At 59.7% G+C, this 45,697-nt stretch carries 45 protein-coding genes and 2 pseudogenes (1 of these 47 running past the window's edge); 20 read left to right on the top strand and 27 right to left on the bottom strand.

Going from position 1 to position 45,697, the window contains the following annotated elements; all coding sequences use genetic code 11:
• Window positions 1-55 precede the first annotated feature (55 nt).
• The 5 genes from CVS29_RS13660 (at window position 56) to CVS29_RS13640 (ending at window position 3,976) form a co-directional block, all read left to right on the top strand.
• Window positions 56-352, top strand: a complete 297-nt coding sequence (locus CVS29_RS13660; protein WP_110106871.1) for a rhodanese-like domain-containing protein — start codon at window positions 56-58, stop codon at window positions 350-352.
• Window positions 353-404: 52 nt separating this feature from the next.
• On the top strand, window positions 405-1,316 hold the full coding sequence (locus CVS29_RS13655; protein WP_110106870.1) for a sulfite exporter TauE/SafE family protein: 912 nt from the start codon (window positions 405-407) through the stop codon (window positions 1,314-1,316).
• A 50-nt stretch (window positions 1,317-1,366) separates the two neighbouring features.
• On the top strand, window positions 1,367-2,695 hold the full coding sequence (locus CVS29_RS13650; protein WP_110106869.1) for an MFS transporter: 1,329 nt from the start codon (window positions 1,367-1,369) through the stop codon (window positions 2,693-2,695).
• 86 nt (window positions 2,696-2,781) lie between these two features.
• Entirely contained in the window at window positions 2,782-3,237 is a 456-nt protein-coding gene (locus CVS29_RS13645; RefSeq protein WP_110106868.1) for a DUF302 domain-containing protein, read from the top strand.
• 307 nt (window positions 3,238-3,544) lie between these two features.
• Entirely contained in the window at window positions 3,545-3,976 is a 432-nt protein-coding gene (locus CVS29_RS13640) for a hypothetical protein (RefSeq protein ID WP_110106867.1), read from the top strand.
• A gap of 361 nt (window positions 3,977-4,337) precedes the next feature.
• On the opposite strand, the gene CVS29_RS13635 is transcribed toward CVS29_RS13640, so the two are convergent.
• Window positions 4,338-5,288 (bottom strand): DMT family transporter, encoded by a 951-nt coding sequence (locus CVS29_RS13635; protein WP_146213060.1) that lies wholly within the window; start codon window positions 5,286-5,288, stop codon window positions 4,338-4,340.
• A 71-nt stretch (window positions 5,289-5,359) separates the two neighbouring features.
• Here CVS29_RS13635 and CVS29_RS13630 point away from each other — a divergent pair, with 71 nt between their 5' ends.
• The gene (locus CVS29_RS13630; protein WP_110106865.1) at window positions 5,360-6,289 is read left to right on the top strand and encodes a LysR family transcriptional regulator; all 930 of its coding nucleotides are present in this window, start codon (window positions 5,360-5,362) and stop codon (window positions 6,287-6,289) included.
• Between the two features lie 136 nt (window positions 6,290-6,425).
• On the opposite strand, the gene CVS29_RS13625 is transcribed toward CVS29_RS13630, so the two are convergent.
• The 4 genes from CVS29_RS13625 to CVS29_RS13610 all read right to left on the bottom strand — a co-directional run bounded on the left by CVS29_RS13625 (window position 6,426) and on the right by CVS29_RS13610 (window position 9,391).
• The gene (locus tag CVS29_RS13625; protein WP_211315137.1) at window positions 6,426-7,313 is read right to left on the bottom strand and encodes a PhzF family phenazine biosynthesis protein; all 888 of its coding nucleotides are present in this window, start codon (window positions 7,311-7,313) and stop codon (window positions 6,426-6,428) included.
• 177 nt (window positions 7,314-7,490) lie between these two features.
• The gene (locus CVS29_RS13620; RefSeq protein ID WP_110106864.1) at window positions 7,491-7,967 is read right to left on the bottom strand and encodes a GNAT family N-acetyltransferase; all 477 of its coding nucleotides are present in this window, start codon (window positions 7,965-7,967) and stop codon (window positions 7,491-7,493) included.
• A gap of 193 nt (window positions 7,968-8,160) precedes the next feature.
• Window positions 8,161-8,646, bottom strand: coding sequence for a DUF2975 domain-containing protein (locus CVS29_RS13615; RefSeq protein WP_110106863.1), 486 nt, complete (start codon window positions 8,644-8,646; stop codon window positions 8,161-8,163).
• Window positions 8,647-8,770: 124 nt separating this feature from the next.
• On the bottom strand, window positions 8,771-9,391 hold the full coding sequence (locus CVS29_RS13610; RefSeq protein ID WP_170120984.1) for a DJ-1/PfpI family protein: 621 nt from the start codon (window positions 9,389-9,391) through the stop codon (window positions 8,771-8,773).
• Window positions 9,392-9,535: 144 nt separating this feature from the next.
• Between CVS29_RS13610 and CVS29_RS13605 the strand changes: the two are divergent.
• Window positions 9,536-9,991, top strand: a pseudogene (locus CVS29_RS13605) (Clp protease N-terminal domain-containing protein); the annotation flags it as partial.
• A 347-nt stretch (window positions 9,992-10,338) separates the two neighbouring features.
• Here CVS29_RS13605 and CVS29_RS13600 read toward each other — a convergent pair.
• From CVS29_RS13600 to CVS29_RS13575, 6 genes are all read right to left on the bottom strand, one after another.
• Window positions 10,339-11,094 carry a DUF3592 domain-containing protein gene (locus tag CVS29_RS13600; protein ID WP_146213059.1) on the bottom strand — a complete coding sequence of 252 codons (756 nt, stop codon included), beginning with the start codon at window positions 11,092-11,094 and terminating at the stop codon, window positions 10,339-10,341.
• A gap of 335 nt (window positions 11,095-11,429) precedes the next feature.
• A complete protein-coding gene (locus CVS29_RS13595) occupies window positions 11,430-11,780 on the bottom strand; it encodes a hypothetical protein (RefSeq protein ID WP_110106860.1) in 351 nt (116 codons plus the stop codon).
• A gap of 146 nt (window positions 11,781-11,926) precedes the next feature.
• Entirely contained in the window at window positions 11,927-12,631 is a 705-nt protein-coding gene (locus CVS29_RS13590; protein WP_110106859.1) for a GNAT family N-acetyltransferase, read from the bottom strand.
• Window positions 12,632-12,720: 89 nt separating this feature from the next.
• Complete coding sequence (locus CVS29_RS13585; protein ID WP_110106858.1) at window positions 12,721-13,548, bottom strand: ornithine carbamoyltransferase; 828 nt, start codon at window positions 13,546-13,548, stop codon at window positions 12,721-12,723.
• A 114-nt stretch (window positions 13,549-13,662) separates the two neighbouring features.
• On the bottom strand, window positions 13,663-14,466 hold the full coding sequence (locus CVS29_RS13580) for a TY-Chap domain-containing protein (protein ID WP_110106857.1): 804 nt from the start codon (window positions 14,464-14,466) through the stop codon (window positions 13,663-13,665).
• A gap of 224 nt (window positions 14,467-14,690) precedes the next feature.
• Window positions 14,691-15,329 (bottom strand): Type 1 glutamine amidotransferase-like domain-containing protein, encoded by a 639-nt coding sequence (locus CVS29_RS13575; protein ID WP_146213058.1) that lies wholly within the window; start codon window positions 15,327-15,329, stop codon window positions 14,691-14,693.
• A 308-nt stretch (window positions 15,330-15,637) separates the two neighbouring features.
• Between CVS29_RS13575 and CVS29_RS13570 the strand changes: the two genes are divergently transcribed.
• From CVS29_RS13570 to CVS29_RS13530, 9 genes and pseudogenes are all read left to right on the top strand, one after another.
• Window positions 15,638-16,192, top strand: a complete 555-nt coding sequence (locus CVS29_RS13570) for a hypothetical protein (protein WP_146213057.1) — start codon at window positions 15,638-15,640, stop codon at window positions 16,190-16,192.
• 212 nt (window positions 16,193-16,404) lie between these two features.
• Window positions 16,405-16,764 (top strand): hypothetical protein, encoded by a 360-nt coding sequence (locus tag CVS29_RS13565; protein ID WP_110106854.1) that lies wholly within the window; start codon window positions 16,405-16,407, stop codon window positions 16,762-16,764.
• Between the two features lie 469 nt (window positions 16,765-17,233).
• The gene (locus tag CVS29_RS13560) at window positions 17,234-17,587 is read left to right on the top strand and encodes an Imm8 family immunity protein (protein WP_110106853.1); all 354 of its coding nucleotides are present in this window, start codon (window positions 17,234-17,236) and stop codon (window positions 17,585-17,587) included.
• A 230-nt stretch (window positions 17,588-17,817) separates the two neighbouring features.
• Window positions 17,818-18,401, top strand: a pseudogene (locus CVS29_RS13555) (recombinase family protein).
• Window positions 18,402-18,635: 234 nt separating this feature from the next.
• On the top strand, window positions 18,636-20,012 hold the full coding sequence (locus CVS29_RS13550) for an aminotransferase-like domain-containing protein (protein ID WP_110106852.1): 1,377 nt from the start codon (window positions 18,636-18,638) through the stop codon (window positions 20,010-20,012).
• A 131-nt stretch (window positions 20,013-20,143) separates the two neighbouring features.
• Window positions 20,144-21,175 (top strand): aldo/keto reductase, encoded by a 1,032-nt coding sequence (locus CVS29_RS13545; RefSeq protein WP_110106889.1) that lies wholly within the window; start codon window positions 20,144-20,146, stop codon window positions 21,173-21,175.
• 502 nt (window positions 21,176-21,677) lie between these two features.
• Window positions 21,678-22,340 carry an SDR family NAD(P)-dependent oxidoreductase gene (locus CVS29_RS13540; protein ID WP_245932244.1) on the top strand — a complete coding sequence of 221 codons (663 nt, stop codon included), beginning with the start codon at window positions 21,678-21,680 and terminating at the stop codon, window positions 22,338-22,340.
• Between the two features lie 91 nt (window positions 22,341-22,431).
• Window positions 22,432-22,650, top strand: coding sequence for a hypothetical protein (locus CVS29_RS13535; protein WP_146213056.1), 219 nt, complete (start codon window positions 22,432-22,434; stop codon window positions 22,648-22,650).
• A gap of 110 nt (window positions 22,651-22,760) precedes the next feature.
• The gene (locus CVS29_RS13530) at window positions 22,761-23,138 is read left to right on the top strand and encodes a YciI family protein (protein WP_110106849.1); all 378 of its coding nucleotides are present in this window, start codon (window positions 22,761-22,763) and stop codon (window positions 23,136-23,138) included.
• A 68-nt stretch (window positions 23,139-23,206) separates the two neighbouring features.
• Here the strand turns inward: CVS29_RS13530 and CVS29_RS13525 are convergent, their stop codons facing one another.
• A complete protein-coding gene (locus CVS29_RS13525) occupies window positions 23,207-24,619 on the bottom strand; it encodes a mycothione reductase (RefSeq protein WP_110106848.1) in 1,413 nt (470 codons plus the stop codon).
• A gap of 432 nt (window positions 24,620-25,051) precedes the next feature.
• On the opposite strand from CVS29_RS13525, the gene CVS29_RS13520 reads away from it, so the two are divergent.
• Window positions 25,052-26,260, top strand: coding sequence for an acyl-CoA dehydrogenase family protein (locus CVS29_RS13520; protein WP_110106847.1), 1,209 nt, complete (start codon window positions 25,052-25,054; stop codon window positions 26,258-26,260).
• Window positions 26,261-26,528: 268 nt separating this feature from the next.
• Here the strand turns inward: CVS29_RS13520 and CVS29_RS13515 are convergent, their stop codons facing one another.
• From CVS29_RS13515 to CVS29_RS18495, 13 genes are all read right to left on the bottom strand, one after another.
• Window positions 26,529-27,023 carry an FBP domain-containing protein gene (locus CVS29_RS13515; protein ID WP_110106846.1) on the bottom strand — a complete coding sequence of 165 codons (495 nt, stop codon included), beginning with the start codon at window positions 27,021-27,023 and terminating at the stop codon, window positions 26,529-26,531.
• Between the two features lie 277 nt (window positions 27,024-27,300).
• Window positions 27,301-28,425: an AI-2E family transporter gene (locus tag CVS29_RS13510; RefSeq protein ID WP_110106845.1), complete on the bottom strand. Its 1,125-nt coding sequence runs from the start codon at window positions 28,423-28,425 to the stop codon at window positions 27,301-27,303.
• 207 nt (window positions 28,426-28,632) lie between these two features.
• Window positions 28,633-29,307, bottom strand: a complete 675-nt coding sequence (locus tag CVS29_RS13505; RefSeq protein ID WP_110106844.1) for an SRPBCC family protein — start codon at window positions 29,305-29,307, stop codon at window positions 28,633-28,635.
• Between the two features lie 4 nt (window positions 29,308-29,311).
• A complete protein-coding gene (locus CVS29_RS13500; RefSeq protein WP_110106843.1) occupies window positions 29,312-30,190 on the bottom strand; it encodes an FAD binding domain-containing protein in 879 nt (292 codons plus the stop codon).
• Window positions 30,187-32,589: a xanthine dehydrogenase family protein molybdopterin-binding subunit gene (locus CVS29_RS13495; protein ID WP_110106842.1), complete on the bottom strand. Its 2,403-nt coding sequence runs from the start codon at window positions 32,587-32,589 to the stop codon at window positions 30,187-30,189. The genes CVS29_RS13500 and CVS29_RS13495 overlap by 4 nt, the downstream gene beginning before the upstream one ends.
• Entirely contained in the window at window positions 32,586-33,164 is a 579-nt protein-coding gene (locus CVS29_RS13490) for a (2Fe-2S)-binding protein (RefSeq protein ID WP_110106841.1), read from the bottom strand. The genes CVS29_RS13495 and CVS29_RS13490 overlap by 4 nt, the downstream gene beginning before the upstream one ends.
• Window positions 33,165-33,281: 117 nt before the next feature.
• Window positions 33,282-34,463 (bottom strand): XdhC family protein, encoded by a 1,182-nt coding sequence (locus CVS29_RS13485; protein WP_110106840.1) that lies wholly within the window; start codon window positions 34,461-34,463, stop codon window positions 33,282-33,284.
• Complete coding sequence (locus CVS29_RS13480; RefSeq protein WP_110106839.1) at window positions 34,456-35,613, bottom strand: vWA domain-containing protein; 1,158 nt, start codon at window positions 35,611-35,613, stop codon at window positions 34,456-34,458. Before CVS29_RS13480 ends, CVS29_RS13485 begins: the two co-directional genes overlap by 8 nt.
• A 3-nt stretch (window positions 35,614-35,616) precedes the next feature.
• Window positions 35,617-36,516 (bottom strand): AAA family ATPase, encoded by a 900-nt coding sequence (locus tag CVS29_RS13475; RefSeq protein WP_110106888.1) that lies wholly within the window; start codon window positions 36,514-36,516, stop codon window positions 35,617-35,619.
• A 217-nt stretch (window positions 36,517-36,733) separates the two neighbouring features.
• Window positions 36,734-37,807, bottom strand: coding sequence for an alkene reductase (locus CVS29_RS13470; RefSeq protein ID WP_211315136.1), 1,074 nt, complete (start codon window positions 37,805-37,807; stop codon window positions 36,734-36,736).
• A gap of 84 nt (window positions 37,808-37,891) precedes the next feature.
• Window positions 37,892-38,680, bottom strand: a complete 789-nt coding sequence (locus CVS29_RS13465) for a nucleotidyltransferase family protein (protein ID WP_110106838.1) — start codon at window positions 38,678-38,680, stop codon at window positions 37,892-37,894.
• A 19-nt stretch (window positions 38,681-38,699) separates the two neighbouring features.
• Window positions 38,700-39,122, bottom strand: a complete 423-nt coding sequence (gene arfB / locus CVS29_RS13460; protein ID WP_110106837.1) for an alternative ribosome rescue aminoacyl-tRNA hydrolase ArfB — start codon at window positions 39,120-39,122, stop codon at window positions 38,700-38,702.
• A gap of 186 nt (window positions 39,123-39,308) precedes the next feature.
• Complete coding sequence (locus CVS29_RS18495; protein ID WP_170120983.1) at window positions 39,309-39,479, bottom strand: hypothetical protein; 171 nt, start codon at window positions 39,477-39,479, stop codon at window positions 39,309-39,311.
• 194 nt (window positions 39,480-39,673) lie between these two features.
• On the opposite strand from CVS29_RS18495, the gene CVS29_RS13455 reads away from it, so the two are divergent.
• Window positions 39,674-39,916, top strand: coding sequence for a hypothetical protein (locus tag CVS29_RS13455; protein ID WP_110106836.1), 243 nt, complete (start codon window positions 39,674-39,676; stop codon window positions 39,914-39,916).
• Between the two features lie 399 nt (window positions 39,917-40,315).
• Window positions 40,316-41,893 (top strand): amino acid permease, encoded by a 1,578-nt coding sequence (locus CVS29_RS13450; RefSeq protein WP_110106835.1) that lies wholly within the window; start codon window positions 40,316-40,318, stop codon window positions 41,891-41,893.
• 287 nt (window positions 41,894-42,180) lie between these two features.
• Here the strand turns inward: CVS29_RS13450 and CVS29_RS13445 are convergent, their stop codons facing one another.
• Window positions 42,181-42,750: an NADPH-dependent FMN reductase gene (locus CVS29_RS13445; RefSeq protein ID WP_110106834.1), complete on the bottom strand. Its 570-nt coding sequence runs from the start codon at window positions 42,748-42,750 to the stop codon at window positions 42,181-42,183.
• Between the two features lie 382 nt (window positions 42,751-43,132).
• Here CVS29_RS13445 and CVS29_RS13440 point away from each other — a divergent pair, with 382 nt between their 5' ends.
• Window positions 43,133-43,531, top strand: coding sequence for a DoxX family protein (locus CVS29_RS13440; protein WP_110106833.1), 399 nt, complete (start codon window positions 43,133-43,135; stop codon window positions 43,529-43,531).
• A 386-nt stretch (window positions 43,532-43,917) separates the two neighbouring features.
• Here the strand turns inward: CVS29_RS13440 and CVS29_RS13435 are convergent, their stop codons facing one another.
• Window positions 43,918-45,697, bottom strand: the 3' portion of a protein-coding gene (locus CVS29_RS13435) for a family 20 glycosylhydrolase (RefSeq protein ID WP_170120982.1). It continues 1,064 nt past the right edge of the window; the window shows 1,780 of its 2,844 coding nt (coding positions 1,065-2,844); the start codon falls outside the window, past its right edge; the stop codon is at window positions 43,918-43,920.

Below are 45,697 nucleotides of genomic sequence, written 5' to 3'. Positions count from 1 at the left end.
CCGTGCCGGGGCCGAGAAACCACCCCCACTGTAGTCACCCAGCCAAGGAGCCACCATGCCTGAAATCACCATCAACGATGCAAACCAGCGCCGCGCCGAGGACCATATCCTCGATGTCCGCGAGGATTTCGAAGTCACCGAGGGCATTATCCCCGGTGCCCTGCACATCCCCATGGGTGAGCTGGACGGCCGCCTGGCCGAACTCGATAAGTCCCGCCCGGTCATCGTGGTCTGCCGCAGCGGCAACCGCAGCGCCCGTGTTGCCGACGCGCTGACGGCCGCCGGTTACAACGCAGACACCATGGGCGGCGGCATGAGCGCCTGGCAGCGCGCGGGCCTGCCAACCGGCTAGCACCTTCCTCAACGGTTTTTCCATCCACCGAATCCGCTAGGACCACCACCCCATGTCGCTCACCCTCGTACTAACCCTTCTGCTTTCGGTGCTGATCGGAATTTCCCTCGGCCTGCTCGGCGGCGGCGGGTCAATCCTCACCGTCCCAATCCTCACCTATGTCGCCGGAATGAACCCCAAGGAAGCCATCGCCGCCTCGCTCTTCGTGGTCGGCGCAACCTCGGCCGTCAGCGTGGTCACCCACGCCCGCAAGAAGCGTGTCAAATGGCGCACCGGGCTGATCTTCGGAGCCGCGGGCATGGTCGGGGCCTTCGGCGGTGGACTGCTCGGGGGCCGGATCCCCGCCACGGTTCTCATGATCGCCTTCGCGCTGATGATGGTGGCAACCTCGTTGGCCATGATCCGCGGACGCAAGGACCACACTCCCGAGGCCCAGGAGAATGACCTCCCGGTCTTCAAGGTCACCATTGAGGGACTTGTTGTGGGCCTGGTAACGGGACTTGTGGGCGCCGGCGGCGGCTTCCTGGTGGTCCCGGCACTCGCGTTGCTCGGCGGACTGCCGATGCCGGTGGCGGTAGGCACCTCGCTGCTGGTCATCGCCATGAAGTCTTTCGCTGGCCTCGGCGGCTACCTCACCACGATCTCCCTGGACTGGGCACTGGTCGGCGGCGTCACCGTCGCAGCCATCCTGGGCTCCTTTATCGGCGCCCGCCTGGCCGGACGCATCCCCGAAGCGGCACTGCGAAAGGGCTTTGGTTACTTCGTGCTCGCCATGGGCGTCTTCGTGCTCGTCCAGGAACTCCCGGCACCGGCCAACCTCATCCTCGGCTTTTCGGCCGCCGGCATCGGGGTTCTGGCCGTGTTGTGCGGTTTCCTGATCCCGGGGTGCCCGCTCCGACGTGCATCCGGCACCTCCACCGCCAAGCATGCGACCGCCGAGCACACGGCCACCGAGGCCCGCTAGCGCAAAACGCAACATCCCCCGTTTCCACCCGGCCACCCAGGAGTCTTAGCATGAAGCAGTCAACAGCAAGGCGCCTGCCCACCCTGGGGCTGCGCGCCAATGCAGCCCAGTTTGCCCTGCTCGTCGCGGTCAACGCACTGGTTGGCGCCATGGTCGGGCAACAGCAAACGGTTTTGCCACTGATCGCCCAGAGCGAGTTCGGCCTCAGCGGATACACCTTTGTCTTTACCTACGTGGCTGCCTTCGGGATCGCCAAGGCGACCTCCAACTGGTTCGCCGGAACCCTCTCCGACCGTTACGGGCGCAAGCCGGTGTTGCTGGCAGGCTGGCTCTTTGCCATCCCGGTGCCGCTGATGCTCATTGCAGCACCGGATTGGGGCTGGGTCATTGCCGCGAACGTGCTGCTGGGCATCAACCAGGGACTGACCTGGTCCACCACCGTCATCATGAAGATCGACCTGGTGGGCCCTGCCCGGCGCGGCCTGGCCATGGGCCTGAACGAGGCAGCCGGTTACGGTGCCGTGGCTATATCCTCGCTGGTGGCCGGGGGCCTTGCCGCGGAATTCGGCCTGCGCCCCGCGCCGTTCCTCCTGGGGATCGCCTACACGGCCCTGGCCATCCTGCTCTCCGGTGCATTCGTCAAGGACACCCGCCCACACGCGCTGCTGGATGCCAAGTTGAATCCTGGGCGCACACCTGCGGCACCGAGCGGCACCGCCGGTGCACCGACCAACCGGCAGATCTTTGCACTGACCAGCTTCAAGGAACCGGCACTGTCCTCGGCAAGTATGGCCGGACTGGTGAACAACCTGAACTTCGGACTCTCCTGGGGCTTGTTCCCGCTCCTGTTCGCCACCGCGGACCTCAGCGCGGGCCAGATCGGCATGCTCTTCGCACTGTACCCGGGGGTTTGGGGAATCGGCCAAATGTTCACCGGCGCACTCTCGGACCGCATCGGACGCAAACACCTGATCACCGCCGGCATGCTCACCCAGGCCGCGGCACTGTCCGTGATTGCGCTCGGGCACGGGGTTGCCGCGTGGTCGGTTGGAACCGTCTTGCTCGGCGCCGGCACCGCCATGGTCTACCCCACGCTGCTGGCCGCCGTCGGCGACGTCGCACACCCCAGCTGGCGGGGACGGGCAGTGGGCGTCTACCGGGTTTGGCGTGATCTCGGATACGCCGTCGGCGCCATCATGGGCGGGATCATCGCCGACCGGCTGGGGTTGCAAGCGGCCGTATGGATGGCCGCCGCACTCAGCGCCGCCGCAGCCCTTGCCGTCGCGGGCAGAATGTATGAAACGCACCTACCACCCAGAGCACCGGCCCATGAGGGGGATGCACGCGCAACGCTTCCACCCCATCACGCCAGCACCTAGCATGAGCAAAGAACTGAGTGTCCCTGCCACCGCCGACCGAGTATTTCCCACGGCACGGGGTCGCACTACACCCCCAAAAGAAACTCATGGACTACTCCCACGCCATCATCGTCCCGATGTCATGGCAAGACGCCGTTGACCGAACCCGCAGCGCCCTTGCCGAACAGGGATTCGGCGTCCTGACGGAAATCGATGTGAAAGAGACCTTCACCCGGAAACTGGGCCGGGAAGCTTGGAAGCCGGGGACGCCGTGGGGGACTACATCATCCGGGGGCAACCCGCATTTGGCCCAGCGCGGCATCGCCGCCGAACCGCAGCTGCTCCCGTGCAACGTCGTGGTGCGTCGCACCCCCGATGCAGCGGAAACCACCATTGAAGCAATCGACCCGCAAACCATGGTCCAGCTCAGCCCGGGCGACGCGACTCGCGAGGTCGCCAACGATGTCGATGCCCGTCTTCAGGCGGTGTTGAAGGAAATCTCCGGAAAGTATGACCCCCAGGTTTCAACCCAAAGGTCAGAGGATACGTTTATTTTAAGTTGAGTGAGGTCTCCCTAGACCGGAACGGGGCCCTCCCTGAACCAACCGATACGGAAGAACCAGACAGTAGTGAGGAAATCACGGACGTCGATCAACGGTCGCGGGACGAGATAGCAGTGTGGATCGTGATGACCACACTTGTGGATCGCAGCAATAAATGGCGGCTTTTTCGTAGCTCTGAACGTTACCCCCGTGCCCGGAAGTCGAACGGCATACGGGACGTCTGACGCACTTCGAATGTTTTGGCTACTTGTTGCTCTGTGGAGCACATACTGTAGCCTCGAATGAAAATCGATATTGGGGGAAAACAATGAAGCGCAGATCATTTCCTTTTATTGCCGTTGTCGGTATTGCAGGTCTACTGCTGACTGGTTGTTCCGGTCAGGCGGGGTTAAAGGCGCTGCAGCGGGATGCCACGCCCGAGGATTCTTTGCCGTCCTCTATCACCCTGTCGGAAGAAGTGAACAGGGACAGCTCACGTCTTCTAGCCACCAAAGATGGTGTGCGGTACTTCGCTGTGCAAAGTGACGATGCCCGAACGACCTGTGTGGCAGTTGTTCCGCCTGACGAGAACGATTGGCATGTAGGTTGCGGCGAGACTAGAAACAGCGGTGAGATTATTAATGTGTCGTCGGCGAAAGGACCGTATTCAACGATTCTTCTGGGGGATGACTCCGACACTGGAAAAATCGAATCGGGCTGGATCAAGATCTCAGACAACCTCCTCGTCTCTGATCGCTAAACATCGCGTATATACGACTTCATTGCCCATCAGAGCAGGACAGCGGCTCGCGTGTCCGCGAAGGAACCTTGGACAGACACTGGAGATATGGTCGAAAAGCAGTTTCACTTCATCTGGACAGGTCCCGGTTCTTCCGGTGGCTGAAGCCGTTTCATTTAGGAGCCGCTTGATGTAGGCCGTCGCTTGTGAGGAAGACAAAAGGTGCGTCTGAAACGTCGGTGCGCGGCCAGGTTCCGGCCATGCTTCCTGAAATGCCGAGGGTGCCTCGTGCCTCCGCATGCTAAGCGAACGTGACAGGCAGTACGGAGGTCTGGTATCACGCAGGAAATGTCCGGGGTGTCACGTCCGCCCATGGAGGAGGCTATTCATCGGCTGTTTCTCGCACCATCGACCTTAGGTTACTTTGGGGAGACGGATGGCTTCCGCGCCAACGCTGTTCGGCGCGTGCACCCCACCAAGTGGCAACGAGGAGTACTGCGGCACCGATGTATCCGAGTGTGCCAATCTTGTCTCCGGCGAGGAGCACTCCGACCAGGAGCGCCCATCCTGGTTCCGTGCCCAGAAGCATGCCTGCACGCGAGGCTGAGGTGTGCTTCGTTGCCCACAGTTGCCCCAGAAACGCGAAGATGGTGCAGCCGAGACACAGATAGGCAATGGTGAGCCAATTCTCGCCGCTAAAGCTAGGGAGATGCTCCAGCAGGGAGTTTCCGCCCCACACAGCAAATATGACCGCGCCGAACATGATCTCGACCGTGGTCAATCCCAGTACGTCGGTGTTCCTGCCGACGGTAAACCGTGCCTCGGCAACACCGAGCAGGGCCCGGGTCGCTGCCGCGATGAGCATGAGCCCGTCGCCGAGGTTGAACCCGGAGAAGCCTTGCCCGCCCACGAGGAGCGTGATGCCGATGACGGCGAGCAGGATGCTTGCGATGAGGGATGGTGAAAGCCGTCTTTTGGTGAGCGTGGATTCGAGGATCGGGGTGAGAAGAATGGACAGAGCGATGATGAGTCCTGCATTGGTGGCACTTGTGAGCGTGACACCGATCGTTTCCAGAGCGATGGTCGCTGCACGGAGGGTTCCAAGCAGGATGCCGGGGAGTGTCGAGTCACGGAGCCGAACTTTTGGTCGCGCGAGGTTAACAAGCAGCAAGATCACTGCTGCGGGTACGAAGCGGGCACACATCACCGCGGCGGCAGACGAGGCCACCGCCAGGTCTTGGGTTGCTAGATAGCTACCGCCCCACATTATTGCGACGATCAGGAGAATGAAGTCGGGAAGCAGACGGCGGATTGAAGGGGGATTGAAGGACATGCTTTTACTGTAGGGAGCGGATTCGTACAGAACAACGGGCACTATCTTTAGTATCCCGTAAGGTGAGCTTCATGGAAGTACATCATCTTCGAACTTTACGTGAGCTCAGGGACCGGGGCTCGGTCACTGCAGTGGCACAGGCGCTGCACCTCTCACCGTCCGCGGTCTCCCAGCAAATTGCGTCATTGCAACGGGGCGTTCAGATTCCACTAACCGAGCAGCGAGGCCGAGTATTAGTGTTGACGCCTGCCGGTGAACGTTTGGCCGAGGCCGGTGGGGATGTGCTGGAGTCCCTAGCTCGTGCGGAAAATTCTGTCAACGAGTACTTGGCATCACCCCAGGAACCTGTTTCAGTCACCGCTTTTCACAGTGCCGGACTGGCCTGGTTTCCGGCGCTCATCGCAAGCAGCCTCAGCGATTCCGACGGGCCGATGGTGCGTTGCCGGGACGAGGATGTATCGATCAACGGGTTCGTCGATTTAGTCAGCGACCACGATGTGGTGATTGCACACCGTCCGATAGCCTCAGATCCTTGGCCGACCCGCAGGGTACATGTCACACCCGTGCTGCAAGAACCGATCGACTTGGCGATCCATCGGGAGCATCCATTGGCGAAACAGGAGACGGTGTCCCTGACTGATCTGGTGGGGGAAATCTGGGTGGCCGCGCACGAGGGCTTCGCCTTGGAACCACTCATTGTCCAGGCGATGTTCGCCACTGCGGGCACCCCGATCCAGATTACGCATCGTGTGAATGAGTTCAATTTGGTGGCGGCGATTATTGCCAAGACACGCATGGTGGGCTTGCTGCCTCGGTACACCGGATTGATTCCATATTTTCGGGAGCATGTGGTGCTGCGCCCGATTAAGGGCCTTGTCCTGGGTCGGCACATCGATATCCTGACGAGGCCTGAAGCGCGAACCCGGGTTAGCACGCGTACCGTGATCGACCGCGTCATCAAGATTGCCGAAGAGACTCGCAGTCTCTCAGCGGGAGGCTAAAGCGCTCCTCCTCAGCTAGCTACCAAGAAACACCATGCGGTAGGAAGCGGTATGAGAACGGGTGTTGCTGGTGGGGCACCCGAATCGTGCGGCTTACCTCAGGCCAGCCGTCGAGGGCTGGCCTGAGGCGTGGGGTTCAGCGAGGAAGGAAGGCGGTGCCTTCCATGAAGCGGACGCAGCGACCCGTCAGTAAGGTGCGCTCACCTTCGAAGTTGATCCGCACGGTTCCGCCCCGGGCTGATGCCTGTCGTGCGAGCATTTCATTCTTGCCGAGTCGTTCGGCCCATAGGGGAGCGAGCTGGCAGTGGGCGGAGCCGGTGACAGGGTCCTCTGAGACGCCCGCTTCACCACCGAACCAGCGGGAGACCACATCATATTCGGTTCCGGTGCCCGGAGCGGTGACAATCATCCCGCGAACCGGCAGTGCGGCCAGAACCGCGAGGTCCGGGGAAAGATCGATGACGGTTTGGGCATCCTCGACCATGTAGATCAGGTCGGTGGCTCGTAGCGCCTCAATCACGGGGACTCCTAGCGCCTTGGATAAGGTGGGTTCAATTGCCACCGGCACGGGAATTTCGGAGGGGAAGTCCATGGTGTATTGCCCGTCGGTGGAGCGGGTCACCGAGAGCCAGCCGCTGCGAGTGTAGAACTGGAGCTCCTTGGCCTCGGGGTGCTCGTCGTCAAACAGGTAGGAAGCCGCTGCCATGGTCGCGTGCCCGCACAAATCGACTTCGACGGCAGGGGTGAACCAGCGCAAATGGTATGCCGGATGGGCGGGCTTTGGTGCCTGGACTCCGTTGGGCAGGGTCTTCACTAGGAATGCCGTCTCGGAGAGGTTATTTTCCTCTGCTGCTTGTTGGAGTACCCCGTCCGGTAGCCAGTGGGGCAGGGGCATGACGGCAGCCGGGTTGCCCTTGAAGAGGGCATCAGCAAAGGCGTCGATCTGCACAAGGGGAACCTTCAGGTAGCGATCGCGAGGATCTAACTTACCTCCGGAGGGGTTTGATGTTGAGGTGCTGTGCATGTTTTCTTCCTTAGTGTCCGAATGTCTATTTTGCCTAGACCACGTAGCTTCCGCTGCCTGTCGTCAAGTGACATGGCATTACGGAAACCCTTCCGTGGGGATGCTGTACGGGGCTAATCTTTGAACGTTGACGGTGATAGTGCGGGTGCGCTCTGGTCTCGCGCCTTGGCCTGGTCGCTAAGCCAGAGTGTAGAGGTCAAGCTCATCGTGGCTGGACCTGAGCTGGAATCCGCGGCGGGTGAGTACCTTCGCAGATGCAGCGTTGGCCGGGTCCACGCGGGCTACAAGCTGCCTGGTTCCGTAGACCTCGGAAATGGTGGCCAGGGCTCCATCGACCATGGCCCCGGCGATGCCGCGGCCCCAATGATCCGGCGATACCCAGTAGCCGATCTCGACGCCCTCGTCCTTGAGCGAGGAGACCACGATACCGACAGGTTCATTTGCCTCTGTGACCAAATACCAGCGGGAGGCTCCCACCATGTCGAGCGGGTCTTGCCGCAGCGCTGCGGTAACGCGGTCCTGGATGGTTTGTTGCTCCCATGGCTGTCCATTCCCAATGAAGCGGGTTACCCGTTCGTCGGAGGCCAAGCGCGCGAAGAATGCCGTATCAGATACGTGAAATGGGCGCAGGTCGATCGAGGGAGCGTACAGCATGAGGGGACCTTTCGCGATCAGTGGTGTTATGGCCAACCTATCAAGGGCCTTGGAATGTTCTGAATCTGGAACTCCTCGCGCGCGAGCATGGCGCTACCGTGAAGTTCCACTGGGGAACCCTGACCGGTACAGACGAAACATATCCGACGGCACCAGAGAACTTACGGGCATCCAAAGTGTGAAGCTCTTCGGTCTACGGGGCAGGGATGTCGTGCTCAGGGTCGTCGTGGAATATCCGAGTTAGGAGTCCTCGCTTCACTGCTGCCCTGAAGAAGATTGCACTTGCTCCGAAAGCGATAGTGACGAGAAGCCCGAAGAGCATAGCGGGGGTGCCAATCTTTGCGATGAAAGTGGCGTGCATGATGATGCCGATCAATGTTGCTGCGGTGAAGAGGAAGCTGGTTGTCATGAAATTGACCCAACGCATTGGTGACCTGGTGAACGCTGCTCCCCGCTTCACAATCGAGAGAATTTGCCAGATCGCCAGCAGTGCCAGCTCAAAGCCGGCGATCGCAACGATGACGGCGATAGTGTACGGGCGCTCCAGGTAGGCGACCTCAGGATACGCTTCCGCGAAGGACCTCGCGACGTGCGGCGTGATGAAAACTTGGGTCAGGATCGACCCAAGCGCAAGCATGACGACGGCGATACGCAGGAGCCGGATCTGTTGGAAGTTCATGCTTCATCCAAACACGACTGAGTCCTTCTCTTCATCCACCCGCAGGTGGAACCCTCTGCGAACGCGGATCTAGCCTTGATATGCTCGGCGACCAATCACTGCCAGCTTGTGGCGCAAGGGAACCTCAGATGAGGCCGTATTGCTGAGCGAATGGGTCCCAATCCGGGTCGGGATGAACCTCCAGTTCAATCTGTCTGGCGACATCTGTCGCGGCCTGAGATCCAACAAGAGCCGTGATCAACGCAGCGGTCATGTCCATGCCAGCCGCCACCCCGGAGGACGTCCATCGAGTACGGTCCTCCACCCAGCGGGCTTGCGGAACCCAGGTGACATCTCGACCGTGACCGGATGCCCATGCAAAAGCGAGTTTGTTCGAGGTGGCCCGGTAACCGTCGAGCAGACCGGCAGCCGCCAACAGTGCCGAACCTGTGCATACAGACGTGACCAATTCTGCGCCCGCTGACCACGAGGCCAACCAGGCCAGGAACTCGGCATCCTCCGCCAACCGGCGTGTTCCCATGCCACCAGGGACCATCACGATCTGCGGTGTTACCGCGTCGGCGTATCCGACGGTCGCGACGATCTCGGTGCCTTGGCTGCTGCGAACCAGCCCCGCCGTTGGGCCGATCAGCGTCACAGAGAACACCTCGGGTAGACGGCTCAGCAGTTCGACCGGGCCAAATACGTCCAAAAGCTCGAACCCGTCAAACAACACCACGGAAATACTACGCATCACTGCTGTCATGTTGCCCATTCTCCCATCCACAGCGACCTACAGCTGGCTGCTCAAAACCGGGCCCGTAAGCGGAACCATAAATGGAACGAAAGACCCAACGCAGGCCGGCTACTGGGTAGCATCAGGGGAAGGCATGGTTAGGGGTGTGGGGAAATGTTTGAGCGCTTTACGGATCGGGCCAGGCGTGTTCTGGTGCTGGCCCAGGAAGAGGCCCGCATGCTCAACCAGGATCATTTCGGGACGGAGCACATCCTGGTTGGCCTCATCCGTGAAGGCGGTGGTGTTGCCGCGAAGGCCCTTGAATCCTCGAATGACTTCCTCGATGACGTCCGGGAACAGGTGCGGGAGATCGTTGGGCAGGGACGGCTGCCCTCCAATGGGAGCATCCCGTTCACCGCGCATGCCAAAGCGGTGTTGGAGTTCTCGCTGAGCGAGTCGATGATGCTCGGGCACGACTACATTGACACCGAGCACATCCTTTTGGGCCTGATCCGCGGCGGTGAAGGTGTAGCTGTGCAAGTGTTGGTGAAGCTTGGGGCCGACCCGAATGCAGTTCGCCAGCAGGTCATCCGGATACTCGCCGGCTATCAGGGCGATGGCGCCGAGGGCGACTGAACGAATGTCGAACGGCATACGGAACATGGCGGATTCTACATACCCAAGCTACCCTCGTGCGCTGGTGTTCATAGTCATTCTGAGAGGCCAGTTGGTCCCAACAGAAGCAGCCGAGAGAGAGTACCGCTGCCTTCAATCGCCCAGACTATTTGAATGTGCCTCTTCAAAGTCGGCGGCATCCAGATAATGCCGGACGCCAACAGCAGATACCCTCCACTGCGGGTCGTGCTGTGAGTTCATTCCTGCATCCTTCCAACTGACCAATCGGAGCATTCCCCGTGCTGACGCGGGGCCAGTTTCTTCCCGCCGAGTAATGGTGCTTGCCTCAAAATCAGCACACCTCATAGCAGAACATTCTCCAACAATTCCACGACAAGTGGTCCGAGGAACACTATGCTTACTACGAATATGCCAACGGACACTGAGAAGATCGCCAGAACCCAGATCAGTCCTTCAACCAAATGAGCTTTGGGCGCGTCACGCTGCACTCTGTGTTCTTTCGATCTGTCGTGCTTAGCGGTGCCGCCTTCATCTATGTCGGTTCTTGGCTCGGAGTCTTGGGATTTTCGCCGTCGTGAAGTGACTACCCGGCACACCCAGAGGAAGATCCCCGCGGAGAGCACGCCCACAAATATCCCAACAATGTTAGTCAATGCCGGTAAATAGCGTCCAAGTGTCATCGTTGGCTGGTTGTTGGAGGGGTTAGGGGCGTTGTACGTTACCGAAATTTTCGAGCCAACCTGAACCGTTTCCCACAGGTCCAAGGGCAAATCTACATCGGTGCTGCATTCCTCGCTCTGGTGGTCAGGTGTGAAGGTATAGTCAATCAAAAAGTCCACACCACTGTTACCCGTGGCCCCGTACCTGATCTTGCTGTGGTGCTTGGTGATCGTGGCCGTTGTTTGTATTCCTGTTTGCGCAAGCTGGCGTTTCCCGACGACGGTCGTGGCTAACCAGATGCCAGGTAACAGCACTACAGCTATGCACACGGCTGCGGCAAAGGACTGGACTAGGAAGGCCGCGCGCTTCCCTCGCTGTTCTTTGGGTAGGGTTCTCTTCGGCTTCGGTCGAGCTGTTGTCCGAATGTGGGCATTCATCGTGAGGAGACCTTTAATCCATTCTCTGTGGCGCCTGTCCAGCATACTAACTCTGAGGGCAAACCAGAGGGTAGGGGCCGATTATGGACTGGGTCGGTCCGTGGGAATAGTTCATGAGTAGCAAGCGACGGGCCGTTAAGGCTGTCCAAGATGAAATCCACTCCCCAAGCGAGGAAGTCCAGTCTGTAGTTCGATCAGCGCACTAACGGTCAACGCAACATATAGCCGGTTTTCCCCGTCGTAACATCCGCAAGGTGCGTCCCGTGTAGACCTGCCAGTGCGTCCCGCAAGCCGGTGGGCCACCGAACGCCAAGCGCCAGAAGTGACTGCCCCACCTAGGAAACGAAGACGACCGCACCTGGCTCGCCATACGTCTGCCGATGTACGACGCCATCGTGGGGGTTCCATGAAGCCGACTTGAATCCCTCAATCCTCAAAGCCGGATATTTCTCGAACTCCGTCTTGACGATGGTCACGTTGCCTTCAAAAATCAGTTCCCTTCCACCTTCAATCTCGATTTTGAGTCCATCCGGAAGATCCACGGCGGAGGTGAGTGCGAAGAGGGAATCTAAAGGCCTCCCGTACCAACCGTCTGGTAGCACCAAGCCAGCCCGTCCGTGCTTTTCGAAAAAACGCTCGACTATATGGGCAGGCGGACCAAGAGTCATCCAGGGCTTACGGGTCATAGGTCGATCCTACCGATGGGCTTCTTTCACCGGACCTGCCCTCTGTCGCCCCGGCGATGTTCGTAGCAACGCCATGTGCGGTTGCCTCAGTCCGCCCTCACTGATGCCCATAAGCCGGTCGGTGCGCGGTTCGCTGGACCGCGGCGTCACTTTTGATGGATCGCTGTTGGCCGCATTCCAGAGGGGAGCGGTCTGTGGGACAGGATTCTCGGTAGAGGATGTACTTGGACGCTCATCTTCAGGGGTGGATAGGGCATTGACGATCCGGATGAGCTATCGGCGATGCACTCTTTCTGGGCTTGTGCCGGTTCAAACTCGCGGGCAAGTATCGCATAAACATACTCCGAACCCCATCGATCGCCGTCGCGGTCATTCTCGATGAGGTGGGCTTCCTCTCGCATTCCCAAACGCTCACACAATCGTCGAGAGGCGTCGTTCTCTGCGTCCAGACGAGCAAATACCCGATGAGCGTTCTCAGCTGTAAACAGGTAGGTAAGTAGCGTCTTCGCTGCTTCTGTCGCGTAACCCCGACCCGCGCTGCCTGGGTCAAAGATCCACCCGATCTCAATTTGACAGGCGTGAGGATTCTCCAACGTGGCAACGACTTCGCCTAAGAGAATGTTGTCTACGTTCCTGACCACGGCGAATAGCAGGCGATCCCCAGGACTCTCAAAACGTCGTTCTCTATTGGCCAAAGCCGACTCGCGAGTTGCCTCAGGAGTCAGCGGTGAGCGGTAGAGATAGCGAGCAACCTCCGGCAGCGCTTGATAGTGAATTCGGGCATCAAGGTGATGTTCAGTGAATGGCTGGAGCGATACTCGATTGCTTGTGAGAGTAAAAGTTTCGGACATCGCACCATCCTATATAGCGAGCGTCAGGGTATGCGGAGGATCGAAACGATCGTCCGCAGTGCCCATCTCGTATGCCGAACCTTGAACGGTTATTCACGAGCCGAGTCTAGAAGCATTGACATTATGGCCTGTTGTACCGGCAGCAAGGCCGACTTGAATCCGTGACCGACGAAGGACGCGCTAGCGATTGCATCGGCGGAGACTTCTCGCCCACGCACGAACGGCGGGCAAGGAGCCAGCCGGACCCCATCGGGTGCCCAATGCAACACCTCGGCTGTCACCTGATAGGGGGCAAGGGCTTCTGCGTGTTTGCCAGGGCCGTCGGTAATGATCACGTCAGCGCGGCTTGAAGCGTCCTTGAGGTCGCCATTCCACACAGTACCCGGGCTGGACAACTCGGGCGGACAACACTGGACCAGGTCGAGCCCAAAGGCACGTGCAGCTTCCTGCCACGCCCGGGAGATGTTCCCATCGGCCCCCACAAAAAGGTAGCGCAGCTCCAATGGATCGCTGGTCACGGAGAGAGCATACAAGTCGGACAAGACCTCGCACGGGTGGTTCACATCGGTCATGGCGTTCACCACCGGAAGGACGTTCGCGGCAGCGATCTCCTCAAGAAGCGCGATGCTGGGATGGCGGGCGACCACTATATCCGCCCACTGCCCAAGATAGCCCGCTACATCGACCAGTGCCTCCGGCTTGTCGAGCGTTGCGGGCGGGAGAGTTATCGGTTGCAGCCCCATCAGCAAGGCACCGCGCTCGAACGATACCCGCGTGCGAAGACTGGATGGCGGAAAGAAAAGCACCGCGCAGCCTTTTAAGCGTGGCGCGCGCCCTTGTTCGAATTCTCTAGCCACGTAGAACAGTTCATGCAGGTTTGAAGGGGTCCAATCATCTAGGCGCAGAAGGTGATGCATCACTCGATTCTAGGGCGTGAGTGGTTGGGCATAGCTGGTGACAGATCCGGGTGCGTCATTTTCAGTGGCCACTTACACAGCCAACACGTACCCATAACGGGAACCTTCTACGGACTAGAAACGGCCTACGGTAAGACTGATCAATTGTGGGTCGGTGCATCCGAGGCCGGATCGCATGGCGGTCAGCACAGAATCGGCAGCTCGCTCGGGTTTGTCTTGCCGCATAGACCAGTTGGGATTTCCATTTTCTGGCGCAGACCAACCGCTGTGGCGAAGGTAGCCGTCATTAATTGGCCAAACGTCGGCTGGCAAGAACTGCTCGGAGACGACCTCGCATTGAAAGTTGCCCTCGTTGATGGCGAACTGACCGTAGACAGAGTATTCACTAAGTCCGATGTCGTAGATAACCAGTAAGTACTCGAGACTAGTCATTTCCTCGAGGCTGCCAGCTAATTCCCGAGCTATTTCCGCCCAGTCCCGTCCAGGTTCTTGTCCAGCCAGTGCTGTCTCTACGAACGGACCCTCGGGTGCCAACCACGTGGGCATAGGCATGCCGAGTAGATTGAGCAGTCGAACCAAAGTGTCCTCTACAACAACGTCCATGGGGTCTTCAACGCCCTCTGGTGCCATGAGGGCAAGCAACTCTGTTGCAGCGATATCGGTACCGAGGACGGCTGACGCCCATTGGGAAAACCCGGACGATTCTGCCTGCAGATCGACAGGGGCACTCGCTGCCGGGTCCTCAAAGTAGTCGCGGGGTTGGAATCCTAAATAGAATCGACCGGATGAGCCGGGAACGGGCCGGTAGTCCACGGTGGCAAAGTCACTATCGTGAACAGAAATTCGCAGTCGCCAGTCCGTTCCTTCTTCGGTCTTCCACGATCCTGACGCAAAAACCGATGTTTCGAAGTTGCCCAATTATCCCCCTAGTAGCGATGGCTACGGTCACGCTACCAAGTAGGGGCCGCAAATTCTATCGTTCACGCATGAATCATGCGATTAACAGAATTCATGTCCGCAGCCGTCGGTGGTATTGACAATGTGCCCCAGGGGAACGCTCACCGGGGCAGGGTTGACTCAAATCGATGTTCGTCCGGCGTCCCTACCCACGTCAGGAAAATGGTGCGGTGTAGCGCGAGCGACTACGCAGTGGAGGGAGAATCCACACGGCGCAGATGATTATCTTCTACGAGCAAACCGGCGTCGTCAGCGAGCAGCGTCAAGCCGGGCGTTCCTTTTAGCCGACCGGCCACTTCGTTGATTGTCTCGGAAGGATAGGGTGGCAGCTGCCCATCAGCATGGGGCAAGATCACCACGTCCGCGAGACCGAGCCCGCTGCGATCCTCCAGGGAAATTCCTTCAGTATGGCCGTCGAGGGCAATCGCCGGGTCAATGCTTGTTCCCGCGATCATCGCGCCGGCGCTAGCCCCGATATAGGGCAGGCCAGCGCGGACCCGTTCGACCAGAACCGAGTCAGCACCTGTACGACGCAGAACATCCATCAGATGGTCTGCCATGCCACCGGCAACGTATACGGCATTCACGCTGTCAAGAACGGTGGCAAGGTCAGCAGCAGTACCATCGCCAATCGTCACCGGGACGACGGAGTAGCCCAGGTCCTGGAGCTGGGTGCGTTCCCGACCAACGAATGGGGCATCACCAAGGGGCTGGGAAGCGTCATCAATGTAGGCGATACGAATGTCAGCTCGAGAACCGGTACCCACACCACCCAGGAACTCTGGAACGGCACCGACAAATCGTGACAATAGAAGCATCTTCATGTCACCCACTGTATAGGGAGCCTCTGACAGACTCTGCGCCCGCCTGCTCGTCGCATGCAGAGTCCACTTTCGAAGGTCCTGTTGAGACGATTTCAAAGTCTCGTAAGCCGAACCCTCTGCGGGATGGTTTGCTAGTCCTTGTGTCACCTACGCGGTAAGGACGTGCGAATCTGTGTGCGCTGGGTGGAATTAGTCACCGTGTAGGCTTTGCTGAACCGTATTTCAGGTGCACCGAATTAGTTGGGGGGCGGCATGGCACTTAGCTCGGCGATTGGTCCAACTCCGTCTATGCGTGAGTATCTGAACAAATGGGCAAGGGAATATTGTCCTCTCTTAAAGCAAAAGCAAACCTTCAACTGGAAGGAGGATGTCTCTTGGTAACAAACCATCGCTCTCAGGGGAAGATGCTATGGATGACATCGATTTTACTCAGTATCATGATTTTGGTGACCTCATGTTCTTTTTTCAAGGAAAATTATCCCATTCCAGAAGATCGACTTTTCGGCACTTGGGTCCATCAAGATTCCAAAGGGAACAAAACTTCAATGGACTTGAACGAAGATATGTCGATTGAAATCACAAATGTTCCACGTGAAGTAATTCCAGATTATGCGTCTTTATTTTCAGTCGATGAACTTGACTGGACTGACACTTTGAACGCTTCGGGATCATGGAGTTCAGGTTTTAATGAGTCAGCAAACTATTCCTACATCTCTGCTGACTTCATCGATCTAATTGCATTGTTTAAATTGTATACCGAAGAAGAAGGTTCGAAAATATCGATTTATATCCCAATTGGCGATCCGGATTCCGGGGTTTTCTTCCGTTTCACCCGAGCTGCTAGCCAGGCTTCGTCGGGTTAGCGCACACGAACTCGGCACTGCCTGACAATGCGGTAAAGTTGTCATTTTCAGAATCATCTGCACAGAATCTAGTACTTGGTTGCACGTCCCTGAGGGGCCTATAGGCGGACCGCCCGCGGGCTATTTTCCCGACGTGGACCTTGTGTGACTTAGAATTATTTAAGTGGTGTCAATGTTCAGTTAATTGATCGTTATTGAATATATTGGAGCGCATGATGGGATCAGACGAGACATTTAGGGAATATCTACTGCAAAACCCCCCAGGGATGCTTATGATTGACGCCGATACTCTATGGGTTGGAGTAGGATGCCTTGCTGAGGCGTTTGACATCGCTAAGAAATTGAGCTTGTGCGTTACAGCTCTTGAAGGGTTTTGGTGTGAGAAAGGTTATATAGTTCCCGATATGGAGGCAATTGTTTGTGGCTTCCAGTTTAGTGGTTCATGGGGTGATATTGTCGAAGAAAATGCTCGTCAGATTCGTCCATTTGCCGAAATACTGAAGGAAAACAAAGCAAGTTTTTTTGAATTGTTTTTGATGGATGAACATGAATACAAGTCAAGCGAAGAATGAATCTACTTGTCTGACCCGATGGATGTTGGCAGCTGCCTTACCCGCGTGGATCTATGAATCAAGGCTGCGGTCATCTGTCGATGGGTGACTGCGCTACGTGAGGATCACGTCTGATTGGATCTATTCTGTCAGTGCTGGATGCCTACGACGCTGGCGCTGCTTGGAATTGTAAGCGTAGCCCGGTTGATGACTGAAATGGCCAATAGGATCTAAGCGGGAATTTTCCTTGCCCAAGTGGGAGCCGCGACCTGTATCAGGACTACGTTGTCATTTTCAGAAGTCGTCTGCACAGCCTGGAGATGCCCCGAAATTCGGGCTCTCTGCGGGCGCTGATGAACTTGTAGAGTTACGGCACCATCCTGGAATCCATGTTGGGTAACTTCCCCTCGTGTTTCGAAAGCTGGGTTTAGGGACAAAATGCGCCCGAGCTAATCGACAATGTGCACTTGAATATTACGGAGATCAACTGATGAGAGCTGCAATTCGTTGGCTTGGTAGCCTCGATGTCGATGACATGGACTCTTGGAGACCCAAGGAAGAAAGTTGGTCAGTAGGCATTCGGCTTCTGGCCGGACCATTGGAAGAACCAGGAGAAGAGTCCTTCGATATTACGGTCTGCAGCACTGCCTGGATTGATGAGCTGATTGCCCGTGATGGTATTTGGAATGGAAGGCATCATCTCATTGTGGATGGCTTCAATTGGCAACGCATTCGTTCGTATATAGTCGGCCATGTGAATGCCTGCCAAGGACCGACGTGGAGCGAGGTCGCAGAACAACTGAGTAGATTGGGCTACTGGGAATTTGAGAACTATCAACCATAGTGCCAGGTTTATACCCCTAAAAAGGAACGGGAGCAGGGCCAAAGCAACCACCTGCGTCCGGTAAGGGGTCTGTCCGGATCGGAGTTCAGAACCGTCCCGCAAGCCGGTCCACCACCGGCCAACATAGAGCTCCTGACCTGCATCATTGTGAAATTCAGCCCTGCGCCGTCCCGTATGACCCATCCGGCTAAGTGACCGGTAACGGGGCTTTATACGACACACTATTTCTCATATCTAAAATACTGATTGGCTACGCGCGCGTCTCAATTGAGGCGCAAGACCTGGCTGCCCTTGGTGTTGAGTCGGAACGAATCTATTTTGATCATTGCTCTAACGGCAGAAACAAGAATCGCGCAGGACTTCGCGAAGCCGTGGCCGTGGCCGCGGGCCGGGCCGGAGACACGTTCGTGGTTACCAAGCTCGACCGCTTGGCCCGATCCGTCCCGGACGCCCACCAAGTAGCCGGGTACCTCGCCGGTCGTGAAATAAAACTCAGCATTGGTGGCTCCATACATGACCCGCCGACCCAATGGGCAAACTACTTTTCAACGTCTTGGCCATGGTCTCTGAGTTTGAAGCTGGCCTCATCAATATGCGCACCCGCGAAGAGATGAAGGTTGCCAAGGCCAACGGCGGACTCCGGGGTAACCAGCCAAAACTCACCGTGAAACAAGAGGCCCAGCTCCCGGAACTGCACGATGCGGGAGAATACGCCATGACCGAAATGGCCTAACTATTCTCCATCAGCCAATCCACCATCTACCGGGCCGTTGAACGCGGACAACGCAGGGCAGCCGAACCATTACGCTCCTGATAATTGTGCGGTCGACTTCTGACGGAGCCCACTCAGCACGAAGCCAGACTAAGCATCAGCGGCCCCATCCGCGATCCTACGGATCCCGACGGCCGGTGTAACCGTTCAAAGCCAGACTAAGCATCGACATACCCTCAACGTGTTTCCGTACCGATCCTCCTCGAACCCCATATCTTTCGCGCAATAGTGGGTAACACTTTTGCGATATGGGAAGTAACGTTATCTAGTTGTTTCATGTCTATCAGTAACAGGTCCGAGGAAATTGCTGGCATGTTAAAGCAGCAGGCCGCATTGATGCGTGCAGGAGATAAACTTCCCTCAGTCAGGGAGCTGTCAAAAACCTACGGCGCAAGCCCCGTAACCATCACACAGGCCATCACCGCGCTCTCCGCACTAGGTGTGGTGCGTGCTGAACCAGGCCGTGGAACCTTCGTGAGCGGAAATAACACAGCGGGTGAATCCGACTACGCCTGGCAGTCCACGGCGCTGGGCCGTTCACGGGTTGATGCTGGCCGCGCCGGGCGGCTTAACGCCCAGGGAAGCGCCGATCATGTCCAGCTGTCATGGGGTTATTTGGCACCCGAACTTCAGCCCTTTGATGAATTGCGCACCTTGGGGGCCCGCTGCGCCAAGAGCCACCGGGCCTGGACCATGGCGCCTCCCATGGGCTTGCCGGACTTGCGCCGCGTGTTTGCCGCGGAACTCGGTGCCGATGTGGCAGACATGCTCATCATGCCCGGGGGCCAGCAATCGCTCGTGTTTGCCATGCGAACCCTCGCCGATCCGGGCACCACACTGATCACCGAAAGTCCCAGCTACCCCGGTGCCACCATCGCAGCCCAGGCAGCCGGGCTAAACCTAGCCGCGGTACCCTCCGACGCCAACGGCATTCGCACCGATCATCTGGCCGAGACACTGGAACGCACCCGCGCCAAGCTCATCTATCTGCAGCCCTGCTATGCCAATCCCACAGGAGCGGTGCTGAGCCCGGAGCGGAGGGTTGAGGTGCTGGCTCTGGCCAAACAGTACGGTGCCTTCATCATTGAGGACGATTGGGCCAGGAACCTTGCTCTGGAGGGCACCGCCCCGCCACCTCTGTTCACCCAGGATCCTGACGGGCACGTGGTCTCCATCGCCACCCTCAGCAAGCCCGCCGCGCCAGGGCTCCGCGTGGGTGCCATTGCGGCACGGGGCCCTGCCGGTGAACGCCTTCGCACGGCACGGATTGCCGATGACATGTGTGTGCCACCGCTGGCACAGGAAATCGCCTTGGGATTGTTGAGCTCAGGGGCCTGGCCTCGGCACCTGAAACGGCTGCGTGCAGGATTACTCGAACGCCGGGACGCCATGGTGGCCGAGGTCCATGCCTCCATGCCCGGGGCTAGAATCACCAACATTCCCACCGGCGGCATCCATCTGTGGGTGCGTCTGCCGGAGGGCAGTGATTCGCTGGTTCTCACGGCAGCAGCCCACGCAGCTGGCGTGATGATTGGTGACGGGCGCCAGTTCTACGTGGATGAGCCCACGGCACCCCACATTCGTCTCTCGTTCAGTGCTGCCTCGATCGCCCAGATTGGCGTGGGTGTGCGGCGCGTGGCATCCCTCTTGTGATCTAGTCATCGGGATACTGATACAGCCCTAAGCTGATAGCCGCAAACCTCCCCATTGAGGCGTTGCTGGGGCATAGTTGGCACAGTGAGCTGTTTCAGAACACAGTGAACACCGATGACAAGGGGAACACCATGAAGTTTCACACCCTGGGCAGCAGCGGCACCGTAGTCTCCAACTACGCGCTGGGCACCATGACTTTCGGAGCCGAGGCCGATGAGGCCACCTCCCACTCCATCCTGGACACTTATGTTGGTGCAGGAGGCAACTTCATCGACACCGCCGATGTTTACACGGCCGGAGCCTCGGAGAGCATCATAGGCCGTTGGTTGGCCCAACGCCCCGAGGCGAGGGACGCCGTCGTACTTGCCAGCAAGGGGAGGTTCCCCACAGGCACTGCCCCGAACGACGTCGGAACCTCCCGCCGGCATTTGACGCGCGCCTTGGATGCCTCCTTGCGCAGGCTCGGTGTGGAACAGATTGACCTGTATCAATTGCACGCCTGGGACCCCATCACGCCCCTGGAGGAGACGCTGCGCTTTCTCAACGATGCTGTCAGTAGCGGGAAGATCGGCCACTACGGGTTCTCGAACTTTCTGGGCTGGCAGCTGACCAAGGCGGTTCATGTGGCTGCTGCGCACGGGTGGAACCCGCCGCTGACATTGCAGCCCCAGTACAGCCTGTTGAGCCGGGAGATTGAGCTGGAGATTGTCCCGGCTGCTCTGGATGCTGGTGTTGGGCTGTTGCCGTGGTCGCCGTTGGCCGGTGGATGGCTAAGTGGAAAGTACCAACGGGATGTGGCTCCGGCCGGTGCTACCCGGTTGGGCGAAAACCCGCAGCGTGGCATGGAAGCGTGGGCGGAACGCAATGCGAACCCGCATACGTGGGAGGTGGTGGGTGCCGTAGCGCAGGTGGCCGCTGCCCACGGTGTCAGCTCATCACAGGTAGCACTGGCCTGGCTTGCGGACCGTCCCACCGTCACCTCGGTGATCTTGGGCGCGCGGACCCTTACGCAGTTGTCCCAGAATCTGGGTGCGGCGAATCTGGTGCTAAGTGACGAGGACAAGAAAAACCTCACGCTGGCCAGCGAGCCCCAAGTAGGCGTTTACCCGTATGGACCCAAGGCTCAGGAGCAGCGGAGCAGGAAAATTACTGGAGGCCGGTGAGGGTAGACGGTGCTTTGTGGCAGGGTGACAGAAGCGCCAGCTAGGGCTGCGAAGGCGGTGACTATGCACCAGATCATCAGTTCCAAACTCGCGTCGATCTCAGCTGCATCGGCTTGGAAGTCACTGGCAAACAGGCTCTGGTTACACAGGTCGTACCAGAGGCGATGTATGGCGGCCTTGTATTCACGAACAAAGTTGGTGATGAGATCCAGCTTGTCACCGAAGTACTAGTGAAAACCCGGTGAGAGAGGCCCCATTTTGGGCAATTTCACGCAAGCTCGCTCCGGCGCACCGAGAACTTACCGAAACCGCTATGTTCGAAGCTATGTTCGAATTTTGATGCGGTTGCTGTTTGCTCACTCATCCGCAGACTCCCCTCTAGAGGAACTAAAGCCCGGGTAGTCAGCCGCAAGAGCTCGGAAAAAGTACTGTTGAGGCATAGTTACGGGCTCTATCCACGCGAATAAATAATGCTGGACTGCTGTCCAAAACTGGTCCCAAGGTGGGCAAGGGAATCGAGGCCGGGGCCGCGGTGGTACTCGGGGATGTGAATGTCCAAGCCGGAGAAGCCACCGCCGCAGCCTTGCGTGAAGGCGGCGCCACGTTTGTCCATCTGGACGTGCGTGACGAGGCCAGCTGTGATGAGGCCATGACGCAGGTGGTGACAGCATTGGGAGGGCTGGACATACTGGTGAACAATGCAGGCATGGAGGTGACAAGCCTGCTGATTGATTTTGATCCGGAGGACCTGCGCAGAATGCTTGAGGTCAACTGCATCTACCCGGGGCTGATTGGCAACCCCATAGGTATGAAGCTAGCCACCGACGTCGTAGAGATTGGATTGTTCCCTCATATGGAAACAGCCGTGGGCTCCGTGGTGAGGCTGACCCCGCTGGGACACTTGGGCCAACAAACGGATATGGCCAACGCGGTGGTCTTCCTTTCCGCCTGGACCCGCTACCGTGACACCGCGGAGGAGGCTGCCGTGAGCATGGCACTCGAAGAGCCGAGCTTCAAGATAGTGCACTCGCGGACATCGCCGGGTGGGGATCGCAGGCATACGGTAACGGTAATTCATGCTCGGTGGTTCCACTACGGGCCAACCCACTGTGAGGGGAACGCGACTAGTCCCGTCAGCCCAACGGTCTGCTGGACTCTTGGGTGAAGCGGCCTGATTGCCGCAGGGCTCGGACTGCAGCCGTGAACTGTTGGCTGTCACCGTTGAGCGCGAAGTGGTCAGGGGTAATGTAGCTAACATGAACAGCAGTTTCGGGCGCATCGCCCTCATCGCCATCGGTCTGCTCGCTGTGATCATCGGTGGAGTATTTGCCGGGCAGGGAATGAACCTGATCCCGGGAAGTTTTATGACCGGTAACCGAATGTGGTTCTCCATCGGGCTGATCGTCGCGGGAGTCGGCATCATCCTTGTGGTGCTCGGCCTACGCCGGCCCAAGGCCGGACGCCCGAACAAATGAGGCCCGTGTCTTGGGCAAACTAGGGGTACAAGGCCGTGTCCAAGCCAAGCCGTGGTGCACGCCTATGAAAAGGGGCTGGTCCAGCCGGCCCGGGGGAGAGAGAATTAGCTATGCGCTACACACTTCTATTGCACTATCCGGAACAAGACCCGGAGGATCTCGATGAGGCGGCCATGGCCGAAGCTCAGCAAGCCATGTCACGGTACGCGGCCGCGCTCCATCAGGCCGGAATCTTGCGGGAAGCCCAAATCCTTCAGCCCTCTGCCAATACCACCACACTGACCCTGGTCAGTGGAATTGCACATGCACAAGACGGTCCGTTGGCGGGGACAACGATGGCTCTGGGCGGACTCGTCGTCATTGAGGTGCCCACCTTGGATGCGGCCCTTGACTGGGCCCGGCGTTCGCCGTCGCTGGCATGGGGCGATGTGGAAGTCCGCCCAGGCGCAGTCCACGTGGCCAGCGGCGCCTGGGTACCCAGCAGCTGACTGCCCCGAAGACCCATGGATGAAGACCCGTGGATCTGAACAAACTTGCTCGGCCTCAGAACGCTCAATCAGCGTGGTTCTGGCAGTCCCAGCAGTGCGTTTTCTACCAGCTCGGACAGTGCCGGATGGATCCAGTATTGCCCGCGGGCCACCTCCTTGGCGGTTTGGCCAAAGTGCATTGCCTGAATTAGTGGCTGAATCACGGTGGCCGCCTCCGGCCCAATCACATGCGCGCCTAGCAGCAGGCCCGTGGAGGGATCAGCCAGCACCTTCAGGAAATGGCCGCTGTCCTCGCGTGCCCAGCCCGCCGCAATGTCCGCATAAGCCTGCACCTTCACCACATAGGGGATGCCAGCCTTCTGCGCGTGCGCCTCGGTGAGTCCCACCGAGGCGATCTGCGGATCTGTGAACACGGCTGCGGGCACAAAACGGTGGTCTGAACTAATCGGCGTGTCAGGATTCGCCAAGTTGTGTTTGACCACCTTGGCCTCATGGTTCGCCACATGCTTAAGCTGGAACTTGGAGGAAATATCACCCAGCGCATAAATACCGTCAACCCCGGTTTGCTGATACTCATCCACCACCACCCGGCCTTGATCATCGAGAACCACCCCGGTTTTCTCCACGTCCAAGTGCGCCCCGTTCGGCTTGCGTCCGGTGGCGATCAGCAGCACATCCGCCGCCACCTTGCCTGGCCCTTCTGGCCCCGTTACCTCAAGCACCACGCCGTCCGCCGATTGCTTAAAACCTGTCACCGTGGTCTCCAGAAGAACCGTGTAGCGTGCCGCGGCCTCCTTTGTGAACTGGGCGGAGACCTCATCATCTTGGGACTTCAACAGGCGTTTCCCACGAGCCAGCTGGGTAACGTGAACGCCAAAGGAGGAAAAGACGTGCGCAAATTCCGCAGCAATATAGCCTCCGCCCAGAATCACGATGCTCGCTGGCAACTCCTCCAAACGCATGATGGTGTCCGAGGTATGAACCGTATTACTCATGGCCAACTCCGCGCCGGTGGGCAGGCCCGCAAGCTGTGGAACTACGGCATGGGAACCTGCGGCCAAAACAAAGCGGTCGCCGGTCACCGCAGCGGTGCCGCCGTGGTGCAGGTCAATGTGTAGGGCCTTGTGCCCCGTGAACTGGCCACGTCCGGCAAAAACAGTAATATTGGGGCATTCCGGGCCCTCGCGGTATGCGCGCCCGCCGTCCTCAATGGCATCGATGCGGCCAAAGATCCGGTCCCGGATGCCGGGCCAATCCACGGCATTGAGTTGTGCGTCAACGCCGAGCGCACGTCCGTGCCGTGCGGCGTCGGCCAGTTCAGCGGGGTGGACGAACATTTTCGTGGGGATGCAGCCCACATTCAGGCAGGTTCCGCCGAACAAGCCGTCCTCGACAATGGCAATGTTCAAGTGTTCGAATTCCGGACCGGGAATAGAATTGCCGGATCCGGTACCAATAATTACAAGGTCAAAGTGGGGCATGGTCCAAGGCTACAGTTCCGGTGTGAAAAGTGCGTGCCAGCCAACGGTTTGTCTCGAAGGTTCCCGCGCGGGCTGCCTCATAAAAGGGTGAGATTGGCTCCACGGTGGGTTAGTGGCCGGGCTTCGGGGTCTGTGCGGGAGCCGGTCATTGGGTGCGTGAAATGTGAGCTGCGCAACTTGATGCGATCAGAAATTGACTCTAAGCTCATAAAAAGTGAACGGAAGTTCACTTTGATTCACGCAGGCACACTCACACACTCAACACACGTTCACTAGGACGGCGATGAATCCACCAGAACCCACCTAGCGAACGCATCCGGGCGCGCCCGTCCGTGATCGCCGGTCTGTTCTACCGCTTTGCCACCACCACAGCTGCCACGGTTGCTAGAGCCGCCCCTTCACTATCTCCTCCGAAACCCCTAAAGAGGCACAATGAGCAACAACACCGAACCAGCCGGAACCTCCCGCACCGGAACAGGCAGTGACCAACTCTCGGACGTCCTGAACCTCGATGCGCTGCTCAGCGAGGACGAACTGAACTTACGGCGCACAGTGCGCCGTTTTGTCGATGAACGCATCCGGCCCAACATTGCCACGTGGTACGAGGACGCCGTGTTCCCCACGGAAATTGTGCAGGAAATGGGGGCTCTGGGCCTGCTGGGCATGCATTTGGAGGGGTACGGATGTCCTGGCCGCTCCGCCGTCGAATATGGCATTGCCGCCATGGAGTTGGAGGCCGGCGATTCTGGGTTGCGAACCTTTGTCAGCGTGCAGGGATCTCTGGCCATGAGCGCCATCCATAAGTGGGGTTCCGAAGAGCAAAAGCAGCATTATCTGCCCGGCATGGCCAAAGGTGAGATCATCGGCTGCTTTGGTTTGACCGAGCCCACTGCCGGATCCGATCCCTCCTCCATGGCAACCTTTGCCCGTCGAGACGGCGATGGGTGGGTTTTGAACGGCTCCAAACGCTGGATCGGCTTGGCTTCGATAGCCCAGATCGCGGTGATCTGGGCCCAGACGGACGACGGCGTACGCGGCTTCTTGGTGCCCACTGACACCCCGGGTTTCACAGCTACTCCCATACAAGGCAAACTCTCCATGAGGGCCTCGATTCAATGTGAACTTAGCTTCGAGGACCTCAGGCTGCCCGGCGAGGCCCTGCTCCCGGGTGCCAAGGGCCTGCGCGCACCCTTCGCCTGCCTCAACGAGGCCCGCTACGGGATTATTTGGGGCACCATGGGTGCCGCGCGGGACAGTTATGAAGCGGCGCTGGCCTATTCACTGCAACGCCAGCAGTTCAACAAGCCACTGGCCGCCTACCAAATCACGCAGCAAAAGCTCGTTGACATGCTCCTGGAAATCCAAAAGGGCACCCTGCTGGCCATCCACACGGGACGTATGAAGGACGCCGGAACTTTGGAACCTGTGCAGATCTCGGTCGGCAAATTGAACAATTGCCGCGAGGCCATCAAGATCTGCCGCGATGCCCGGGCCATTCTGGGCGGCAACGGAATCACCCTGGACTACTCGCCGCTGCGCCACGCTAACAACCTTGAATCGGTGCGCACCTATGAGGGCACCGACGAGGTTCACACCTTGATTCTGGGGAACCATATCACCGGCATACCCGCCTTCCGCTAGCGGCACGAAAAACTTCGAAATCATCTCCACCCAAGTGACTCATGCCGTGGGCATCGTTAGAATCAACCGGCCCGGGGGAGTTGAGCCGATGAGCCGAGCCTCCGAAGTCATGGGGATCGGCCCCGTCTTTTCATCCGCCAGGTCCTGTGCCTTCATGATGGGAACAGATAGAGGGGCCGGAACAGGAGAATGTGCAGCGCGGAATGGCAACATTGTAGGGGGCGCCGGGCAAAGTACGGCCGAAGCGCACGCCTACACGTCGCAGCTCCTAATCGAGGCCGGGCGCCATGGTGTGCATGAATTTCTCGATGTGCACCTGCAGTGCGGCCATGCGTTCTGCCTTCGCCGCCTCCACATCGAAGCCAAGGTAGGCTGGCGGCGCCGCGCGGCGGACGTTGGTGGAGCACTCAAAGTTGGCGCACATCAGGGTAGCAAGGGTGTTTCCGTTTCGTCCAGCGGCGCCGGGACGCTTGGCAGTGAAGTACACAACGTCGTTGGGAAGGGTTACGTCTTCACACCAGGCGCATTGGGCGCGCGAACGAATCCTGCCCTCGACGTGGCGGAAGAGGATACCCCGCGGGGTGCCGTCAACCCACGCGATCACATAGCCAAGAGCGGGGTATTTGCGGTCGCGCCAACCGATGAAATCTTGTCCGTCCCACTGGAGAGATTCAAAGTTTTCTGGGAGGTTGAGGTTGTTGCGCTCTCGTTGGGAAGCGTTCATGAATGAAGCGCGAATCTGGGTTTCTGTCAGGGCAAGCATGGGTGCTGGGCCTTTTCTGTCCGGCCGGTGCACTGCCTACAGCAGTGGCTGGCACAAGAGTTGAGGAGATCCCGCAGGGGCGCACATGGAAGTACAGGCGGGGAACTGTGCGCACAGCGCAGCAGTTGAATACGGGGAAGGGAAGGCTATCTGCCGCCGGCGCAAGAACAGCCGGCGACCTCCAAACGACCCACGGGGCCAAAACTCACTGATGAAAACAACACAAGAACGATCCTATACCCGCACCGAGAATGTGGGCCCCATTCAGTTTGCCGTATCAGCTGTCCGGGTGGGCAACGGGTGAGCGTTGCGCCGGTGGGCTTTCCTGTTCCAACCACGTCTTGATGATGGTCCAGCCAACAGCGGTGAGTGGAACTGCCAGCAAGGCTCCCACCAGCCCGGCCAGGGTGGAACCCGCCGCCAAGGCCAGAAGGATGACCAGACCATGAATGCTCAACACCTTGCCCATCAACAGTGGCTGGAGCAGATGGTGTTCAAGCTGGTTGACGCCGACGATGATCGCAAGAACAACCACTGCCGCGATGGGGCCGTTGAAGATTAAGGCAACGAGAACTGCCAAGGAGCCGGCGACTGTGGCGCCGATGATGGGGATAAAGCCCCCAATGAAGACAAACACGCCCAGCGGCACGGCCAGGGGAATCTGCATGATGGCCACGGCAATGCCCACAATAAGACCGTCAATAAGGGCAATCAGGGAGGTTCCGCGCAGATACCCGCCGAGCACCACGGTACTGCGTTCGGCAGCCGTATGAGCTTTTCTGCGCTGGCGGGGAGGGAGGAAGCCGAAGAGGAAATCACGGATCTTCTGCCCGTCCTTGAGGAAGAAGAACAAAATGACGGCCATCAGGACCGCACCAACACCTATTTCTCCGGCAACACGCAGTCCCGTCAGCGCTTCTGTTCCGAAGGCGCTGCTGGTGATGAACTTCTGCACGGATTCCCGGATGGAGTTTATCTGTGCGTCGGAAATGGGGTAGGGACCGTTGTTCATGAAGCTGTGGAGCTGATCGATGCCATCATCTGCCCTCGAGACCAAGTCTTGGGCCTGTGATCGGATCAGGAAGACAACGCCGGTGACCACCCCGCCGAAGACGGCCAGGATCCCAACGAACGCGGAAAGAACTGCCAGCGCCCTAGGCCAGTGGCGCTTGGTCAGCCAATGCACCAGCGGGCTGATCGCCGAGGCAAGAATCAGGGCGATGAGGACCGGAATGATAACCACCGGAACCCTCGTGGCTGCCCAGAGGACAACCGAGGCGAAGGTCAGAATGAGTAATGCTTGCGCCGAGCGGATCGCGGTCCGCCCGAATCCATCCCGCCAGATCCCCACCCGGTCCTGCGGTAGTAAGCCTCGGGTTGGCGGGGTGGGTGTAGTGGGCATGAGTCACTCTCGTGGGCGTCGGTGTTCTTTGAAGTTGGAATCAGCGCGAAAGCGGTGATCGGGCTGTGTCTACCCGTCAACTTTTTTCACATCGCTCTGCTGATATTCTCCGGGACTCACACTGGCCCGAAAGCAACCGAGCGTTAACGAATATACCCCCGAAAATAACTGAGCGTTGGCTAATTTTGCCCCGAAACTAACCGAGCGTCAGTTCTCCGTTTTCCGTCGTCCGCAGATCAGCAGCACTATACCCAACAGCGCCACCGCTGCCAGCACCGCCGGGCCGAACCGTTTGGCCAGCACTGGCAATACCGCCTGGCCCAAGTCCAGTTCCGGCGCCGAGGCCGGGGTTGTTGGCGGGGCGAGTGTTTTGCTTTCGGCAGGCTCGGCCAGCGCGTCAGCTTCCACCACCGGAACGGGCTCTACCGCATCTTCGGGCGGGCCTTCTGCCTTGCTGATGACGCACTGCACAAATTGCTCCAGCAGCTTGTCCGAGATGTCCTGGATGACGCCACGGCCAAATTGTGCAGGTTTGCCTGTGACATTCATGGTGGTGGAGACATCCACCGTGGTCCCGTCCCCGTCCGCTCTCAGCACAGCCGTCACGGTGGCGCCGGCGGTACCATTACCGCGTTTGTCCTTCCCCGTGGCCGCGATGACAACGGTGTGTGTGGCCTCGTTGCGCGATAAATACTCTCCCGTCCCGGCGTACAGCATGGCGATGGGCCCCAATTTGATCTTGACCGTGCCGGTGAACGTGTCCCCGTCCACCCCGGTCAGTGTGGCCCCGGGAAAGCATGGGGCAATCTCCTCCAGCTGGTTGAAGGAGCGCCACGTGGCTTCCAGTGACGACGGCACAGCGAAGTGATGGTTGAGTTCCATGCCCTTACCCCCTTGTCCCTTGAAGCCCGACGGCGGCCAGCACCGCGCGCCGTGCCACCACGGTTGCGAGGTGGCGTCGGTAGGCGGCATCCCCGTTGAGGTCGCTGGCCGGATCAGTTCCTTCTGCGGCGTGTGCACAGGCTGCGGCAATTGCCTCCGCATCCACGGCGCACCCTGCAAGCGCGGCCTCGGTGGCAGAAGCCCGCAGGGGAGTGCTGGCCATGTTGGTCAACCCCAGGCGGGCCTCGGCGATCACGCCGCCCTCGACTCGGACCAGTGCAGCGACGGCCACAATGGACCATTGCTGGGCCACGCGTGTGAACTTTTCGTAGTGGGATCCCCAACCATCGAACTTTGGCACGGTGATGCTGGTGAGGATCTCGCCTTCCTCCACGGCCGTGGTGAAGTAGCCCTGGAAGAAGCCAGCCGCTTCTACGGAGCGGGGGCCAGCGGGGCCGGTGATATTGAAAACAGCATCCATGGCTAACGCGGGTGCTGGCATGTCACCGGCCGGATCGGCGTGTACCAAGGCGCCGCCGAAGGTGCCGCGATGCCTCACCTGCGGATCCGCCACCGTGGCCGCCGCTTGGGAAAGTAGCGGCACGTGGGCGGCAATCAGGGGGTCGGTGGCCATCACATGGTGCGGGGTCATGGCACCAATCGTCAGGGAACTACCATTATCCGTAATGCCAGACAGGCCCGGGATACGCCCCAAGTCAACCACCAGGGAAGGGTCTGCCAAGCGCAGCTTCATGACGGGAATCAAGCTTTGGCCCCCGGCGAGCAGCTTGACATCGTCCCCGGAAGCGTCGGCTCCTGCGAGCAGGGCCAGGGCCTCCTCAACGGTGGTGGGCGCGGCGTAATCAAATGCGCTGGGGATCATTGCACACCTCCGGTGGACTTGGCTTCCTGCAGGGCATGCCATACACGCGAGGGTGTGCACGGCATTTTGATGTCGGTGACGCCGAGGTGGCGGATGGCGTCCAGCACCCCGTTGACAATGGCGGGGGTGGAGGCAATGGTGCCGGCCTCGCCCACGCCCTTGGCGCCGAGTTGATTGCTCGTGGCCGGGGTCTCGGTCCTGGCCGTGATGTAGTGCGGCAGATCGGGAGCACCGGGGACCAGGTAGTCCACAAAGGAACCCGAAACCAGGGTACCGGCGTCGTCGTAGACGGCCTCCTCATACAGTGCCTGAGAGATGCCCTGGGCCAGGCCGCCGTGCACCTGCCCCTCCACGATCATAGGGTTCACCACCACACCGATGTCATCCACGCACACATATTTGAGTACCTTGACCTGTCCGGTTTCAGTGTCCACCTCCATGGCCGCCAAGTGGGTGCCATGGGGGTAGGAGAAGTTGACAGGATCAAAGGTGGCTTCGGAGTCCAGATTGGGTTCCACACCGTCCGGCATGTTGTGGGCGGAGAACACCGCGAAGGCGATCTCGCTAAAGGACGTTGAGGTATCCGTGCCGCGGACGGTGAAGGCGCCATTGGTGAAGTCGAGGTCCTCCTCACTGGCCTCCATCAGGTGTGCGGCAATGACCTTGGCTTTTTCAATGACCTTGTCCGCCGCCGCCAGCACGGCCATGCCGCCCACCGTCAGGGAGCGGGAACCGTACGTGTCCAGGCCGCGCTGGGAGACCTGGGTGTCACCGTGGAGCACCTCGACGTTTTCAAAGGGCACGCCCAAGCGGTCGGCAACCAGCTGGCTCCAGGCGGTTTCATGTCCCTGCCCGTGGGCCGAGGAACCCGTCACAACCTCCACGTTCCCGGTAGGCAGCACCCGAACCTGGGCATGTTCCCAGCCGCCGGCTGCATAGTTCAAGGCACCCAGGACTCTGGAAGGGGCCAGACCGCACATCTCCGTGAACGTGGAGACACCGATGCCTAGTTGGATGGTGGCGCCGGCGTCGCGGCGGCGCTTTTGCTCGGCGCGCAGCCCGTCATAGTCGAACAGAGCCACTGCTTTGGCTGTGGCAGCCTCATAGTTGCCGGTGTCGTACTCCAGCCCGGCCACCGTGGCGAACGGGAATTCGGTGTGCTTGATCCAGTTCTTTTCACGCAGCACCAGCGGGTCCATGTTCAACTCGGTGGCGAGCTCGTCCATCATCCGCTCAATCGCGAAGGTGGCCTCGGGCCGGCCAGCTCCGCGGTAGGCGTCGGTCCACGGCTTGTTGGTGAAGATGTTGTTGCACTCAAAACGGTAGGCCGGGAACTTGTAGATGGAGTTGTACATAAAAGCGCCCAGGATGGGGATACCGGAGGTGATCAAGCCCAGATAGGCGCCCATGTCCGCCAGCAGGTTCACGGAAAGTCCGGTGACAATGCCCTCCTTCGTGGCGCCGATCTTCATCCTCTGTACCTGCGCCCGCCCGTGGTGGCCCACCTGCAGGGATTCACTGCGGGTCTCGGTGAACTTGCACGGTTTGCCCATGCGCCGGGCCGCCAGCAAGGTGATGATCTCTTCCGGGGTGACCTGCAGCTTCCCACCAAAACCGCCGCCCACATCCGGTGCGATGACTCTGAGCTTGCTTTCCGGGATGCCCAGTGTCAACGCCAGCATCACACGCAGGATATGCGGGATCTGGGTGGCTGAGTACATGGTGATCTGCTCACCCGTGGGGTCAACCACGGTGGAGCGAGGTTCCATGAAGGCCGGAATAAGACGCTGCTGGTACAGGGTCCGCTCCACCACCACATCAGAGGCTGCCAAAGCATCCTCAATAGAGGTGCCCGTGCCAGCTTCCGCCGAATCAAAAACCCAGGTGGCCGACTTATTGGATTCCAGTGAAGTGTGCGCCAGGACCGCATCCGTGAATGCTTCCTCCAAGTCCATGACCACAGGCAGCTCGTCATAGTCCACATCAACCAGTTCAGCTGCGTCCCGTGCGGCGGCCGCGCTGCGGGCGATCACTACTGCCACAATCTCCCCGGCAAACGCGACTTCCTCAATGGCGACGGCAGGGTGTGCCGGCGCCTTTTGATCGGGGGTCACGGGCCAGGCGTTGGGTAATGAACCCTGCTCAGCGGCCAGATCGGTGCCGGTCAGGACCGCGAAAACGCCGGGGGCGGCCTTTGCTTCGGTGAGCTCAATGTTGGTGATTCTGGCGTGCGCGTAGGGGCTGCGGACCATGGCCAGGTGCAACATTCCCGGCAGCACCATGTTGTCTGTGTACCGGGAGCGGCCGGTGATCAGGCGGGCATCCTCCTTGCGCAGGCGCGACTTGCCAATTTCGGGGCTGGGCCCGCTGGAGTGAGCGCTTTCTGTTGTGGTACTCATGACACACCTGCCGTTTCGCTATCATCGTCGGTGAGTTCGTCGGTGAGTTCCTTAGCCACCTCGTGGGTCAGGGATTCGGACACGCAGACTCCTGAATCCCCGTACTCCACACCGTCAGCCACAGATTTCACGGCAGCCACGATGTTCTGGTAGCCGGTGCACCGGCACAGATTCCCCTCCAGACCCTCCCGGATCTCGGTCTCGGTGGGATGCGGGTTTTCCTTGAGCAGTGACGCCGATTGCATGATCATCCCCGGAGTGCAGAAGCCACATTGCAGGGCGTGGCACTGGTGGAATGCCTCCTGCAGTGGTGCCAGCTTGCCGTTCTGCGCCATCCCCTCAATGGTGGTGACCTTGTGTCCGTCGGCCTGGACGGCAAACATGGTGCACGATTTCACGCTGACCCCGTCAAGATGGACGGTGCAGGCCCCACAGTTGGTGGTGTCGCAGCCAATCAACGTGCCGGTTTTGCCCAGCCGCTCACGGAGATACTGTACGAGCAAGAGCCGGGGTTCGACGTTATCGGTGTAACTAACGCCGTCAACTTCAACGCTGATGGATGTGGAACTCGCCATTGAGATCTCCTAATCGCTGTGGAGACCCAGCCCAATAGCCAGCCTCCAGCCCATGATGGCTCTTACGTTACATGACGGCATCGCAGAACGTTAGGGCGAAAAATCGGCTCCCTTGTGCTATTCTTCCGCGGGTTCAAGCTGAAGGTTCGGGCGCTCGGCGCCCTCATGGTCGGCATCGGCGAGGGGCACGTGATGAATGCGCACGTCCATGTGGCTCAGCCGTCCGCCCTTCCCGCCCCAGCGCAGTGAAATGATCTCTGCCGCAATGGACACGGCGGTTTCCTCCGGTGTGCGCGAGCCCAAATCCAGTCCTATAGGGCTTGAGAGCTTGTCAAGCTCGGCTGCGCTGAGTCCCGCCTCGCGCAGCCGGTCCATCCGGTCATCGTGGGTTTTGCGTGAGCCCATTGCCCCCACATAGGCAACCTCGTGGCGCAGCGCCACCTCCAACAGGGGAACGTCGAACTTGGGGTCGTGGGTGAGCACGCAAATTACTGTCCGCGGGTCAATGAGTTCTGCATCAATTTGGCCTTGCAGGTACCGGTGCGGCCATTCCACCACCACCTCATCCGCCACGGGGAAGCGGGCCTTCGTGGCGAAGACGGCACGGGCATCACACACGGTGACTCGGTAGCCTAAGAAGCTACCCTGTTTGGCGACGGCCGCGGCAAAATCAATGGCACCGAACACCAGCATGCGCGGCTGCGGGGCAAAACTGGCCACAAAAACCCGCATGCCGTCCCCGCGCCGTTCCCCGTCAGGACCGTACATCAGGGTTGTGTTGCGCCCGGCGGCCAGCAGGCCCATAACGTCATCGCTGACGGCGTGGTTGGCGCGGTCACTGCCCAGGCTCCCTTCAAATCCGTCAGGTCGTACCACCAGGTGCCGCCCCAGCCAGGCCGGGTTTGGGTGTTCTATCACGCTCACCAGCGCAACGGGAACATCGGCGTCCACATCAGCGCCCACGCCGGGCAGTTCCGGGAAGGTCTTCAGTGAAACGGCCTCCACGAACACATCAATGATGCCCCCACAGGTCAGCCCCACCTCGAAGGCGTCATTGTCGGTGATACCGTACCGCTGCAGTTTGGGGGTGCCACTCTCAATCACCCCCGTGGCCAACTCGTAGAGAGCGCCCTCCACGCAGCCGCCCGAGACCGAACCCACCGCCCGGCCATCGGCGTCGACCATCATGGACGCACCCGCGGGACGGGGCGCCGAGCGGAAAGTGCGCACCACAGTCCCCAGCCCCACGGTGTGCCCGGCCTCAACGGCGTCGATCAAATCCTTCAACACTTCACGCATTGCCCATCACAACCAACAACTCCTCGAAGCTTTTCAGCGAATGGCCCCCAATAAAATAATCAACGTGCTCCAGGATGGCCTTAACTCCCTGCTGCACGGGTTCATAACCGGTTTTGCCCCGGTGCGGGTTGGCCCAGATAATGCACCGGGCCACATGGTGCAGACGTTCCACTTGGTGAGCCAGCAGTGTGGGGTCCCCGCGCTCCCACCCATCACTTGCCACAATTACGACGGCGGACCGGGCCACCGCGCGTTGGCCCCACCTATCGTTGAACGCACGCAAAGCCTCTCCCAGCCGGGTGCCTCCAGACCAGTCGGGGACGGTGCGCCCGGCCATCGCCAGCGCGTCGTCGGGGTCGGGGATCCGTAGGGCAGCGGTCACCCGTGTCAGCCGGGTGCCTAGGGTAAATACCTCCACTTGGCGCGGACCGCACTGGAGGACGCGGTGTGCCAGTCGCAACAGGCTGTCCGCGTAGGGGGCCATGGAACCGGAAACATCCACCAACCACACCACGTTGCGTGGTTTGGGCGGTGCCTTGGACCGGCGCAGCGGACCCGGTTCTCCAGCGCGGCGCAGCTGGTCCCGCAGGGTCCGCACCCTATCGATGCGCCCATGCCGGTCCGGGTGAAGGCGCCGGGAGCGCTGCGCTGGCAACGTCACGGCCAGTTCGGTGAACATCCGCTGCAGCAGGGCACGTTCGGCCGGATCAAGCGTTGGAATATCCCGGTGCCGCAGCAGTTCCCGCCGGCTGGCCACCGCCCGCAACGCCTCCTCGGCGGTTTCTTCGCCGCCGCTTGCGCCCTCGTCCGTCAGAGAGGCAGCCCTCACGGTGGTGGGAGCGCCCGCTTGGTGGGTGGCGGGAGCATGGCCCGGGGCAAACCAGGCCTCAAAAGTGCGCTGGTAGCGCTCCAGATCCTCCGGTGCGGCGCACAGTGTGGCCCGGCCAGCCCAAAAAACCTCCGCCCGGTTCTCTAACGAGAGTCTGGACACGGCCTCGAGAAAGCTGCGTGAGCGGTCAGCGGTGACTTTCACCCCGGCAGCGCGCAGGGCCGCGGCGAAGGCCAGCAGGATTTCCTCGGCCGAATGGGCGGTGGCGTTGAGCCCCGCACCGCTTTGCTGCCGCTTTGACCGCGGTTCCGCCTGCGCCATGGTTCAACCCAGCATCCGGGCCAGGGCGGCGGAGACCCGTTCGGTGTCCTCACGGTACTTGCACAAGGCGCCGATACTGGCTGCGGCGGAGGCCAGGTCCAGTTCGGGGCTGCCTAGAAGGTGAAGGGCACGCGCCCAATCGAGTGTTTCGGCCACGCCCGGAGGCTTCATGATGTTCTCGGTGACCCGAATTTGCTGCACGGCACGGACCACTTGTTCGGCCAGCGGTGGCGGAACCTGTGGGAGTCTGGTGCGCACAATCTCCACCTCGCGGGCCAGCCCCGGGTGATCGATCCAGTGGTACAGGCAGCGGCGTTTGAGCGCATCATGGAGGTCCCGGGTCCGGTTGGAGGTCAGCACCACGATGGGCGGTGTTGCGGCCTTGACCGTGCCAAATTCGGGAATGGAAACCTGGTAGGTGGAGAGGACTTCGAGAAGGAACGCCTCAAATTCGTCGTCGGCACGGTCAATTTCATCGATCAGCAGCACGGCCGGGCTTTGCTGCAGCGCTTTCAATACTGGCCGGGCCAGTAGGAAGCGTTCATCGTAGAGCGAGTTTTCCAGTTCCGCTGTGCGCAGGCTGTTGGCGCCGGGGGCCCTGTCACTTCCTGCCTCCACGCTGCGCAGGTGCAGGATCTGGGCGGTGAAATCCCAGTCATAGAGCGCCTGGGAGGCGTCGATGCCTTCATAGCATTGGAGCCGGATCAGCGGGATGTTCAATGCCTGGGCGAGGGCCTCCGCTAGCGCGGTTTTGCCAGTGCCGGGTTCGCCCTCCAGCAGCAGGGGCCGTTCCATGGCCAAGGCCAGGTAGCCGATGGTGGCCAGGCCCTCATCGGCCAAGTACCCGGTTTCGGCTAAGAGTGCGGCCAGCGCGGCGGCCGAGGTGATGGACGTGGAAGTCATGGCACCAGCATAGAACCCCAAGTCAACGCTCCCGCAGAAACGGTGGGTTTTTGGCCAACGCTCCCGCAGACCCGAGCACTCCAGCAGACCAGCGGGAGGCCGCCCGTAAAAGGAAGGCGACCTCCCGGCGTCGGGCCTCCCGGAGCCGAGCTTCATGGACCGGGCTCAAGAACGAACCTCATGAACCGGATTTGAAGCGCGGAACCTCAAGGCCTCGCTAGTTCGCCCAGAACGGGTAGTCGGTGTACCCGGCCGCGCCCTCGGTGTAGAAGGTGCGCGCATCGGGTTCGTTCAGCGGCAGACCCTCGGACCAGCGGCGGATCAGGTCAGGATTGGCCAGCGCCGGGCGCCCTACCACCACGGCGTCCGCAATAGAAGCCATGGCCTGGGCGTCGGCCAAGGTGGTGATGGTGGAAAAGCCGGTGTTCAGCAGGACAGGCCCGCCAAACCGGGTGCGCAATCTCTGGACCAGGTGTCCGGAGGGTTCCTTGTGCAAAATGCTCAGTCCGGCCAGGCCCAGGGGCGCAATACCGTCCACCAGGGCCGTGTACGTTGCCAGGGTTTCTGCCGCGTCCGTTTCCAAGGCGTCCTGAATATTGTGCTCGGGGGAGATACGCAACCAGGTATTCTCGGCACCAATGGCCTCGGCGACCGCAGTCACCGCCTCAATGACAAAGCGGGCACGGTTCTCAGCGCTGCCGCCATAACCATCGCTTCGCTGATTGGACGCGGGGGACAGGAACTCGTGCAGCAGGTACCCATTGGCGCCGTGAAGTTCGGCGCCGTCAAAGCCTGCGGTCATGGCGTTGCGGGAGGCCTGCACAAACTCCTCGATCATGCCGGCGAGTTCATCGCCTGCCAAACCGTGGGGTATCGGGAAGGGTGACTTGCCATTCTTGGTCCGGGCCACGCCGTCGATCGCAATGGCGCTGGGGGCAACCACCTGATGCCCGCCGTTGATGTCCGGATGGGTGACGCGCCCGGAGTGCATGACCTGGGCGATGATCCGCCCGCCGTCGGCATGCACGGCATCAGTTACCCGCTGCCAGCCCTCGATGTGCGCCTCGGTGACCAGCCCGGGCTGGCGCGCAAACGCCTGTCCGGCGAAGCTGGGGTAGACGCCCTCGCTGGTCAGCAGCCCCATGGTCGCTCGTTGACGGTAATACTCAACCACAATGTCCCCGGGCACGCCGTCCTCGCCGGAGCGGGAGCGCGTGAGCGGGGCCATGACCACTCGGTTGGGGAGTTCAAGGTTGCCGAGGGTGACGGGTGAAAACAGGTTCAAGGACATCTCCAAAAATTTCGTTGATAAGCTGCCCCTGCCACAACACAGGCACCGCACCGGCTATTCCCGGACGACTGTGCGGTTGCGGCGTCAGGGTGTGGGCCGCTCCAACAGATGAAGTTGTTCGGGGGTATCCAGATCGGCGCCGTCACTGAGATCTGAGCAGTCCACGAGGTCTGTGGCGTCGGCATGAATACGCAGATAGTGCCGGGCCCCGGCATCGCCGCTTGCCGAGCGTGCGGCCAGCCCGGCGTGCCGGGGAGAGAAAAGGACGGGGTTGCCGCGGCGCAGTGCGCTGGGTTCGTCACTACTGCCGGGGCGAACCCCGTACTCGGAGCGGTATCCAGCTGCAGTGATCCGTCCAGGGAGGTGGGCCGCAATGAGCCGGGCCACGAGCCGGGCAGTCATACCGGGCTGATCCACAAGCGCCACCAGCACCTGCTCAGGAGCCCGTTCCTCCGCAGGATCTACCTCTTGGCCGGCCGCCTGACCTTGGCCGGCCGCCGGTCCGGGAACCCCATGTTCAGGCTCGACGGCGGCACTGGTGTCCGGCGCGACGTCAAGATCCAGCGCGAAGCCAGGGTCCAACGCGCAGCGGACGCCCACGGCAAAGGAGGTGCCCATGCCTTCGGCCCAGCGAGGATTCACCACTACTGTGCACCCCGATGGTAGCGATGTTTGCCGGACTGTATCCGCACCGGCCCCAATGACCACGATCACCTGTGAGCAGCCACCGCGCAACAATTCGCCAGCGGCATGCGCCACCAAGGTGGTGCCGCAAAAGGGCAACAGCGCCTTCGGGCCCAGCCCTAGGCGGGTTCCGGCGCCTGCCGCTAGCAGCACCGCCGTGGTGCCTCCTCTGGGAGAAATCTCAGCCATGGGCCAACTCTAGCTGTGCTCAATCCGAGGGCGGGCGCTTGCGCAATTGTTTCGTTGTAGAGCGCTGCTGCTTTGCCGCCTGGTGCCGCCGCTTTGAGCCACGGCTGGGCTTGGTGGGCCGGCGTGACGCGGGCGGAGGAGCCAGCGCCGCGGCAACAAGTACACCCAGCTTTACCAGCGCAACTTCCCGGTTCCGAAGCTGCGAACGTTGCTCGTGCGCGGTCACGGTGACCACCCCGCTCACCAGCCGGCGTTCCAGCCGGGCCAGCAGAACCATTCGCTGTTCCTCGGAGATCGCCAATGATTCATCAATATTCCACAGCAGCTCCACCCGGGAGTCGGAGGTATTCACATGCTGGCCACCGGGTCCCGAGGAGCGTGAAAAACGCCAGCCAAGCTCCACCGCGGGAATGGTGAGCGTGGGCGAAACCATCAAGTCCATGGCTCAAGTCTTACACGGGCCGCTTTGCGCAGAACGCCCGCCTGATGGCTCCTTACTTCCGGTGGCACTAGAGACATTGGGGGAGTGGGTGCATGATGGAAGCAGGCGAACAAGGATTTGTGCCTTGAACATTCGCCACCTAGCCGCCGTCGAACCGAGGAGCTGAGCTAAATGAGCATGTGGGGACTAGCCATTGTCATCGGATGCATCGTCATCATCACTGTCATCATGGGATTGATCGCCACCCATGGTGCGTACAAAAATTTCCATCACTAGCGGCGGCACCTCAAGCACACCTTGATCATGGCGTACCGTCTTCTTGTTGCCTACAATGAGCCCTACTTGCGTGTGAGTCATCTTCTCTAGGTGGCTGTCATGTCATCACAGGAACATCCGGCAGTCATGGCACCAAAGGCGAAGTGGGCTATTTGGTGTCTTTGCGCGGAACATCACCGTATTTTGTAGGGCCTGGCGGTAAAGTCCAGCAAGTGGAAATTGCTTCCCGCCCATGGATACCGAACTAGTGGTGGAATTCAAGAAGTGCGGCGGCATTGCTGGCAACCGTAAAGCACTGGCTCAGTAAAGTCGATTTCTTTGGGCTCACGGAGGACAAATCCGGTCCAATGTACTACGACGGATTTAGCTATTCCATTACGGCCGCCTACGGCCGCTGGCATCGCGTCATCCATGCCGACGAAGGTATAGACAACGCAACCTTGGCCAAACTCGCGCAGCTGATCAACTGGCTGGAATCTAGACTTCCTGACCCGCGCCCACAAATGGTTATTGACTGAAAGGGCCAAAGCGGGAGCCTCATCTGGCCGGCGCTAGCGTAGCCGCCTAGGCTGTCCTGCATCTCCAAAAAGCAATTGCTGAGCAACAGCAATGCTTATGAATGGTGCAAATTCTATGGCGATGGCTCATAAATTCGGCCAAACAGAGTGATGTGGAGCACTGATTCAGCATTATGACAGTTCGCCGTCATAATGGATTGTTGTCGGCCTTATCGAGAACAGCAGGGAATTTCCAGCATACTGCCGACCTTGGGCTCATATTCACTCATTTAGCGTGGCCTCGACTCGTTGGGGGCCACGAAGCAGGAAGTTGCAGATGCATCAGAAGTACTGTTCCTCAGCCTCTACGAGGACCCGATTTTTTAGCCACTTGTCCGGTGCTGGGGTGACGAGCAACCCATGAGTAAACTCTCGCTCGATCCGAGGCTCGAAACACAAGGGCAGAGTGGTCCCCGGCTGGGTAAGCAGACACGTTATGTGCCAGATGACAACGAGCTCAAGCGTGGGCTCAGCAGCCGCCATCTGCAGATGATCGCCATTGGCGGCGCCATTGGCACCGGGCTCTTCGTCGCTTCCGGTGGGACCATCGCGCAGGCTGGTCCTGGCGGAGCGTTGCTTGCCTATGCCCTGGTGGGTTTGATGGTGTTTTTGCTCATGCAGTCATTGGGGGAAATGTCCGCCAAGATTCCGGTAGCCGGCTCGTTCCAAACCTATGCCACCCGTTTTGTCTCGCCTTCGTTTGGCTTCGCTATTGGGTGGAATTATTGGTTTAACTGGGCCATTACGGTGGCTGCAGAATTGGTTGCTGCCGGGATTATCATGGATTTTTGGTTTCCTGAAGTGCCCGGCTGGGTCTGGGCTGGTGGATTTCTGCTGCTGTTGACTGGCATCAACGCACTCTCAGCCAAAGCCTTTGGTGAGAGCGAATTCTGGCTCTCCCTGATCAAGGTAGCTGCCGTCATTTTGTTCCTCGTGGCCGGTGTGCTCATGATTATTGGTGTTCTGGGAGATAGTGCGCCAGGACTGAGCAATTGGCAAAACCGGGAAGACGTCTTTCACGGTGGATGGGTTTCCATTTTGTCCGTCTTCATGATTGCTGGGTTCTCCTTCCAAGGCACCGAACTTGTGGGTGTGGCCGCCGGTGAAGCGAAGAACCCACGGCGTGAAGTTCCGCGCGCCATACGTTCAGTCTTCTGGCGCATTATGATTTTCTACATTGGAGCTATCTTCGTGATCGGCTGCCTGATTCCGCTGACTGACCCGAGTCTGCTCTCCTCAGGGGAGGCTGATATTGGGGCCTCACCCTTCACTCTGGTCTTTGAACGTGCCGGTATTGCCTTTGCTGCTGGCTTGATGAACGCCGTCATTTTGACGGCAATTCTCTCGGCAGGAAACTCCGGACTCTACGCCTCAACACGGATGCTTTATGCCATGGCCAAGGATGGCAAGGCACCCAAAATCTTTGGGACGACCAATTCACGCGGAGTGCCCATCGCCGCCTTGCTGGCCACGGCCGCCGTCGGGCTGTTTGGCTTCCTAAGTGCCCTTGTGGGTCAGGGAGCTGCTTACGCATGGCTGATTAACGTCTCCGGCCTGTGCGGATTCATCGTGTGGGCGGGGATTGCCCTCTCACATTATCGCTTTAGGCGAGCCTTCCTCGCACAAGGAAACGCGGTTGCGGACCTGCCGTATCGGGCAGCCTTCTTCCCCATTGGTCCGCTCCTGGCTTTCGCCGTGCTGATCTTGGTCATTGCCGGGCAGAACTACGAGGCTGTCCTAGCCGGCCGCGGCATGGAAGTCCTCTCCTCCTATATTGGCATCCCCATGTTCCTTGGCTTGTGGCTGATTCACCGATTCGTCAGCAAATCCCAGTTGGTTCCCCTGATGGAGGTGGACCTGAGCGGCCCTGAGGACATCGAGGACAGTGTGGACCTGGAAGGCGGCGCTGAGTACTCGGGGTCGGCCGTCCGGCGCTGACCGGGCTCTATAAAAATTCACGAGCCAGCACCTACCCTGAAGCCGCGACATACGCCCGTTTGAGGTGCCGAAGGTGAGCGACCCTCGAGCCAAGAGGATCTAGTCCACTTGGCCTAGACATTGGAACGGACCATCCGTGCACTTGGGAGCGGCACTGGAAATCCTTCGCTAGTGCCTGCCGTGGGCGCTGACGTCCCCGGCCAAGGTGCCCGCCTAGTGCTCAACAACAGCTGCGTGCCGGAGGGACTCGCGCCAGCATCTCATTCAGGACCGGGCCTGTCCTGCCGCTACAGTGTAATCCGCTGTGCACCAACCACTTGGACCACAAAAATATGAAATTCCTGCAACCAATTCCGCAGAAAATCGGTGGTTTTCTCGGTGGCGACATTACCGTCGTCGTCGATCAAGCCCTGGGTGAACCGTACGTATGCCTCCGGCTGCGCCATCTCCGGGGAATTCACAAAGGAGAGAATGCTGCGCAAATGCTGTTGCGCCACAGCCGTGCCAACCTGCCCTGTCGATGCTCCGATGACCGCAGAAGGCTTCTTTGCAAAAGAGTTGGTGCCCCAGGGGCGGGAACCCCAATCGATGGCGTTCTTCAGTGCGCCCGGGATACTGCGGTTATATTCCGGGGTGATGAAAATTAGGGCGTCTACGGCGGCCACGGCGTTCTTGAATGCACGCCCCTCCGGTGGGTAGTCGGAGTCGTAATCGCGGCTGTACAGTGGCAACTTACCGATCGGGATCTCGATCAGGCTCAGTTCTGACGGAGCCAACTTCAACAGCGCCCTTGCAAGTTTTCGGTTGATGGAATCGGAGGCCAGGCTGCCCACGAAAACGCCCACTTTGTAGCTCATCGGAACAACCTTTCGGCAGACGATACGGAGAGCGATCGCTCACCCGTTCAATCTATCCCCGTGGCTGGCACTTGCCCACCCTTTTTCATCGATGCCGTGACCTTCGAAGGCAGCGCAAGCGTCACAGTTGAGGCATCTGCTGCCGTGGGGGAGAATCGGGGGTTTGCCGCTCATCCCCAGCGAATCGCCGGTGGATGCGCCGCCCGGTCATACGGTGGGCAACCGCTACAGCGGGCAGGGAATTGGAGCTACGAGTAGTTTCCATGCTGTTGGTAGTTCGGTTCCCTCCCTGCAATTATCGTTGGGGTGCGTTGGGACTTCTCATGGAGAAAATGGCCTGGTTGCGGTGCAGGATTCACTGTAGACGTGCAACGATGGAGACATGAAGCCAGCCACACTCAATGCTTGGGCACTTGCGGCACTGCTTGCCGCTAGTTCAGTGAATCACCTTAGATCTCCGGAGTTTTACTACCCGGTGGTTCCCCCATCCCTGTGCAGTGACAAGGCCGGGAAACTGGGACTCATGACCCGCCACCAATGGGTGATCGTCTCCTCCGCGCCCGAGGCGCTGGCTGCCATTGGCTTGTTGATCCCAGCCACACGAAAATTTGCGGCCACCACCACGGCGATCATGTTCATGGGCTTTACCGCCGGTCACGTTTCAGCGCTCCGGCGAGCGTATGGTCCGGGGGGGACGGCCTCGGCCAAACGCGTACACAGCGTGCGGCTGCCTTTGCAGGTACCACTTGTCGCGTGGGCATGGAGTGCTCGCCGCAGCTAGTGGCACTGACCATTACGTGCCATGCAAGAACCCAAAAGTCTCAAGTACCGCCTGTAGGAGCGATCCTGTTTTGAGGTAGCTTCTGCTTCAGAATTGCCCATGAACGTGGCAACCACCACGATCCTTAGCGAAACTCCGGCTACGACATGAATGCCACCGGTCCGGCTCAGGGCATGCGAGCCGAGATGTGCCTCATCGCAAGCCCGAAGACAGTCCGGACCGAGGGATGCGAAATTCAACGATCAGCTTAGGCAGCGTCACTTTCATGATGGTTTCAGTTATTGGCACCACAAAAGTCGAAACGAGCAGCCGCACCCAAACACAAAGGGGCCGGTGTTTCAGACGGAAGGCTGTCTGAAACACCGGCCCCTTTGTGGGGATGTAACTTAGTGCTGGCTGGAGCGCCTGCGTGATCCGGCCATGATGACCAGACCAGCGAGCAGCGCCAAGACTGCACCACCCATCAGCAGTGTTGAGCTGGCGCCAGTGCTGGCCAGTTCATCTGCGCTGGTTCCCGTGGGCGACGCCGTGGGCGACGTCGTCACGCGGGTGGGAACGGTACCGGTATCGCCCGTGGCCGGGCTGGTGAGCGTGGCATCCGTGGTGGCCGGAGCAGTGGTTGCCTCATCGGTTGGATCCGTGGTGACTTCCTCGGTTGCCTCGTTAGTCGGCTCCGTGGTTGCCGGCGCCGTGGTGGCTTCCTCGGTTGCCTCGTTAGTGGGTTCCGTGGTTGCCGGCGCCGTGGTGGCTGGGGCAGTTGCCGGTTTAGTAGTTTCCGGCGCTGCTTCTTCTGCGAGGGCTAGTGCGGCGAACCCTGCGAGCTGACCCGCAGCATTCTGAACGGTCACCACATAGTTGCCGCCTTCAAGACCGGTGGGAACCTCCAGCGGTGCTTCACCGGCCTCGTTGGAGCGGACCCACTGGCTCTTTGGAGCCGTGGGTTCAGTGGCGGAAGTGTTCTGGATGGCCACGCGCAGCCAAGCATTGACCGGGAGGTTCTTCAAGGTGAGGTATTCGCCGCCGTCGAACTCGGTGGAGGGAACACCTAAATCAACGGGGGATACCTCTGGAAGTGTTGCCGGATCCACCAAGGCTGGGGCGGTTTCAGGGGCTGCAGGGGCGGTGCTCCAGTTGATACCAGGGGTCTTGAAGTGATTCAACCCTTCAAGAGCCATGCGGCCACCGAGTGTTGCCGCGCGCTTGGTGAAGTCTGCGTAGTTGCGGTTGGCTTGCGGAGACCAGCCAACCTCGGCCGTGGCCAGGGTGCGCGGGTATTGGTAGCTTTCAGTCTGGTTCATGCCGCGGATCCATTCGCCCCACTGGACTGTTTCTACACCTAGGATGCGGTCATCGCCAATGCCGGGCAGGAATTTTGCTGGGTCCCAGTCATAGTGTGTCTGCAAGGTGCAAGGTGCACCACTACAGGCCCAGGTTCCGCCAAACTGCTCGGAATTATCCTGCTTCTGCGGGATGTACGTCTTGGATGCGGGGGAGAGGATGACTTTGGCGTTATTCTTGATGATCTTGTCTGATTCGCCCTGGCCACCGCCAACCCATAGCTGAATCACGGAGTTTGGCGGCAAGTTAGCGGAACCGTATTCGTTCCAGCCAATAACACGCTTGTTCACGTCGGTGACCTGCTTGGTGAACGCGCCGATCATCTTGTTGTAGTCGGCAGTAGATGTCACATGGGACTCGTCTCCGCCGATGTGGATGTACGGGCCAGGAGTCAGGGCAGCAAGCTGTTTCAGGACTTCCTTGGTGAATTCGTAGGTAGCGTCGTTATCCGAATCGAAGGAACTGACGCCTACATCACCTGTGCCCTGTGAGTTAGGTGTGGAGTTGCCGGGCGCCGGTTTGGGGGCGGACTTGGCTGAGTTCAGTTGCGGGATGGCGTGCAGGGCCGCGGTGGTGTGACCTGGCATGTCAATTTCCGGGATGACCACCATGCCGTTGTCCCCGGCGTACTTCACAATCTCCTTATAATCGTCCTTGGTGTAGAAGCCTGTGTGCCCTGGTTCGCTCTGACTCGGGTTGGTGGTCATAGCGGTCTTGCCGGAGATGTCCGTCAGGTCCGTGTACTTGATTCCGGAGGGGTTCACCGTTGGCTGGTCCATGGCGATTCGCCAGCCTTGGTCATCGGTGAGGTGAATGTGGAGGGCGTTC

This window comes from Arthrobacter psychrochitiniphilus (genome assembly GCF_003185915.1).
Lineage (GTDB): Bacteria > Actinomycetota > Actinomycetes > Actinomycetales > Micrococcaceae > Specibacter > Specibacter psychrochitiniphilus.
The sequence above is the reverse complement of the archived record's forward strand: the minus strand, read 5'-3'. Positions and strand labels throughout refer to the sequence as shown.

What these genes read in the sequence shown, in the direction of transcription:
- CVS29_RS13440 (WP_110106833.1), top strand. Translation starts at nt 43,133, where the DNA reads ATGAAGCCAGCCACACTCAATGCTTGGGCACTTGCGGCACTGCTTGCC.
- CVS29_RS13560 (WP_110106853.1), top strand. Translation starts at nt 17,234, where the DNA reads ATGAGAGCTGCAATTCGTTGGCTTGGTAGCCTCGATGTCGATGACATG.
- CVS29_RS13515 (WP_110106846.1), bottom strand. Translation starts at nt 27,023, where the DNA reads ATGCTTGCCCTGACAGAAACCCAGATTCGCGCTTCATTCATGAACGCT.
- CVS29_RS13505 (WP_110106844.1), bottom strand. Translation starts at nt 29,307, where the DNA reads ATGGAACTCAACCATCACTTCGCTGTGCCGTCGTCACTGGAAGCCACG.
- CVS29_RS13510 (WP_110106845.1), bottom strand. Translation starts at nt 28,425, where the DNA reads ATGCCCACTACACCCACCCCGCCAACCCGAGGCTTACTACCGCAGGAC.
- CVS29_RS13600 (WP_146213059.1), bottom strand. Translation starts at nt 11,094, where the DNA reads ATGAATGCCCACATTCGGACAACAGCTCGACCGAAGCCGAAGAGAACC.
- CVS29_RS13660 (WP_110106871.1), top strand. Translation starts at nt 56, where the DNA reads ATGCCTGAAATCACCATCAACGATGCAAACCAGCGCCGCGCCGAGGAC.
- CVS29_RS13480 (WP_110106839.1), bottom strand. Translation starts at nt 35,613, where the DNA reads ATGGCGCAGGCGGAACCGCGGTCAAAGCGGCAGCAAAGCGGTGCGGGG.
- CVS29_RS13530 (WP_110106849.1), top strand. Translation starts at nt 22,761, where the DNA reads ATGCGCTACACACTTCTATTGCACTATCCGGAACAAGACCCGGAGGAT.
- CVS29_RS13520 (WP_110106847.1), top strand. Translation starts at nt 25,052, where the DNA reads ATGAGCAACAACACCGAACCAGCCGGAACCTCCCGCACCGGAACAGGC.
- CVS29_RS13535 (WP_146213056.1), top strand. Translation starts at nt 22,432, where the DNA reads ATGAACAGCAGTTTCGGGCGCATCGCCCTCATCGCCATCGGTCTGCTC.
- CVS29_RS13590 (WP_110106859.1), bottom strand. Translation starts at nt 12,631, where the DNA reads ATGTCCGAAACTTTTACTCTCACAAGCAATCGAGTATCGCTCCAGCCA.
- CVS29_RS13650 (WP_110106869.1), top strand. Translation starts at nt 1,367, where the DNA reads ATGAAGCAGTCAACAGCAAGGCGCCTGCCCACCCTGGGGCTGCGCGCC.
- CVS29_RS13615 (WP_110106863.1), bottom strand. Translation starts at nt 8,646, where the DNA reads ATGAACTTCCAACAGATCCGGCTCCTGCGTATCGCCGTCGTCATGCTT.
- CVS29_RS18495 (WP_170120983.1), bottom strand. Translation starts at nt 39,479, where the DNA reads ATGACTCACACGCAAGTAGGGCTCATTGTAGGCAACAAGAAGACGGTA.
- CVS29_RS13645 (WP_110106868.1), top strand. Translation starts at nt 2,782, where the DNA reads ATGGACTACTCCCACGCCATCATCGTCCCGATGTCATGGCAAGACGCC.
- CVS29_RS13610 (WP_170120984.1), bottom strand. Translation starts at nt 9,391, where the DNA reads ATGACAGCAGTGATGCGTAGTATTTCCGTGGTGTTGTTTGACGGGTTC.
- CVS29_RS13635 (WP_146213060.1), bottom strand. Translation starts at nt 5,288, where the DNA reads ATGTCCTTCAATCCCCCTTCAATCCGCCGTCTGCTTCCCGACTTCATT.
- CVS29_RS13525 (WP_110106848.1), bottom strand. Translation starts at nt 24,619, where the DNA reads ATGCCCCACTTTGACCTTGTAATTATTGGTACCGGATCCGGCAATTCT.
- CVS29_RS13640 (WP_110106867.1), top strand. Translation starts at nt 3,545, where the DNA reads ATGAAGCGCAGATCATTTCCTTTTATTGCCGTTGTCGGTATTGCAGGT.
- CVS29_RS13595 (WP_110106860.1), bottom strand. Translation starts at nt 11,780, where the DNA reads ATGACCCGTAAGCCCTGGATGACTCTTGGTCCGCCTGCCCATATAGTC.
- CVS29_RS13495 (WP_110106842.1), bottom strand. Translation starts at nt 32,589, where the DNA reads ATGAGTACCACAACAGAAAGCGCTCACTCCAGCGGGCCCAGCCCCGAA.
- CVS29_RS13500 (WP_110106843.1), bottom strand. Translation starts at nt 30,190, where the DNA reads ATGATCCCCAGCGCATTTGATTACGCCGCGCCCACCACCGTTGAGGAG.
- CVS29_RS13475 (WP_110106888.1), bottom strand. Translation starts at nt 36,516, where the DNA reads ATGACTTCCACGTCCATCACCTCGGCCGCCGCGCTGGCCGCACTCTTA.
- CVS29_RS13565 (WP_110106854.1), top strand. Translation starts at nt 16,405, where the DNA reads ATGATGGGATCAGACGAGACATTTAGGGAATATCTACTGCAAAACCCC.
- CVS29_RS13625 (WP_211315137.1), bottom strand. Translation starts at nt 7,313, where the DNA reads ATGCACAGCACCTCAACATCAAACCCCTCCGGAGGTAAGTTAGATCCT.
- CVS29_RS13630 (WP_110106865.1), top strand. Translation starts at nt 5,360, where the DNA reads ATGGAAGTACATCATCTTCGAACTTTACGTGAGCTCAGGGACCGGGGC.
- CVS29_RS13550 (WP_110106852.1), top strand. Translation starts at nt 18,636, where the DNA reads ATGTCTATCAGTAACAGGTCCGAGGAAATTGCTGGCATGTTAAAGCAG.
- arfB (WP_110106837.1), bottom strand. Translation starts at nt 39,122, where the DNA reads ATGGACTTGATGGTTTCGCCCACGCTCACCATTCCCGCGGTGGAGCTT.
- CVS29_RS13485 (WP_110106840.1), bottom strand. Translation starts at nt 34,463, where the DNA reads ATGCGTGAAGTGTTGAAGGATTTGATCGACGCCGTTGAGGCCGGGCAC.
- CVS29_RS13585 (WP_110106858.1), bottom strand. Translation starts at nt 13,548, where the DNA reads ATGCATCACCTTCTGCGCCTAGATGATTGGACCCCTTCAAACCTGCAT.
- CVS29_RS13570 (WP_146213057.1), top strand. Translation starts at nt 15,638, where the DNA reads ATGGGCAAGGGAATATTGTCCTCTCTTAAAGCAAAAGCAAACCTTCAA.
- CVS29_RS13490 (WP_110106841.1), bottom strand. Translation starts at nt 33,164, where the DNA reads ATGGCGAGTTCCACATCCATCAGCGTTGAAGTTGACGGCGTTAGTTAC.
- CVS29_RS13450 (WP_110106835.1), top strand. Translation starts at nt 40,316, where the DNA reads ATGAGTAAACTCTCGCTCGATCCGAGGCTCGAAACACAAGGGCAGAGT.
- CVS29_RS13655 (WP_110106870.1), top strand. Translation starts at nt 405, where the DNA reads ATGTCGCTCACCCTCGTACTAACCCTTCTGCTTTCGGTGCTGATCGGA.
- CVS29_RS13620 (WP_110106864.1), bottom strand. Translation starts at nt 7,967, where the DNA reads ATGCTGTACGCTCCCTCGATCGACCTGCGCCCATTTCACGTATCTGAT.
- CVS29_RS13445 (WP_110106834.1), bottom strand. Translation starts at nt 42,750, where the DNA reads ATGAGCTACAAAGTGGGCGTTTTCGTGGGCAGCCTGGCCTCCGATTCC.
- CVS29_RS13470 (WP_211315136.1), bottom strand. Translation starts at nt 37,807, where the DNA reads ATGTCCTTGAACCTGTTTTCACCCGTCACCCTCGGCAACCTTGAACTC.
- CVS29_RS13545 (WP_110106889.1), top strand. Translation starts at nt 20,144, where the DNA reads ATGAAGTTTCACACCCTGGGCAGCAGCGGCACCGTAGTCTCCAACTAC.
- CVS29_RS13575 (WP_146213058.1), bottom strand. Translation starts at nt 15,329, where the DNA reads ATGAAGATGCTTCTATTGTCACGATTTGTCGGTGCCGTTCCAGAGTTC.
- CVS29_RS13465 (WP_110106838.1), bottom strand. Translation starts at nt 38,680, where the DNA reads ATGGCTGAGATTTCTCCCAGAGGAGGCACCACGGCGGTGCTGCTAGCG.